Genomic DNA, 57,671 nt, shown 5'->3' with positions numbered 1-57,671 from the left:
ACAATGATAACACTTCTTTAGCCGGCAAGAACACAGGAGCAAGCGTTATGCTCTCTGGCGGAGTAACATGAATTAGCTCAACGTCTACGTATTCCGAAGCTGCTTGAAATGGAAATTTAAATTCAATTATATCGTGAACACCTGCTGACATCTCAAGCTTCACACTAGAATCAGCTTGAGTAGACTCTCGGCGCACTAAGCTTTTTAATTTATTGTCCGTTCTGAAGACATCCGCTAAATAATGTGTAAGGGTGAAATCCCACGTGAAATTTCCCACGCTTCCTTCCATACCCTTCTCTCTAATTGTACTCATTAAGGCTGAAGCTGCCTCCACCGCGTACCCCAGCTTCAACACATGGCTCTTGCCTGTACCGTTAGTCCCCACAATGACATTCAGTCCCGAGCTGAAATTGAATTCGGCATCGGCGAAGACGGTGAAGTTGCGGACGTGGAGGCGTTTTAGCATAGGGCGAAACTACGGGGTTTACGGACAGCAGAAGAGCTTTACTCATATGTGCAGACCATTTGACTTGGTAGCAGAGTCAGAGGATTTGCTTATTGCAGAAGCGCTGGATCACCCTCCAGTGGTATTACTGCTTCGGGTACGCCTTTCCAGAAGTATTCATGCTGTTTCAATACGGCATTCATTTGCTCGAAGTGGGTCTTGAACCATTCCCGCATGGCAACTACCCCATCATCTTCGTTGGAGGTAAAGGAAGTTACGGCTTTGGTTATCGATAGGTAGGTAAGCTTTTCAGCCGATATGCCCCAGCTTTCGCGTAGGGCTTGCTGAACCTTGTTGGCATTGGGGCCGGTGGCGGTAGGCTCAGCGGCGCAGTTCCAGCTTTCTACCTCAATAAAACACCACGGCATTTCGCCGGCAGCAAACTGGAAGCCGGCACTAAACCGGGAGGAGCCGATGTAGCGCCAATAGCCATACCACCCTTCTGCCAGCTTAGCAGTGCGGGTTTTGGTATATTGTCCGGTCCCACCCAGGTACTCACGAAACAGCCATTCCAGTGGGCTCAGCACCTCGTCCATTTTGGCAATAGTGGACTGGATTTGCTCCAGGGCAACGAGGTCGGCGGGCAGGAAATTCATGGGCTTGTGTAGCTGATGAAGGGTAAGGTACTGGGTAAATGCGGTTAGCAAGTCACCGGCGGGAAGGGGGGCCAGGAAGCTGAATAGCTGATACCAGCGCAGGCAGCTGACGGACGTATCATTGGGGGACTCGAAGTACTTGGTAAGGAAAATGATTCGTTTGTGCTGCGCGCTAGAGCTTACCAAGATGCGCTGATAGCGCTTTAGCTGCTCGTGGCCTTCCCCGGCCTCCAGCTTGCACTCGATAAGCAGAAAGACACCATTGGCAGCAGATTCCAACACAATATCAGGCTGCCCTTCAACATAACTTACTTGTGTCCGGATGCTGAACTTGGTATTGGCCGGGACCGATAGCCCAGCGTACTCACAGAGGCGAAGACATAAGGCGGGGTTTCTCTCCAGAACGGCAGCCAGCAATTCCGTAAGGTAGTTTTCGCGCTCGTGCTTGCCCTCCTTTTCGCGGTAGCGGTATAATCGCTCAAAGAGTGTCATAGCTTTATTTTACTTCAACTCCGTCCTTCCACAAAGTTGGCGTATCAGCATTATCTGTAAATGGAGCTATCTGAACCATGCCCATCTCAAATGCAAAATCTACGGGCCGCCCAGCACCTAATGCCTGATAGAAACCCACAGCAAAACTGATTGCTGCATCATCATTAACACTGTCATTCATTCCTATTACATGAATTCCATCGGTAGAAATAGCTGTTGCCTGTGTTTCGGAATAGCAGGCATTTAGCAGGACACACTTCACATCTTCTTTGAAGAGAGAGAATAATTTTTTAAGTCCGCCTGCCGGAAATAATACACTGTTTCCCTGTTCATCTTCCAACACAATTCCACCTTCACTGCCGTGACCGGAGAAATGAACAATATCCGGCCTAAAGTCAAGCATGGCTTGGGTCAGGGTAGATAGCGTTACTGCGTGTTTCGTACGTAGCTCGAAAAGATCTCTAAAACTGGAAGCTAGTAATGCATCCTCGATTTTACGAGACTCAGCACCTACTCTAAGTTGGTCTTCATCAGAGGGAGAAGCTGCCAAGAATAATACCTTGGTTTTGTTCACAGACTTGTGCGTTGCCTTGCGACCAACAAAATGCTGTAATCGGGTTGACGCATTGGACAGGTCTAGTAAATTGACGGAAGTATCTCTGGTATCCTCATAGATTCTTTCCACCAACTTGAAATCCTCGTTGCCATAATCCTGACCCCTATAATCATTGGCCCAATACTTCCCTATCCGGCGGTTTATTTCGTCGGCAACATTGCTAATTTCGGTGAGCCTCCTGCAATGATGCTGTTCAACCAAAAGCTGAGCTTCGGCAGCTATTTCACTTAATTCCAAACCAGCAGTCTGGTAGTGCTTTATAGAATAGCCGACTATACTTTTAAAATCCGTAGGGACGCGTCTATTCCAGTAACCATTTTTCTGGAGTGTGTCGATCCTAGCCTGTATGGCAGCTACTTCGCCTTTTAAAAATTCCTGGGTCTTATTTAAATCTTCGATAAGATCGGGGAAGGATTGATGTCTGTAGTCAGTCATTCCCCCAAATAAGCCTCTAGCCATTGCGTTAATTATTTAATGATTGATTGGGAACTATCTAGGCTGCCTCTTTATAGCAATGTCAACTGATGGCCAAGCTTAGCAGTGAGAGCAAGGTCATTCACTGCCTCCGGTGCTGATAGAGCCTCGCGCAGGGCCGTTTGTAGCAGCTGCTCAGCCAGGCGACGGCTCTCCCGTATCCGCTGCTCCAGCGCGTCGCAGTGCTGCAAGAGCTGCTCCAGCTTCGCCACAATGCGGTGCTGCTCGGTTAGGGGGGGCAGGGGGATAATAGTTGCACGCAGATTATCCTGAGAAATATTGACTTGGCTATCAGCCATGCCAGTTTTAACATCTTCTAAAAACTGAGCTGAAACACCAATATTTAGCGCTAGTGCAATGAATTTAGGGTAAGCCTGTTTCTCATGCAGATGAAGCCGAATAAGTTTATCCGAAATCATGAGTTTTGGACGCACCTCATCCACCACACAGCATACACCCACACGGTTTTTGGGACCTGCTCTAGTTATCAGAATATCGCCAGCCTGTACTTCATATTGAGGTCTAGGCGTTAAAGCTGCAGGCAGTTGTTTGTTCTCTTCCGCTAGAAATTGGAGCTTTTGAACAGAAGTAGTCCTAAGTACTCCCCACACTCCTTCGGCTGCTGGATAGTTGGCGCAGGCTGGACTCCAACCAGAATCTGAACGCTCAACGAGTTCCCCGAGCTTGCACCACGTCCATTTTTCAGGCAAAGCGTAAGGCCCTTCCACCGCCTGCGCTTCTTCCGCAAACAACGCCCCAGCCTTACCCTTACCAGCTTTCCCCGAAGCTGCTTTGGCCGCTTGCAGCTTCTTCAGCAGCACGGCGGCGGGTTCGTCGGTGGGGTCTTGGGGGAGCAGCTGGCCCTGCATGGCCTCGCGGAGCAGGGCTTGACGGAGTTTTACAGTGTCGGCCTCCTGAGCATCAAGTAAGACTTCCAAATCATCTTTATGGCCCGTTAGTACTTCTGCTAACTCAATTACCTCCTGCTGTTTTGCCAATGCAGGCACTTCGATTTCCAAAGCTGCCAGCTTATTTAGAGGTAAGCTCACATTAGCAGCCCCTTTCATTAGCGGCACTAACACAGAGTCCTTGAACTGCTGCAAATACACGAATAGATAACGAGGATTGAGCAGTGATTCATCTTTCGGAATCACCGCGCACAGAATAGTACCTAGTGCAAACTTTCCCTCTTGATAATGAATTCGCTTGATGCTGGCATGACCATGACCAGTACTTGAAATGAGTGGTACAATTACCGCTGCCGCATCGAACTGGTATTCATTATGCTGCTTACGCTCTTCAGCCAGCGTTACCATTGGATATGGTCCCGGCACGGCTTTCATGATGCCAGTTGCCCCTTTTGCGATGGTGCAAATATCTCCTAGCCGGTACTTCATACTTCGTAAATAAGCTCTTTCAACTGAGCGACAATGGCATGGATTTGATTTTGCTCGTCGTCAATACGCTCCAAAATCTTGATGGATGATTCTTCAATTTCATCCGGTCGTGCGCTTGGGTTCTTGATGTCCAAGTCATACCCATTGTCAATAATCGTCTGGACTGGGACGCGCCAGGCTACTTCGCTTTCCTGGCGGTTGTGCCACCAGTCCTCAATGGGCTGGAATTCCTCACGGCGGATGGTCTTGGTTTTGGAGTAGGCTTTCTGGCCCTCGGGCAGGCGGTGCTGGTAGTACCAGATTTCCTTGGTGGGGGTGCCCTTGGTGAAGAACAGTAGGTTGGTAGCTACTGTGGCGTAGGGCTGAAACACGGAGTTAGGCAGGCGCACGATGGTGTGCAGGTTGCAGTCTTCGAGCAGCTTCTGGCGCACCCGCTGCTTCACGCCTTCGCCCGTGAGCGAGCCGTCGGGCAGCACCACACCGGCCCGGCCACCGTCTTTGAGTAGGTGCATGATGAGCACCAGAAACAGGTCGGCCGATTCCTTGGTGCGGAAGGTGGCCGGAAAGTTGGTTTCATTGCCGTTGGCTACCACGCCGCCGAAGGGCGGGTTGGCCAGCACCACGTCTACGCGGTCTTTCTGGGAATAGGCGCTCAGAGGCTGGTCAAGCACGTCGCGGAAGGTGATGTTGGGCACCTCCACGTCGTGCAGAATCAGGTTGGTAGTAGCCAGCAAAAACGGCAGGGGCTTGTACTCCCAGCCTTTCACCTTTTGCAGCTCCTGCTGGTCGGCCACGGTTTTGGTCTGGGCCTTGAGGGTTTCCACGGCCGCCGTCAGGAAGCCACCGGTGCCGCAGGCCGGGTCCAGAACGGTTTCGCCCAGCTTGGGGGCCAGCGTATCGCAGATAAACTGCGTCACGGCCCGGGGCGTGTAGAACTCGCCGCTCTTGCCCGCGCTTTGCAGGCCCTTGAGGATGCTTTCGTAGATGTCGCCGAAGGCGTGGCGGTCCTTGGCGCGGTTGAAGTCGATTTCGTTGAGCTTGTTGAGCACCTTACGCAGGTTGGTGCCGCTCTTCATGTAGTTGTTGTTGCCCTCAAACACCTCGCGCACAATCAAGGCACGGCGGTTGCCTGAGGTAAAGCTCAGGTTGCGCAGGGTCGGGAACAGCTCCCGGTCGATGAAGGCTAGCAGCTCGTCGCCGGTCATGCCCTCGTCGTTGCCAGCCCAGGCGTCCCAGCGGTACTGGGCTGGTATCGGCGACTGGTAGGTGTCGTCCATGACCTCCAGCTCCTTGTCCTTGTCAGAGAAGATTTTAAAAAACAGCATCCAGGCGAACTGCTCGATACGCTGCGCATCGCCGTTGAGGCCGGTATCGGTCCACATGATTTTCTCAATGGACTTATAGAGGGAAGAAAGATTCGACATTCGAGGGGTAAGCTATTAGAAGCGGTTGCGGAAGGTCCGCTGAAAAATTTCGGCCTGGGTGTGCAGCCAGGCAAAATAGGTAGGCCACTGGGTTTCATCCAGCGGGGAGCAGGCGTGGTATTTCACGATGCGAAAAGCGACGCTGTCGGGCAGATCCATCCATTCGGGCTGGTCGCCCAGGGCCTGGTCAATGGCGGCGCGGTCGGCGGCCAGCCGGTCGTACAACGCGGCATCTTCCCGGATGTACAGCTCGCAGCCAATGCGTCGCTCGCGGGAGTTGGTGGTCAGTGAAATGGTAGCCTTACTAGTGCCAAAGGAAATGGTGTACCAGTGCTGGGGGCGGGGCGTGCGCCCCAGACGCAGCTGCGACTGGGGCCGCTGCTGCTGGGTCCACTCTTTGAACCCGTTCCAGAAGCGTTGCTGCAGCAGCTTCAGGTCAGAGGGCCCGGAGCCTTCTTCCCGGCTGGCCTGCACCACCGTCTTTGCCCAGTTATTGGGCTGACAGATGATGTTGAACTTGGGCGCGGGCAGGGAGTCGCCGATTTGCCAGAGCTCCACTTTCACCAGGAAAAAGGAGATGCTCTCGGGCATGTGCTGGTTGAACCAGTCGATGGCCTGGCGGTGCTCCTCGGTATAGTCGCTTACATTCCAGATAATCACGCTGGCATCGTGCGCCGAGGCATAGGTCAGCAGCTGGCCCAGGTGCTTATGGTCGGTAGTTTCGAGCTGGTTTTCAATAATGACTACCTTCTTGCTACCACTCAGCTCCGCCACAATGTCGGCATTGTAGCGTCCGGAGGCCACTTCCATGCGAATGTTCTCGACCGATATTTCCAGCTCTTCACACAGCAGAGCCAGGTTTTCGTGCTGGCCCAGCCACTGGGTAAAGTCGAGGGCCTCGTGCGGCCACATAGTGCGCAGGGGCACGGTTTTGAGCGTACCTAACTGGTAGCGCGGCGAAGTAGGAGGCAGCATCAGGCCGTACGGTAGAGTTCAGTTTCCAGCTCCTGCACGGCTTTCAGGTACTGGGGCTTGCCCCCGAACTGCTGCACGATTTCGAGGCGGGAGCCGATGCCGGTAAAGGGCGGGGCGCTGAGCAGGTCCAGGCTGTCGAGCTCGTCGAGACCGTGGTCGGCGTACTTATCCGTTAAAGCTTCGAGTACGCTGCGGGCCTGGGCTCCATACTTGGTGAAGTAATTGCGCTTGCGCACGTTGTTGGCCCGCTCGCGGCGGGTAAGCGGCGGCTGGTCGAAGGCCACGTGGCAAAGCAGGTCGAACAGGTCCACGTCGCGGCCCACGGCATCCTTAAGCTGTTCCACGGGCACGCCCTGGTCCTGAAGTTCCTGCAGAATGGCGGCCTTGCGGTCGGAGGTTTGCCAGGTAGTCAGAAACTCATCGAGGGTAGCGAAGTGCTCCTGCACTTTCTGGCGAGCATAGTCGGTGAGCTTGATAGTGACGGGCTTGCCGTGCTCATCGAATATCAGCTCCCGCTCCAGCAGAATCGTTACGTCCACCCCGTTCACGTAGAATTTTTGGCGCTTGTCGCCGCCAGTGCCACCCTGCCCGCCGCCCTGCGGGTAGCGGATTTTAGGCTCACCCACTACCGGTACCGGTGGCTCGGGGGTAGAAAACTCTACAGGTTGCCCGGTTACGTCGTCCAAGATGGGCTGGTCATCATCCGTGGCTTGCTCTTCTTCGTCCTCAATTACCCCTAAGTCGTCTTTTTCGCCTACTTCCTTCACCCGCGTCGGGTCACCATCAAATTCAGAGTCTGCGAAGAGATTGGTAGCCTGTCGGAAGTCGAGAATGGTAAAGAACAGCTTGCCATATTCCTCATTGATGCGGGTGCCGCGGCCGATGATCTGCTTGAACTTGGTCATCGAGTTGATGTTGTTGTCCAGCACGATTACCTCGCAGGTCTGGGCATCCACACCCGTAGTCATCAGCTCGGAGGTAGTGGCAATGACGGGATACTTCTCCTCGGGGTTGATGAAGTTTTCGAGCTGCATCTTGCCCAGGTCGTTGTCGCCGGTGATGCGCATCACGTAGCGGTAATCAGCCTTTACCAGGTCGGGGCTCTCGTTAGCCAGGGCACTGCGCATCCGCTCGGCATGGTCAATGTCCACGCAGAACACAATGGTCTTGGCCAGGCGATTATGTCCCTTCAGAAACTCCGTGATTTTGCGGGCGACCAGCTCGGTCCGCTCCTTGATAACGACGGTACGGTCGAAGTCGCGGGTGGTATATACCCGGTCTTCCAGCGGCCGGCCGTGAATGTCGGTTTGTCCGGCTTCGGGCCGCCAGCCGTCCAGGTCGATGTTGGTGCCGATGCGGACTACGCGGTAAGGAGCCAGAAAGCCGTCGTTGATGCCCTGCTTTAGGGAGTAGGTATAGAGCGGCTCCCCGAAATACTCGCTGTTGCTGATTTCGGTGGTTTCGCGGGGCGTAGCAGTCAGGCCAATCTGGGTGGCTTTGTGGAAGTATTGCAGAATCTCGCGCCAGTTGCTGTCGTCGCGGGCGCTGCCACGGTGGCACTCGTCCACCACAATTAGGTCGAAGAACTCGGGAGAAAATTGCTTGTAGATATTGCGCTCTGCTTCCGTGCCAGTCAGACCCTGATAGAGGGCCAGGTAGATTTCGTAGCTCTTCTCTACCTGATGCTTCTCTACGATGTGCATCTTGTCTTTGAAGTGCTTGAAGTCACCCTTGCGGGTCTGATCGATCAGTGCGTTGCGGTCAGCCAGAAACAGAATCCGCTTCTTCACCCCGGACTTCCACAGCCGATGCACAATCTGGAAGGCCGTGTAGGTTTTGCCTGTCCCTGTGGCCATTACCAGCAGAATGCGGTTCTGACCTTTGGCAATGGCTTCTACGGTGCGGTTGATGGCAATCTGCTGATAGTAGCGCGGCCGACGGCCGGAGCCATCGAGGTAGTATTCCTGCTCGGCCAGCTTGGTAGCCACTGGCGAGGTCAGGCCTTTGACCTGCTTATATCGGGCCCAGAGCACGGCCGGGGACGGAAAATCCTCCAAAGCCAACTCCGTTTCTATTATACCGTTTTCTGCTGTGCGGTCGTGGAAAAGAAACCCGTCACCATTAGAGCTGAATACGAAGGGAATATCCAGGATGCGGGCATACTCCAGCCCCTGCATCATCCCAGCTCCTACTGAATGCTTGTTATCCTTGGCCTCAATGATGGCAATCGGAATGTTAGGCTTATAGTACAAGATGTAGTCGGCCCGCTTCTGCTTACCGCGAGCTGTGAGCTTGCCCTTCACATAGATTTTACCATCCGTAAAAGACACCTCTTCCAGAAACTGACTGAACTTGTTCCAGCCCGCGTTTTCAATGGCTGGAGTTATGTATTTGGTACAGATGTCACGCTCAGACAGGGTAGTTTTTGATAGCATAGGGTAGCGGCGTAAAAAGGCCACCGAAGATACAGGCTAGCTATGTTTATCCAATAAATAGGGAGTAATAGCATAAGGTACACAGCAAAGTGTGAGGTAGTCCGATTAGGCTGGACAGTTTAGGGCACTTTGTATCTTTATATAAATGCCCCGTTTCTGTAACGATACAAACCACGAAATCGGGTAGTTTTGGGTCTACCCTCACCACTGCTGCCCATGCCCGACTACGTTGCCTACTACCGCGTGAGTACTGCCCGCCAGGGCCAGTCCGGTCTCGGCCTCGAAGCCCAGCAGGCAGCCGTGCGCACCTTCCTCTCCTTCGGCGAGCAGATCGTGGCGGAGTTTATCGAAATCGAGAGTGGCCGCAAAAATGCCCGGCCCCAATTGGTGGCGGCGATGCAGGCAGCCAAAGAGGCAGGGGCCGTGCTACTGGTGGCCAAGCTCGACCGCCTGGCCCGCAACCTAGCCTTCCTCACGGCCCTGATGGAAAGCCGGGTGCGCTTCAAGGCAGTCGATATGCCCGCCGCCGATGAGTTTACGATTCACGTACTCGGGGCCGTCGCCGAGAAAGAAGCCAAGGCCATTTCAATCCGCACGAAGGATGCGCTGGCGGCTAAGAAAGCGCGGGGCTTTCAGCTCGGGACCCCGGCCAACCTGACGGCTGAGGCGCGGGTCAAGGGACAGCAGCAACGCCAGCTGAATGCCCAGGCCAGCCTGGCTAACCGCCAAGCCACTGAGCTGGCCCGGCTCTACCGCAGCCTGCAGTGGGACTATCGGCGCATTGCCGCCCAGCTTACGGCCTCCGGTTACCGCACCCGCCGCGGGTGCCACTTCACCGCCGCCGGCGTGCGCCGGCTGGTGCTCGGGATCTCGGCAGCTACAGCACCTAAGCAGTAAGGAACTGATTCCCCAAGCGCCTCTCCTCAAGTCCCTGTATCTTGTCCCAGCTATTCGGCTACTTATCGTCGAGTAACGCTGGATCCCTTGTTGAAATCTTATGCGTGAAAGACTACCCTTACAGGCACTGGTAAGCCAAGTATCCGCCATCGAAGTCCGCTATCAAAACCAGATAAAGGCTACCGGAGAGCAGTTTAATATTTTTCACATTTTAGGATTACAGACCGCCGAGGTGCGCACCCATTCCGCCTTCCTGGCGGAACTCTTGAATCCGGAAGGCAGTCACGGTCATCAAGGGGCATTTCTGGATTTGTTCGTGCAGCAGCTAGGCTTTCCAGATTTCAATACCCGAGCAGCCACGGTCGAAATAGAGAAGCATATTGGCTTCATCAGCGAAGACGGGTTGGAAGGGGGCCGAATCGATATCTGTCTATTTCAGCTGGGGGGACATGCCATCTTCATTGAAAACAAGATATACGCCGGCGACCAGAAGAATCAGCTCCTTCGCTACCATACTTATAGTCCCGACGCCAAACTCATTTACTTGACCCTGGATGGCTCTGTACCTGGAGAACATAGCACGGGCGGTGCCCTGTTGCCGGAGGCAGTACACACCTTATCCTATGCAGTCGATATCGTGGCGTGGTTGGAAGCCTGTCGGAAGGAAGCGGCGATGCAGCCGCTCGTACGAGAAACGCTTACGCAATACATTAATCTGATCAAGCGTCTAACCGGCCAAAGCACTAATAGAAGGATGATGGAAGAAGTAAAACATCTGTTACTAACCAGTCCGGACACCTTGGCTGGGGCACAGCATATTAGCCATGCTTTTAGTCAGTTACGAAGCGAAATTCAGAAGGAATTATTCGAGGAATTTAAATACGCATTTCAACGGGTGCTTGATCTTCCAGAGGACAGGCTGCTTTTCACCTACAAAGGTTATAAAGTCATCTTCTCGTGGGATAATGATAGTCGTGATGGCTACTTCTATGGTTTCCCCATTTATGACCAAACCGGAAAAGGAGGCATATGCAAACGAAGTGAGTTTGATGAGCTGGCCGCTTCTTTACGGACATTAAACAGCAGTTTCAAGCGCACCAACTGGTGGGCCGGCTTGATTAATCCACTAGGCTTTAGCAAGATCGAGAATTGTACTCCTCAACAACTCTTTGCGTTATCCTCGCGGGAAGGGCGTCAGAGGGTAGCCCAAGAAACCGCGAATGAAGCAAAGCAATATGTGGACCGATTGCGGCAAAAGTGGCATCCCACAGTGGGATAGCTTAATGAAGCTACATACTCTCTTGAACGACCGTTTAGAAAACGTGACAAGAATTTGGTGCAAAGGTTAAAAGAGCGAGCGTACGGTATGACCATTCCATCGCCCCGACGAGCCGCTCAAGCCAGCCGAAGTTAGCCTTGGTTAAAAGTTTGGTTTAAAAGTCGCATTTGACCTATGAGCGAGCTTCAAAATCGGGCAAAGAGGCACTAAAACGGCCCTTTTCGGGTACCAGCTAGCTCATCGTTAGCTCAATCTCTAAGTTGGCTAAAAGGCGGTACCAGGAACAGGTTTACCCAATCAAAGTACCGTTTAGGCGCTTCTGATGGCTTTCCGGTACACAAGGAGAGTCTGCTAACTGCCAGATGCGACTTCTGGATCAACCTTTTAACCAAGACCTAGGATGGCAAATCATGTGGTAAATACCGTCAGGTGCAGCCGGTACGCACCACGTAGCGTAACGCATTAAATAATTCGCGCAGTGGGTATTGAAGCTATCACGCGTCTTCGCGCACCAGCAGCAAATATGGCAGTAGAAAGATCCATTCGTCGTCGGTCACGTCGCTGGGGTAGGCCCGGCGAGTCGTTTCAATACCCGCTATTTTCGCTCATAAGTCAATAACATCCTCTCGCAGCATTAAACTGCCGTGTAGTTTAATCACATTACTTTTGGAATACAGCAGTCACAGCGAACTACGCCGTGCTATAAGTACCGTTATGAAGATTGTACCTTATCAACTTGTGCTATTAGGGGAGCGAAGCTCCGCCGATATGGCTGCCTTCAAAGAGGATTTTCTCACTCGGGTGAGTGAATTAGGTATTGACCCTTCAACGCACGTCAAAATCCTTTACTCCGATAACCTAACGTCCTTTCAAAGTTCGGCGCCTCTTGTCGCCGTCTTTTTTGGCAGTCCGGGGTTTCTAGCAACTGAAGCTGAAGCGGCTCAACGGGTCGTGGATACAGGCTTTATGATTATTCCGGTCGTGGATAGCTTAGACTACTATCAGACCCTCGTGCCCGAATGCCTTTACCCAGTAAATGGATTCGCATTGCAAACTGCCTCTGGCGGCGTCGCGGCTGTTACCAGCGCCGTGCTGGAAACGCTTAACTTGCTACGTCGTACTAGAAAGTTATTTATCAGCTACCGGCGAAAAGAATCAAAGGTAGCTGCCATTCAGCTTTACGAACATCTGGATAGCTGCGGCTTCGATGTATTTCTAGATACGCTCAGTATTCGACCTGGCGAGCCGTTCCAAGAAGTGCTTTGGCATAAGTTGAGCGATACAGATGTGGTTATTCTACTGGACACTCCTGGCTATCTACAAAGCCGCTGGACGAGCGAGGAGTTAGCAAAAGCTTCCGCTATGTCTATTGGCATTATTCAGGTGATATGGCCGGGCCACCAACCTGACCCTATTACCTCGCTTTGTGAGCGGCTTTATCTGAGCAGCCAAGATGTGACCCCGGATGCTAACGAACAATTGTCCTTCACTGACGATGCCGTGGCAGAAATAGCTAAGCTTGCTGAATCATTGCGGGCTAGGTCCCTATCCGCTAGGTACTATAATCTTGTCGGCGAATTAAAGCTAAGCGCAAGTGAACTGGATATTGAGGTAATTCTTCAACCACAGCAGTTTGTGATCATTAAAACTCCTCACAAAGAGATTGCTGCTATCCCAACTGTTGGGGTACCAGAAGCAATGCGCTACCAAGAGTTTAGCGAACTCTTGGTAGCGGTTCACGACTCTACCAGCGATGGAGCTGTGCTTCTTTACGATGACAACAACCTGCGCAAGCGCTGGCAGGAACACTTGCAGTGGCTCGATACGCACTTGCCCATAAAATCTGTCCGCATCGCGCACATTAAGCAATGGTTGACCAGCCTATGAAAAAGATCTTTCTCTCCGCCAGTGTGCCAGACCCGCAGCGCGACCAGCGTTACCATGGCACTGCTGATGTAATTGCCATCCGGGAAGCTGTCCGGGCATTGGCCACGCTCATATTACCCAGTGCAATGCTGGTGTGGGGTGGCCATCCGGCCATTACTCCATTGATACGGATTATTGCAGAGGGGCTCGGCCTTCATACACAGTCTCCTGTTATCCTTTACCAGTCTGCTTTTTTCGAAGGGAGTTTTCCTGAGAGTAACTCGGCATTCGAAACTATCATCGTTACCAAGCGGGCGCAGGACAAAAAAGAGAGCCTCGCGCTAATGCGGCAACAGATGCTGACAGACCACATCTTCGATGCGGGCGTATTTATTGGCGGGATGGAAGGCGTAGAGGAAGAGTTCGAACTCTTTAAGCGCTATCAGCCTAACGTTTCCGTGCTGCCGCTGGCTACAACCGGTGGAGCAGCTAAGGTTATCTACGACCAGCAGCCCGGGGCATTCCCCGCCATACTCGGCAGTCAATATTCCTATTTATCGCTGTTTCGCAGTCACATACCTTTTCTGCGAGGTGTATAGACTAATATATAGTCTAAGTCAAGCGATTGGTTTTCACAGAATAGTGGGCAGCACTCTTGTCAAAATTGAAAGGGTCAGCCACTATTTGGTTAAATGCTCCAGTATGGTTTTCTAGCCAAACTATCAATTCACGGCCCTGTGCTAGTGAAAATACACGATGTCCCCGACCATTCTGATATCCTAGTCCCTGCAGTAAAGATATCGGTATGGTTACGGCAGCACTACCAAAGTAATAAAAGTGAGTAGAAAGTAGCACGTTGCTAGACTGCGTATCGCGGTCTTTATTGTCCACATTCATCGTACCATCTACGTTGCTGTGATGCGATGGAGCTTGCTGCCACTGCTGATGCTGATCGAGAAAATAAATATTGTCGCCTAGCATCATCTTTTTGCTTCCATTGCGCACGGGCCTTTTGTCCTGATACGCTGGGTCTGTCCAATACTGATTAAAGGTGATTTTATCTGTCACCCGCATCGCATATACACACCGGCCAGTAGCTTTCAGTCGACCGCCGCCAACTCCTACTATCCAATCGCCAACCTGTGCAGTGTTGCGGATGCTTGGCTTACAGGTAGCCAAGCTGCAGAAGCCGTGATATGGATTAGGTGCGAATCCCAAGTCCCTATCCACGACATAGATATACAACCGGCCCATCAATTAGCAGGCGTAGGAAGTGGCCGTCGTAGGAGGTACGCGTGGGGTGCCATCCGACGTTTGGAACTCATTGTTACCGTCAATTGCTGCCATAATGCTGTTGGTGTTCCAGCCAACAATAGCTGAGCTGTATTTTTCCAGACTCGGCGGTATATCTGCTTCTGTTCCACCACGTGCGAATACGCCGACGATGCGCTTGCCCTGCGCATTGGCTTGGTCGATTTCCCAATTAACCCAGGGTCTAGAGTGCGTGTCCTTACCAATGAGCACGACCACCGTACTGGCCCACGTAATTTTGATACGTAAAATCCGTTGGATGGCTTCCTCGCTCACACGCTTCTCATCCATTCGGCGCTGATTTTCGGGCTTCATGCGAACAGAGCTGTTGCGCACGTCATAGCCCTTACCCGACATCAACTGTGTGAGCTTGGTTACCTCCGCGTCATCTTGATGATGGTGGCTTATGAAAAGATGTCGGCGATTGCTTGCTGCTGGCATATAGAATTGGCGGCTTGATTAATGTTCCACTTAGGGGGAAAAAGGTAGGTGAGCGGTTCCGTGCTAGCATTAAAGCGTTGTTTAATCCGCTTTTGGCCGCCAGCACTGACTACCTCCGGGTTGGTAGCACGCAGGTATTTATCCGTTTCGCAGAACAGGTTTTGACAGTCAATAAGTTGCAGTGGCCTACCGTACAAACTTGGCGATGGCAGATCCAGCCGTACACACTCGGTTTCTTGTTCTTCAGCCATTAGCCGGATAACATCCTCGTAGCTGTAATCGCCAAGCGAGGAGAAGCACTTTTTAATGCCATTAATGGCACCGGGGCCGGCTACGACGAAATCCATTTCGGAGAAATCCGTCAGCGTGCTATAGTTTAAATCGATTGCGTACTGGAAAGCCAAGAACTTGCCCAATGAGGGGTAAGTTAGTAGCAGAGCATATACTTCTTCCAGCGAGTGGCACGCCTGCACTCGCTCGTCTAACCGATCATCGAGCATTTGCGCCAGAAGGGCCAAATGGTTGCTATGCTTAAACTTATGGCCGTAAGCCCGTCCAGCTGATGGCATGATATACGCCCCTGAGTAGATGGTGCGCCCCATTGACACCCTGTATGTCAACAACTCATCATAGCGGGCCACTTCAAACGATTCGGCACTGAGTGGTCCCAGTGCCCTTTCCAAGTAGCGGTAAGTATCAATCTTATTAAAAAGCTTGAAGAGAATCGTATGAAAGAAAATATCGCGGGGAGTCTCCTGTTCTGCCTGCACACCAATGAGATACTGCGACACTCGGTCAAGTGCGCGAAAAGTATTGGTGAATCGATAGGCATTTATTATCGGGTCATTAGTCCAAGGTCCTTGCGGATTTTCGAGGCGCTTCAGAAAAACCTCTTGCCGTCTGGCCGCGAAATGCCAGTAGCTGTCATATAAAACGGATTTCTCTGGCTTTTTGCGACTGATATACATGATTACTTTCCGAGATATTCAAGCTTTCGTTCCTTAGGCGACACGAGTACACGGCCGCCCTTCTGCTCTACCACTTGATGGAATACTTGGTAGGAGGAAAGTATAGTTTGTTCCCACTGGTACGAGCTGACCGCAGCAACTTCCAAGTCAATTACTAGTTGCTGCACCATGTTGAGTAAATCGGTATCAACACGGTCGCTCCTGCGCAGCATCTTGTTGCCCTTCGCATAGTTATAGATAATGAGCGTTACGGCCTCTTCTGCCACCTGAGCCCGCCCCCGGTCCTCTGCATCCAGCACGATGAGGTCGCTTTTGCGTTTGAGCTTCATTAGGTGGCGCGTTACTGGTGACCAGCCTAGAAAAGCTACGTGTCCTAAATGAAACACGTCATGGTAGCGGTACAAGTTAGGAAGCCGGGAATTGTCCGTTAGTGGGTCACCGAGTGCCACAGAGCCCGACTCAGTTTCCCATAACATGCTTACGTTTAGAAATGGCCCCTGCTGCTCCTCAACAAAATTTATCACAAAAGTGTCTGGAAAACGCTCAGCGTATTCGGCATCGAATCGAGGTAGGGTTGTTAGGTCAGTTGCTTGAAACCTATCCGTAACCTTCAACAGGTTTCGTTGAGCGATTTCTTCTAAGGTCAGCCCGTTATGAGAGGCAATAGCCGCCACGTACCAGAGTACATCACCGAGTTCTTCCGCCAGCCGGGTGGAAAAGCTGCCAAAGCCCTCACCGTCCCGCAACAGTTTTTTTAGTGTTGTCAGAACAGAGCCGGCCTCACCGGCCAGCCCCAGGTAACCTAGTAGGTAGTTCTCCTGGTCTTTAGAATTGTAGCGCTGCCTAGTAGTGGCAGCTTGTATTTGGTAATCGTCTAGCTCCATTGCTATGATGTTGTAAAATGCACGCTAGCCGTTCAGTACTTGCTGCTTTGTAGGCGCTGGGTATAGCTGATATAATGCATCCAGCTTATAATCCTCATAAAGTGCTTTCATTCTCCACATAAGAAGCAAGCTAGCATTTAGATTAATAGGAGTAAGATGGCCTGTTTTGATTGGGTAAGTCATACTTACGGATTCATTGATAGTACCCAGCTTTCCGCCTTCCAACATGGATTTAACTAAGTGCCGCCGGTTGGCATGCTCCCAGGGCTTACGCTTCCTGATAAACTGCGTGGTAAGAATCTCTGAATGAATCCACGGCGACAAAGTAGTATCCATGACCGCACTAGTTTTTACTGAGTTAGGTGTCTCCAAGAAAAAGATGCATTCCGTGCTATCAATCATTTTGTTCAGCGCACTAGCGACCATCAGGTGCACATGGCTCGTTGACAAATTACGAGCATCGTAATTGTAGTAACGCTTACCTTCCCGTTGGAACGAACAGTACTCGTTATCAATGTCTTTTAGTAGGTCCCCACCATAGCCCCACACTGCCGAATCTATGAATGAAGTAATGCTCAAATACTTTTTTAAGTACCCGGCCAGTATAAGGACGCGTTGTTCATCCCGGTGCGAATGCGAGATAAACACATCGGCCGGTAACTCTGGAAACCACTGGTCTTGTAATTCAGATGCGTCAATTGAGCCATCCTCCAATACCAAAGTATCTAGGCTACGCCTGATATTTTTTTTCTGTTCAGCAAACAGGTCGCTACCTATCCGGTGAAGCTCGGCACTTTCCTGCTCGGGAAAATCGTCGAGTGTAAGCTTGAAACCTCGGTACATACGAAATAGCATCAGATTGTACTTTACCTAACACTGGCAATATACTACGGCGCTGGCCATCAATAGCTCTCGACTTTAAGCTTGTTTAGCAAGCTAGGTGAGCTTGTTCAACGCCAATTGCATGGACAGTGGGACATTCAATCAGCCAAGTAAATACTAGAAAAATACCTAGCAACTATTTTTCTGGAGGACCTCACCATAAGACTGGTAATAGGTAAGCTATTGCTTATTACCAATCTTATTCCTTTGTAATATGTTGGCTTTAGCGTTGCTTAGCGCATTTAGAGCGCTGTCTAATCTAACCGTGAGCGTATGGCTGCGCAGGCTATCACGAGTAGCGGCCTTCTCTAGTTTGGCCGTTATTGCTAACTGATTCTGCTGGAGTTGGTTCCAACGATACTGGTCGATTTCATTTAAGATGTATTTGACACCAACTGCTATCAAAATAGCTATAATGATACCGCCGTATTTGGTGATATTCGCATCCTTGTTGCGCACAGCAGTGTCAAGTTGCCCAACCTTGGAATCGACCTCGCGAATTTTTTTATCCAGAACGGCTGGCGACAGTACTGCCCCCTCAATCTTGGATACATCTTCACTGGAAATACCCTGCTGATTCTGATGCTGACCAGCGTACACTTGGTCATCGGTTAATTCTTCTGTGAATTCGCTTAGCCACAACGGGAATAACCGTTGGCCTTCTTCTAAAGTAATAGCGCGGCTACCTGCATTGTAAACTGAAAACTTGAGTCGTCCGTGAAATCCTGGGTCGACGTGGAATCCAGATACATTGATTAAACCTCGAAACTTAATGCCTGCCTTTACAGAAATGAACCCAAGATTGGATGCCGGGATGAAAATAATTTCTTTCGTAATGAGCAAAGCGAACTGACCTGGTTCAATGACAAACTGCTCTTTTTCAGCAAGTACGTTTTTGGTAGCCGTTTCTGTATTAGTTGTAAAATACTCATCGCCCATTGACAGTTCATAGGCTCCACTTTTAATTCGTTCGGGATCGTAAGGGCTTATGCATGTCGGCAACAGCCCAAGTAACTGTGTGCTATTCAAGAAACTCATAATTTGAAAAATATGACCCCTTGTGTTAACGAACAAGCGGTTGTGAATTAATTCAGTCAGTGGAAAGCGCTGTGAGCGTTCAATTATTAGCATCCGCTCTAAAGGTTCCATCAGCAGCTACGCTGTCGTAGATACACAGCCTCTACAAATGTATCCGGTTACTTTTCTTTTTGTCGCATGACTTTCTGGCGAACAAAGCGCACCACAAACTGAATTACCCCTACCAAGAGCGGCAGTAGCAAGAAGAAAAACACGATAAACCAGTGCCGTCAAAGTTGCCTAGCCCGGCAAATCGGATGGCACTGCGCAGCGTGTCCAACGCCTCTACTCCCCACCGAAGCAACGAGAATAGAAGCGCTCCTGCTTTTAAGGGGTTATAATGCAGTAGGCGGCGTAATATTTCCGCCTGTTGCACTGTAATGTCCTAAAAAAGTTGACGGGATGCATCCCTAGCTGGGAAATTTGTCACATCCGCCGCGAGAACAAGCCTCGGTAGCCTCCAACAAGCTCCCATTGGTCTCAGTAGTGACTGAAGCTAGGTTCCGTAATGTGACTTCTCGGACAGGTCTTTTACTTTCCCGTTGAGCAAGCTAAGCATCATAAGTAGCATACTTGGGTTCAGGATATAGCGTTTCAGGGATGTTTCACATACTATTCCGATAAGTCAGTACTCTCAAATAACGTGCGCAACATCATTACGATACTACTTGTATTCACAAGCTGCACCGAGTCCCCTCAGGAAAGATGTACAATCTTAAATAATTATGTTAGCACGCTTGATTTTAATATGAAAATCACTGACGTCACTGGCTACGGCAGGGTAACGAATTTCTCATGTCTAAGTTTAAAGACGAAAAAGGATACCAGCTTGTATAGTGAGCAACCTTATTTTACTTACCTAAAAAAGCATTGTTCGATAGGAAATACCCTTATAAAAAATAGAGGAGAAAATTTTATTCTTATAAAAAAGACGAATAAAAATATCTTAGTTTTTTACAACTGTGAACGCGAGAATTCTCTCAAGGACCCTAAAATTCGTACAGAAAAGAAGTAAACGAATATACTTTCGTGCTCCCCGAAGTTGAGATACTTAAGGTAAGCCATATTGGTCAACGCCATGGCTCCAAAAAGCACCTATCGTCACTTCACCGCTGAGTTCATAGCAAAGGGGGAACTGGGCGCCCTCACGAAGCGGTAGTTGATAGGCGAGTTGACCATTTAACCGTCGCACAAAGCAGCTGCTGAAGGCTGCGACGGCCCAGGCCATCCACATACATTTTCATGTGCCGAGCTCTTGCTATCTAGTGACCGTGCTGAACTAGCACTCGTGCCACATGCTTAACTGGGAGCTGAGCAACACGCTGTAAGTAGATTTTTGCCTGACATCCCTGCTCCAGTAGCTGGTTCATCAGCCAGGATATTACGCAAGCGCTGCTGGTGGCCGGTTGCCAGATCAGCCGCGACGGTTGCAGCCGTGCCACCTACAACGTTTTGTCAAGGGGCTTTAACGCTCCATGAAGTAGGAATGTATCTACCTTAACCCGGCTGAGGACAGGTAGCACCTCTACCAACAATCTGCCTACTTACCTACTACAAGTATTAGCGACCCCACTAAGCCCTAAAAGGGCAAACGCCAGCTACAATTTACGTCCAAACACCTACGTTCAACCTTAAATCTATTTGATTCAATATACCTCACACTGAACTCTAGGTTCAGCTAAAGGAGGGTTCTATACAACTGAGAAAGACAGTCTACCTATTTTAGGTCAATACATTTTATGCGTCAAGGTATACATCCTAATCGAAGGGGCTCGTACGGGTGACGTAGCGGCCGATAGTGCAGTGAATCAGCCTGCGGCGAATTCTTAAAGAAATGCTTACTCAGCCAGTTCACATGCGAGCAGTGACTAGAGAAGAAGTATTCAAAAGAAGCCTTGTCCACCGGACATCCTTTGGATGCGATGTATGCTATGTTGCAAAGTAAGTCTTAAGAAAGTCTGAATACAGCTGTTACTTTTGCAATACCCTTTATACCCCTCATCATGACAAAACTATTTACTCATTGCTCTTTAGCGGTTAGCTTACTTTTCTTAGGATGTTCTAATCAGGCTTCTGATCCACAGCCCGCTGCTATTGTTCCGCTCAATACCCTAGAAGTACGCATCGATGGGGTTGTCGTGCCGAATAGTACTAGCGGGTTACTGCGTGTGACACCTAGGCAGAATGACTTAATGCTTAGTGTGCTATTGGATAAGCAAGAGTGGGTGGATATGACGGTACGGCTGAATGCTTTTCACATGAAACCGGAGAAGGTGACGTTCCCGTCCGACTCTGGCTATGGCATTAGTATTTATGCCTACTCATCGGGCAGGCACACCAGCAATACGTGCGGCGCTTCCCCGGATGGCTATGTGCAGATTAGTACCCTCGACGAAAAAAAACCGCACCATGAGCGGGACGTTTACCGGCACTATCTGCAATCAGAATGGAACCAAGAGGACGTGCGAGGGAAAATTTAATCTCCCTTACGTATTGGTTCAGTAAGGACCTCTCCAACCTTCATTTCTGGAACTGAGCACGTGGACTTTATCCGTCGGGTAGGTATAATGTTGAGTATGCTACTCCTGTGGTTGGCGTGCCAGACTGCGCAAGCCCAATTCGTCACTTTCAACCAAGCGGTCACTATTGCCACGCAGGATGGGCCGTATAGCACCATCACCCCGACGGCCCTCGCCGTGGACCCAGCGGGTAACACCTACCTAACGGGGTACTTCTACGATGTCGTGACACTGGGCACGACAACCTTGCAGCACACAAGAGGCCGCATTTTCGTGGCCAAGCGGGACCCCAGCGGCCGGTACGTATGGGTCGTACAGGCCGGTGGGGGCCAGCGGGAAGCAGGTACTGACATTGCCGTGGATGCCGGGGGTAACGTGTACATAACAGGCTATTTCGACAATGCCCGCGCCACCTTCGGCCATCTTCAGCTACAGCAGCTAAACGGTCGCAACGGGTTCGTAGCCAAGCTCAGCCCTGCCGGCACCTGGCTCTGGGCGGTGCAGGATGGAGGCTATGCTACCGTTTGGCCTACGGCGTTGGCCCTTGACAGCCAAGCCAATGTTTACATCACTGGACACTTCGAAGAAAGCCCGGCCGTATTTGGGCCTTATTCGATTGCCAACGTGGGTACTGGAAGCTTCAGTCGGGATGCGTTTGTCGCGAAGCTCAACACCAGTGGGCAATGGCAGTGGGCCCGGGGGATAGGAGGCAGCGGCAACGAAGAAGGCCAGGACGTAGCCGTAGATGCGGCCGATAAGGTGCACATCATCGGCGACTTTACGAGTTCCAGCCTAGCCTTCGGCAGTGACATGATTACCAACTACGGGTCCAGCAATGTATTCGTAGCCGAGCTGGATGCCCAGGGCACGCCACAATGGCTGAACGGTGGCGGGGGTGACAATTGGGATCGAGGCGCTACACTGGCCGTTGACCAGCAGGGCAATACCTATGTTGCCGGGCGCTTTTTCAGTACTGTGGCGCATTTCGGCACGACCGATTTATACAAAACGGGCTTAGACGAGGTGTTCGTTGGGAAACTGGACCCATTTGGGGTGTGGCTGTGGGCCAAGCGAGCCGGTGGCACTGGTTCCGACAACGCCAATAGTATGGCCGTGGATAGCCAGGGAAATGTCTACGTCACCGGCTCTCACGAAAGCGCCTATTTTACGGCTGGTTTTTCAGGTGTACCCCAAATTGGTAAACTGGATGCGTATGTATTCAAGCTCAACGCTACTACAGGCGACTGCCTCTGGTTGACGAGTGGCGGAGGAACAATGGATGATGCAGCAGGAAGTATTGTACTAGACCGGAGCGGGAAGGTATACTTAGCAGGCACTTTCCAACAAGAAGCTGATTTTGGTCCGATCCATTTGACAGCCGCTTTGCCGCACAGCTTAGGCTTCGTTACTCAGATAAATGGTACAGGCTTACCAATGATTAATAGCTCGAAAAATTTAGCAGAAGTATTCATAGCCTACCCTAACCCGACCCAGGGTATTATACACATTGCTGGAGTTAAGAAGGGGGAAGAATTAGAACTCTATGATCATCATGGCAAGTTAACATGGAATCATATATGTCAATCGGCCGTAGAAAAAATAATATTACCTACTTATTTAAACAAGGGCTTGTATACTATACATGTAAAAGGAGCGTATAGAATAATTATTTTAGAATAATTATTCTATACAATACAAATACTTATGCCTTTTTATCAGCATGAGGTATATATCAGATTCATGCACTTGATAAGTAGTAGCTATGTTGCTCAAGCCATACTGCGGAATCTTGGCTAGCAACCCTGCGGATAGGGCGGTGCAAGTGGCTGCTTCGAGGGCTTTGCAGGTGCGGGACTGGCCTAGCGTAATCGGCCTTCTTATAGAAGCGGGTGATAAAATTACTCTAAGCCTTTTCGGCCGCCTGAGTTAGTGGGTCAGCGTTGCTGACAGATACTTACGGTAGCGATTGACGCTGGAGAGGCTGATATCGGTCATCGCCACGGTTTCAGTCACGGATAGGCCCTTGTCCAGCGCCTTTTTAACTTTGCTCATAAAGCCCTTTGGGCCGGCCGATGTGCTTGCCCTGGGCGGCGGCCAGTTGCTGGCCGGCTTTAGTCTTCTCCAGAATGCCCTCGCGGTCGTATTCGGTCAGCGAGGCGAAAATGGAGAACATAAACTTGCCCGCCGACGTGGTGGTGTTAATGCCCAGGTCCAGAGCCTTGAAGTGGATGCCGCGCTGGTAGAAGGAGTTGAACAGGTGAATCACATGGTCGCGGCGGCGGCCCAGGCGAAAGAAGTGCGCTACTAATACGGTGTCGCCTTCGCGCAGCAAGCCTAGTAGCTCATCGAGCGCCGGCCGCTGCACACTCACGCCCGTGATTTATCTTGGAGGATGCGGTCGCAGCCGGCCTTGGTCAGGATGTCGAGTTGGGTATCCTGGTTCTGGTCGATGGTGGAGACGCGGGCGTAGCCGAAGGTCTGGTGCATAACGGATCAACAAGTCAGGTTCACAAAGCTAACGCCCCATTTATTTTTGGTCCGACTTTCTGCCCCCTTGTTTTCGGGCGGCTCGCCGCCCGGTGGGTCGGCGGGGGCCAGGGCCAAGAAGCTATGGTGGCTGTTGCAGAACTCGTGGCCTGTTCCAGCGCCATGACGAATACGGGCTTATTTATCAGGAAGTGGCCATGAGTTCTGCAACAGCCACCATAACTTCTTGGCTCGCGCTCCCCTGCATGATTTCTCCCTTTCTGACCGCGCCCGAACGCTAGGGCTGCCAACAAGTACCCGCCACCCTCAGCGAAACCGGCCTACGACAGTACTTCCACCTAACGGGGGCAGACCGGGAGTTTGTCCAGCGCCAGCGCCGCGATAGCAACTGCCCGGGCTGCGCTGTGCAGCAGGCTCTGGTGCGCCTGCTGGGCTACCTGCCGGAAGACTAATTCGAGCAGGTGCCACCGCCAGTGGCCTCCTTTGTCAGCCAGCAGTTGGGCATCGCTCCGGATGCCTTGACCAGCTACGGCGAACGGGCAGTTACCCGTAGCGAGCACCTGCAACTGGTGCTGCGGCACCTGGACAGCCCCGGCTTGGAAGCTTGGCTACTGGAGCGGGCCCTAGAGCACGATCAGCCGCGCCTGCTCTTGCAGGTGGCCTGTCTCCCGTTTTTGCGCACAGCCGGACTGCCACACTTGTCGCATACAACAGATGTCTGGATCATAGCCTAAGGTACCAATCACCCCGCTATTTACCACTGCCTTTAATTGTTTGTTTTTCCTATTAAATAATAATAATCAGTAATGACTAATGTGGTATCAAAACCTAGCCTTATATCACTGTTATCGAGAGATAGTTTATAGGTAGCATTTATTTTGTTAACCTTATCAAGCAGACTTTGATTAATTCGACAAGTTATAAATAAAGTATCATTAGTATCTTTTGCGAATATAGGAATTACTTTACTATCGTATAAATATTCAAAGTCAACCGATTTTACTGGTTTATTACTCTCAATAAATCTTGAAATAAGTTCATGTTTTTTCATAAACTTGATAGTAAAAACAGAATCTGTTACAACAGTATCATGTGATACGTTGGTTAATATTTTACTTGTGTTATAAGTTTTACTATCAACCGAATTATACGATTTTTGGTCGCATGAATAAAGTAATAACATAATAAAAAAAATTATGCAATGCTTATTCGTAAAAACTTGGCGACCCAATTTTTTTTCCATTCCAGTTTATTGGGGTTTTAATTAAGTGCATGAATTTACCATTTCTATTAACGCTGTCTATTCTGAAAGTTGGGTAATTACCGTTCGCATCTCTATTTGCTTCTATAAGTTGTGCGCGTGCACTTACAGTATCGTAGACGCTTGATTCCAAAAGCGAAATATAAGGATCAGTTAATTGAGCTTTACCCAAAGCATCTAACCCCGTCTTATAGTTATCTACCGCGCCTTTAATAGCTGTAGCCACAGTGTTAGAACCAGGCAAGCCAAATGTTGGCTTCCCAGTAGGTAGATTTTCGAAAGTAATAAGATTCTTGTGTGGATCAATAATTGCACCTGAGGCTACTCCATTACGGACATGCCATACGGGGCCGTTTGCGTAAGATTCAGAGCTATAATACTGATATCCTCCTCCTTTGAATGATATTTTATCCCAAAAGCTTTCTCCACGATATACTTCGGCCACATCATATTTAACTCCAAAGTCGTGCTTATTATTATCAAGATCTATAAAACCCCATTCTTCGTCAACTTGGTATATTTCACTAACATCATTGCCTAGAAACACTGCAGCTGCATGCCTCCATGTAGCACCGAAATGAGAGTACCCACCATTAGGATCATAACTGTTAGCTGGATTATTTCCCATTCCTAAGTAAGGGGAGTCATATTGGCCATAAGGATCTTTACTCATCCATCTACCTGTACGCGCGTCATACATACGCAAATCAAAGCTATTATATCCCGTTTCCTTGTCAAACTTACTGAACTGGCCTTGATATCCACGGCGGAAGTTCTGTAAATATTGGCTTGTCCAGCTTAGCGGGTCGTTGCGCTGACCATAAGCGTAGAAATGATTCTCCTCCAATAACATACCTGACGTATGCTTGATGGAAAAGTCATCAAAATAAACAGATACCCCATCATTGCTTACTACACCAACTTCCAGTGAACTGGCTTGCTTATCCACCACATCGTAATCTATCACAAGCTCCGTCCATTTTCCTTCTGCGCTACTGGGGACCAGCACCCGGCCATTCGTAAGAAAGCCGCCATTCTTATCGCGCAGAACGTAATACAGCTGCGCATTCGGCAACGTTGCCTGGGTTCCGACAGTTCTGGCTAGCAGAGGAACAGCCACGCCCAGGCTCAACCGGCTTAGCAACTGCTGCGTCTTGGATGGCTTGACCTCCCCTTCTTTACCGGCTACCGCTTGCACGCCAACGCTACCAGCCACCACTCCGCCAACGACGGCAGCACGCGCTAGCACGCCTCCATCCGTAGGATAGCCTACGTACACGCTCATCTTTACTTTGTCACCACGTTGTACTTGCAGGGTTTTCTTGGGGCCGTTCCGGTAGGTATCCCGTAGCCACGCAGCGTTGGCGCCACTGCGCTTATACACCCCACTTCGAATAGCGGGCGGAAAAGAGAATTCCTGCTCTTCCGTTGGTCCTCCTTCCATATTGGCACTGTACGAAGCCTCTTGCGGCCGATGGAATACCACCCGCGTGTTGCCCAGTTGGTCATGAATCTCGTAGAGCTGGTCAGCTGTCTGGTTGCCCGTTGCCCGGCGGTAACTTCCTAAGCGGGCTGCGCCATATACCGGCTGTTCGGTCAAAGTAATTTGCCCGGTCGCGGCATCGGTAGCATAGGTTGCCAGCTCATTGCCACCAGCATCATACACGTAGTATAGGGTTTCCACCTGCGTAGGCACGGCGGCATTCGGGTAACGCTGCTCTTTGATACGGTGCCCAAACTCATCGTAGGTGTAACGCGCCACTGGCTGCTGCCTAGCGGCATCCCGGAAAACGGCTGTAACCTTTCCCGCAACATCGTATTCCAAATACTTATTACCCGTAACTTCTTCCTGCGCTACGGTCTGGCCAAGCGCATCATACGTGTATTTGATGAGGTCCGTAGTGCCCCCGGGTACTTTAACTGCCGTGAGCTTGTTCGTATTCAGGTTAGGGCCCTGATAGTTATACTGGCCCGCGAAAGAAGCCCACCCTACGCCATCCGTGCGACGGAGGTTAGTGATGTTGCCGTTGGGGTCATAGTCGATTCCCTTTTCGGCATACTGCCCATTGCCGCTTAATAAGAAATTAAGATTCGTGGCAGCGCCCGTTACAGTACCATAGTCCGCGTTGGTAAGCTGCCCTTTGTCATCATAAGCGTAGATGTACCCCTGAGGAGCAATGCCAGTTGTCTGCCAGCTGGCTGCCCGTACCGTACCGTTGTACCGGGGAGCGTTTTGTGCGGTATTCTCCGTGAAGCCGCTTACCGGGCGGGCACTAGCTTGATAATCCCCATTGAAATACTGCAGTGTCGTCCCAAACAGGTCGGGCTTGAAAAGCAGGCTGTTATTTAGTCCGTCCTGGCCAGGATCAGCGGTACTGGTTTCTCCATTGATGGATTTCAGCCAGCCCTGGACCGTGTAGAAGTAGTCTATTCCCTGTAGGTTGCCGCCCAATTCCACCCGTTTCAGCGGGCCGTGCAGATAGTAGACGTATTTGGCTTGTAAGTCCCGTGGCGTGGCCTGGTCGGTAGGCAGGGCCAAGTTTGTGCGTACTTCTTGCAGACGCTGGTCGGCATCGTAGGCATAATAGTGCGTTAGGCGCTCCGCCGGCATGTTCTTCTGGTAGCAGGCCGTGAGCACTTTGCCGCTGAAATCGTAGGTATACTCCATCGTACGCATCGGCAACTGCCCCTGCTGAGTTACCAGCCAGGTGGTGCGTCCCTGGTCATCATAGCTATATATAGTATGCGACACTTCCGACTGTGCGTCCCATGGGGTAATACTGGAATATTTGGCCATAGCTGCTGCCTGACCTGCTACGAATTCAGGTGAGTAGCCGTTAGGTAGACTAAACCTGCCTCTCAGGTTATCGTAGTAAGTTCGTACCACCTCATATCGAAATTGTCCCCCCAAAGGACCATCGTAGTAGCTGCTATAGGATGACGGCTCGTAATCCAGAGTAGCTGCGTCGTTCTTGATACTAGTAAAGAATGTGGCGGGAGAATTTGGGCGGCATTCTCCACTCTCGATCGGACGACCTATGTTGTCGTAATTAGTGTAGGAGAAATAGCCGTTGGCCCGCTGATTGGCATTTTGCGAAAAGCGCAGCTTTCCATCATTGCGGTAGAAGTATTCCGTGCGGCCGGCGTCCGTCTCGGTCATGGCCGTCTGACGGCCCTGCACGTCATATTCATAGGTGTTTAGAAACGGCAGGCTAGCCAAGGAAGGGAACGTATTGGGGGGCGTGCCGCCCTTCAACACACCCGTATAATGCGAACGTGAGAGGTCGGTCACAAGGATACCTTTTCCCTCATCCAAGCGGTAATAGGCAACCAAGGAACTGTTGGCCGGAGCTACCGTTCCCCGTGATTCGGCTGCAATGGATTGAGCGTCTTTCACGCTATCATACACCCGGAATTCATCCAGGAGACCTTTATATGTCCCCCCACCCAGGTTGACGGACGGATGCACGTAATCGATTTGCGTCCAAGGTGTACCCGTGGCCACCTGGATACCATTGACGAACAAGGTGGGGACCTTGTTCGTGAAGGTCACGGCAACGTGGGTCCATCCAGTAATGGCTCCTTTCCATACCAGTACAGCAGGATACCAATTGCTTCCCAATTCGTAGACGACGACGCCGTTCGTTCCAATGGAGAGCTCAACGGCAGCATGGCCGGCAGGATACCAAGCGGCTGAACCTACGTGGATGGCTGAACGGTGATTGGCCGCAAAACCGGCATATTGGTTAGTCTGATCTACTGCGTCGTTGTGCGTGGCCGTAGGATAAACCCAGGCTTCCATCGTAAAGGTATTCGCCGTAGCCGGCGCATTGACTACGGCTCTTGGGTCCCCATCCCGAGTAGTTGTTTCGATGCGGTCATCAACCCCATCGAAGAGGAGAGCACTTCCCGTTGGGGAGGCATACGGGGCAGTAGAAGGCGTTTGCCAAGTCGGCCCAGTTTGATTGTTTACGGCGTGCACTAGTTGTGCTCCGTTTGGCGCGAGTGAGGCCAGCAGTTGTCCCTTCTGATCATAGAAGTTATAGCTGATATCCTGATACGCGTTACTGTATCGCACCCGAAACGCACCACGCAATGCCTCCAGCTTGTAGGTACCGGCAGGCAGATTACCTGGAGTATTTTTGAAATCAATTGTAACGTCAGCGCCTGTGGTAGTATTCGTCAGCTTGTAATCACAGTTTCCGTCGCCCATTGGCGTAATGGCAACTGCTCCGGTAACAAGGGTGTAAAAGGTTGCAAACTGCCGGATCACGTTGGCAGCTGACGTTACAGTTATTGGTTTGCCATTCGGATTATCTACATCATATAAGCGCCCATCTAATTGAAAGGGGAAATACGATTCCACCCGTAAAGCGTCCAGTGTATTGGGAATGGGAGTAGAATCCGTTGGTCCACTATCATAGTACGCCCCATTAACGAAGATCTTAATTTGCGGCAGATACGCTCGCATCTGTATGCCTTCCATGCGGACGCCGGCACCCTTCTCGAAGACATATACAGTACCTAAATCAATGTCATTGCTTACGGTCAACTGATTGCCAGGCCGTGCCGTCATAACCGGATGGCCTTCCTTGTCCTGGACGACCACTACTTTTTGCTGGTTGGCATCTAGGCTGAGTTGCTGGCTAGCCGCAGATGCCAACGAGCCAAGCGTTTCCCCAACCGTGGTGGTTGGAAAATACTTGGCGCGTAGCTGCAGATACGTGGCGAGTTCGTTAACGACGCCAAAGGTCCCCGCCACCCCCTCGTGACCGTTGCCCATACGGTGGGCGCTGCCTGGTCCAGCCGAGCGCACTACCCCCGTACTACCATCCGGCTCTGCGTACGTTCGGCTGTAGGGGTAAGCCGTCGCGGCCGTGTAGGGTTCCTCCGTGTTGTTCGTGCTGTAATACCAGCCCAGCGGTGTGGTCGTGGCGGCTGGGGCTGGTGAGGTAAGGGTTCCGCTTTCATCAAAATGCCCAGCGGAATAGGGTTGCGACGGAGCTGAAGCGGAGGAAAAGAAGAGAGGCTCGTATTGAAGTGTAGTGGTAGCAATGGGTGCTGATAAGGTACTCCCGGCTACCTGCCCGTATTTGCCGTATAGAGGTTGCGAGGCCAATACTTTGCCTTTGCTTAGGGCTTTTCCTTGGCTCTGCAGTTCCTTACCAAACCGGTCATAGAACACTTTGCCATTTGCGGTCAAAACACCGGCTCCCGTTGCAAACCCCTTAGTTTCCAACCAGCTTACGTCCGTCGGCGCCGTGATTATCCTAATGGAGCAGGCCGTGGAATAATACGTATTTCCACACTCGTCAACGGTCACGGCTCGAAATAGCGTGGTAGCCGTGACATCCTGAAATGCCAGTTCACCAGCAGTTTCACTTATCGTCTCCCAGGAGGTGCCGTTCGTAGTGGACTTTTGCCAATAACTGATGGTACCCGTATGATTGATGAGCGTAACTATGCCTTGGTTCAGACCACTGGTTACGTCTTGCTCACCGACCGCTTGCCCCCCATTGCCGGTTTTTACGTTGACCGTCGTTTCGGTTGTTGCATTTCCTACGGAACCGGAACAGCTAAACAACTCTGCCTGAAAGCGCGTGTTAGCCGAAATGCCTGACAGCAGAGTATAGGGGAAGTTATTAGCTATGTCGTATGAGGTAGTAAGAGGTTGCCAAGAACCATTATTCCAATAACTCCACCGGACGTAACTCACCCCACTTGCCGAAGGGAGCGTAAGAGTGAGGGGAGTATAACTACAAACAGGGTTCGCACTGACATTGATCGAACCACTGGCTGACCCCGTGTTTACGTAGCAGTATAGGTTTCCGCTCACGGTTGTGTAGGTAGGGTTACCGCCACAGCAGGCCGAACACTGCAAGCCAATGACCACACTGAATGGGTAGGGTCCACTAGTGGATCCACCCGTGAAAATCACGTCAATGTAGGAGCTGTTTTTTCCGCCGCCCACGATGGCGGCCGGTGCAAAAGAAAAATCTCCCCATTGGTACGAAGTCTGGGTACACGATGAATTAGGGTTAGCTGTAAAACGGTATGTACAGCCTGCCTTTAAGCTGGTGCCTGAAACGGGAGCCGTCCCGGTGGGCGTGACAATGCTGCACGTTACGGTTGCTTGTTGGGCACGCGCTGGAGAAAAGCTCCAAAGCGCCACTAGCAAAGTGGTCAGTAAGGTAGATAATGGCTTCATATTCATACGGGACTGACGACTATCGAACACGTTTTACTAATTCACGCATGTTGTTGTGCCCATCCCGCACTTTCACTTTCACCCACGCAGATGGAGCGGTGCCAGCGCCAGAGCATAGCGTAACGCGATAGGGGCGGACAGCAGTAGTGAGAACACGGTACCCATGACCATCGCCAAGGTCATAGCTGATATCAACCGCACCGGCTGACAACGGAACATTGACGTGTAGCGTGCACGAAGTAGGCTGCTCTAATATGGCATCGTCCAAACTACTGACGACACGATAATCGTATTCCGCTACTTTTTGTGGTCCTTGCTGTAGGGTTTCACGCGTCACCCGCCGCAATTTACCTGCCGCGTCGTAGTCGTAGTGGGTATACAAATTATTGTTATCCAGAACATGCGTCACTTGGCCGGTTAACTGGTCATACACGTAAGCCGCTGCCGTGGCATTAGCCGGCTGAATCCGGAAGTCGTCCAGGTACACGGGCGCAGAATGTGCGTTCCAGCTACCAATGCGCAGGTAATTATGTCCTGCCCCAAGAACAGGTATGTCCATTGTAATCAAGTACCAGTCGCCCGCCTTACGGGTAGCGACACCTGGTACCGTTACACAGGTTTGATTGTCGAGGCAATAATACAAGCTTGCTTGCGGATGGGTTGCCCACATCGTAACCCGATACGGCTTAGTCAAATCGAAATTAGCCTTGCCGTAGGTTGCACCAGTCAGGTCGGCCTCGTAAGCAAAGCCGTTGCGACTCGGATTAAGCAGCAAACTCCGCTCACCTGTATGCACCGGGTAGCCATCGGATTTTTTCACCACGCTGGAAGCATCACTCGTGCCAGAGGGGTAATGCGGCTGAATAGGTCCCCCAAAGCGGTTACTGATCATATCGTCCTCCGCGCCAGTGTATACAATTTCTCCGTACCGGGCGGGCCCGCCACTGATGAGCACCTTGCTTTGATTAAATCCAAGTTTAGTGGCGGCAAATATGTTGCGCATGTCCCGCGCTTCCAGCGGGTTCGAGAACACGTTATACAGCGTTATCTCATTGACTTGTCTCCAAGCAGCGTGCGTAGGCTGAGTGAAATAATCAACGAAGCCATTTGTGCCGCTGAGTGAAGTCAACCCGTCACTAGTCGCGCCATTTGGCATCCAAGAGAAGGTTTGCCACGGTCTCCATACGCCAATAGCTCCTCCTAGTCCACTTGCTGCACTTTGACTGCTCCGATTTTCCGGCTGTGAGGGGGTAGTGCCGATTACTGGCACTGCATCACTCCAGGTATTCACGGAAGCGCCTACTACTGCTAACGGCGTATTGCTGGCATTCACCTTGTAAATGGTAGTCGAAGCCGTTTGACTCAGCATGTGCCGGTTATTAGGCTGATTCAATTTTAGGCCCATGGCCGGGTAGCGACGGTAAGCGGGCACCGTTTCCGTTACGAAACGGTTGCCGTAACCATCCATTTGAAGCGTTTTGATGGGTTCTCCAGAATAAAAATCATATCCCAACGTTTGAGCAGTTGTTGTAATGCCAGTAATAAAGTCAGTAGTAGTAGTGCCCGTTTGTATTACAGGGTACGAGTTACGCTTACTCATTACGACCTTTTGATCGTATCTAACCGTTTGATAGCCAGATCCATACGGAATTTCCCTCAACACGCTTCTATTGTCGCCAAAACTTTCTTGAATTACTCCTTGATAGTTATACTGTGCCAATTTCGATGTGTATTCGCTTACATTTTCTTCGTGGGTTTTATTAATTAAATTGTCGTGTAAATAATTGTTTGTGGTTTGTGACAACTTAATTCCATTGTTGTTATATGTTGTAACGTGTTTCAAGGCACCAATTCTGTTGGTGAAATCATTTATAGAAATATTCCTGGTAAATAATGTTGGGTGCAATTCATTAATTCCCCCGTACTGAATACCAACCATATTGGAATTAAAAACTTCGAACTGATAATTAGATAATACTGGAACTTGTGTTGTGGTATTATTACTATCAAATTTGGTTTCTCCCACACTAACTGATGAATACATAACGCCTGGACTAGGAATCTCTCGCGCTACCGACAATAAGTGAGAAAATTGACTACTATACTCTGCATCAAGCATATTTATTATATTTTCAGGGACGCTAAGATCCTTAGAATTTTTAGTAGTTACTGATGGATTGCTAACCGGTTCGTACGAAGTGACCCCCGACGAGGTGAGATTGTTAAAAGGATTGACATTATATGAGTAAGTTGTTTTATGTGTATACCCGTTAGCTGATGCAGAAATTGATTTTACTCTTATCCCCCCTCCAGGTTGAACTCCTACGTCATTTTGTTTGAATACGTATCCATCAGCAATAAAGGAATGAATTGTAATTTGACATTGAGATAATGGCTTATCTATTATGTTTGAGTTTTCAACTTCCAGTATTTTATCTTGATTAATTGATTTAATTGTGAGCTTTATATTTTTTACAAATTCATAATTCCAATTATTAAAGTAACAGCTATTAGCACTTGTTGGATTTGCTATTATACCAGTAAAATATATGTCCTCTCCTGCCTTAAATAACTGTTGCTGTTGCTGCGCAGTGTAAGGCGTAGGCATTCTCAAAGAATGACTGGCATTGTTGCCAAATACATGGCATATAATTCTTGGCTTTTTTAAAACACTGTTACCATACTCATCACCTTCGTACTCTATATTTATCCTAGTGCCTATAGGCGTTACTATCGATCTAAGTGACCATACGTCAGTAGATGCGTTGGATAAAGAGCTGGTGCGCTTAACATCGCCAGTACTAACCGTGGAAAGCTTACTATCAAGGTCAGATTTGAACATCCCCCACACATCGCGCATATTTTTAGTATAGGGTGGATTTTTAGTCGTGGTTATTTCGTGCGACTGCCCTTGACTTAACAAGGATATATTCGAATTCTCTAAAAGCTTTATTTGATATTTAGTAGAATTGTTTTCAATAACTGTTGCATAAATATTCAAGTTGTTTAATTTTATTATATCCCCTTTATTGGGCTGAACTCCCGTGCTATTTATCATACTTACAACGCCCCTATATTGATCTATTAATTCAACTGCAGCAGTTGATTTTTTAATATTTTCAATATTTAATTCGTAATTAAATTTGGTGCTTGGCATAGATGCTATTCCACCCTTGCCAAGATGCAATATTGATTTTAAAGTGAGTTTACCTAATTTCTTAGAACTATTTGGGTTTACTGGGATTGAATTTTGAACATTTTGACAAAGTGAATAATCTTGATTTAAGCTAATGGCTTTTTCTATTACCTCCTTTATATCGAATCCCAACGATAATATATCTGACGAGTCAATTACATTATCAATCTCTCCATTATGTCCAAATTCGATCGATCGTCCTTTGTTTTGAAGATTTGCTGGAACATTCTCATTCTTTATTATATATATATTCTTGAGTGACATAACACTGCCTGAGTAAGGGCCTAGTATTATATCACCCCCCCTAGGGGGAATCCAATTGATATCTGATGCAAGGTTAGGTCCCCAACCATCCCTTCTGCCCGCTTTTTCAAAGATGGCAGTATGCGTTCTTGTAGAAACTGTATTTAGATAATACAATTCTTTATATCCTCTTGCCGTAGTAATGTTATTAGAATTGATATCTGCAATGGGCGCATTTTGCCAAGCATATTTTCCTGTCCATCTCCCGTAATCAAACTTGACCCAATAACCCCAGTCCTCGGTATCCAAGTATCCTGATTCACCTCTATCAACATAATCAGGACCGGTAATGGCTGTCAACAGCCACGTATACGCATAATGAGCAGGTTTCTGCAGCCGGCTAAAGGTATTCCCTTGTTCCTTGTCAATATTTTCGGTGAATACCTGCTCACCATAACTATGCACCGGTAGTGCGTAATGGTAGGTAACACCACTAGCATTTGTTATACTAAATCCTCCAATAGATTTGTCATTGAGGACTGTTCTGTTAAATCCTAGTGATTTTGTATTGATAAAACCAGCACAGTTACCGATTTTTATATTTTCATTAGTATACCAGTTGATGTGTTTAGAACCAGCGAGCTTTTTGGTTGACGGATTATAACCAAAATTACCATCTTGATTACCGTAAATAGGATTATTGTCAAATGGATAATATGATCCATTATATGACGACGTATTCATCGCACCGTTTTCTTGACGGAATTGGTTTGAAAAGTCATTATCAAAACGAAAACCAACTTCGCTATTCGTCCAAGGCAATGGATCACTTTTAATGGTATAGTCTTCATTGTCTGCTCGCCTATTTCGACTATACAATGACTGCTGTAATGAATAGGGCCGCATCGTGCCAGAAAGGCCTTGCGCTAGAACGGTATAGTTGTCATACTCAGGAAAACTACCACCCTGTAAGTAATCAGGATCATAATGCTTTAGAAGGGGTAGTCCTTGAGGTTCCAATAGCCTATATGTATCAAACGCTTTATCGTCTAACGTCCGCTTTTCTCGATATTCTCCATTATAGTCATAGCGGCTAATAAAGCTGTTTGGCAAGTGGTCCTTGGGAAAATACAAGGCACCGTTCGTAGAGGCACTGGATGTTTCATCCGACCAATATCTTATGGAACTATAGCCGAGTTCCACGGCTAGGCCAGGTGTAATAGGTATGTCAAGATTGTTATTAATGGTTTGGGTCTGTATTCTACCTGCTCTGTCATTACTTATGCTCCCTGCCCCAGTTGCATTATTTAATGAGAAACTACCGGTTCTAGTGTTGAGAGAAGCTTGAAGGTTACCTGCTACCTTTAGTCCTAGTGAGCTGCCGACTGAGCCTGCATCGGAGCGTGTAATGCCCACCCGCATATTGCTTGTGCTTATGTCGGCTCCCGTTTGCCCGTAGTTTTTACCGTATCCGTCATTAAAATCCACTTTGCTAACTCCTAAAGGAGTTCCCGCTATGCCTGCGCGGATGTAGCGGTATCCCCCAACTCCGAAACCACGGTAAGTATCATCGGAGAAGGAGATACCAGCGGATACGCTGGCGACGTTTCCAAATTCAGCCTTCATTCCAACACTATAGGTAGTTTTCTTACCGCCTTCCCAGTAGTCTCGAATAGTTTGCTGGGCATTGTTATGATCATCAGCGTAACCGTTTACGTTTCGGTTAATTGCCCCTGGATTCAACGACCAACCCAACCCAACCCACGAAGCTTCTACTTCCGGTTGGATGCCGGCATGGTATGCTAGGCTTAAGGGATATCCGCCATCAGGTCCTGGTACTTCTAATAGGGGAATATTATAAGTAAAATCTCCTGTGGCAAGATCTACCATGTCGGTCGTATCTACCGGCTCGAAACTGGATGCTTCGGGCGCGGTAGGGCCGGCGGTCAACGCAAAACTCAGCGATGGCCAACCTAGATCTACTAAAATTTGAATTAAAAAAAAGGACGCAATAGATCTGCGAAAAAATCTTTTTCGGATGAACATAAATGGATGTTGTGGCTTAATTAAGTTGTATGCTGGGAGTCGCTTTTAGAGCGTCGTCATCAAATGAAAAGATTAATGTGCCCGTTACTAAACCGAATTCCTTTATTCTGATTTTACAATCACCGGCCTCCTTCACAGACTGAAAGGCAAATAGTAGTTGAGATGCGTTTGCTGTAGCATAACTGCGATCGAGATAGTAGTTGACAGGATATAAAGTATCGCCTCGTGAGGTAATTATTTCTACCTCTTTATCCATCCTAAAGGCTAAGGTTTGTAGCAGTTCACTGTATGTGCTGAAGCCTTCCTGCGGCTGTAATATTTCTTTACTATTCTTAGAAAATGATATAGTAAAGAAGCTATACCGACCGTATATATTTCTCAAACTATCTATTACTGAAGATATAGAGCCTTCTGGTTCGCCCTGTAACTCGCGTGACACTATTAAGTCTACTGGCTGATATTTGACACTAACATCTATGCCATTGACATGCTGAGTTTGATTCAAGCCATTACTTGCATCTTCCACATACTGCTCTAATTGTGGTGGTGAAAGTTGTTTTTGCCCGCAGGAATGCAACGCTAGGCCTAAGCATGATAGGAGGATAATTTTCTTTTGCAACATTACTAGTTAGATTGCTTACGATACTCGCTGTTGAGCTTCTTCACTATATCATCAGTTAAATCGAGGCCTTGCTTTGCGTAAGCAATTGAGCCTGTTGGAGACGCAATCAGGATTAGATCATATCCCTCTTCTTCCCCATAGCGCTTTAAAAAAGCATTAACTTGGTTTAGTACAAGTTGAGTGCTTTTCTCTTCCTCCTGCTTTGCCGTTTCCTGAACGATGCGCTGATAGTTGGCAAGGCTATTCTGCTTATTACTAACTATTCTACCGGCTAATGCTCTATCCCCAGCAGAGGCGAACTTCCCCATATGTTCATAGTTTTTAACGGCCTGCTGCACCTCCTTACCGAGGGTGTCTATTCGAGCCTGCCATACCTGCGCCTTGGTAGCGTATGACTTTCTGGCTTCAGCCATGGCGACGTAACTGTTTAGTAACTTAGCTGAGTCCACATAAGCAATGCGCTTTGCCTGATGCGCCCAGATTGTATAGCCCACAACAGTTGAAAGACACATGTTCCACACTAGCAACACGAAGTGCCAGGTGTTCTTGTTTTTAGGTATAGTACTCATTTTGCTGTTAGACGCGTATAGGGCGCAAGTTGAATGTTTAATAGGTATTATACATATATTATTACCATTTTATTAGTATAATCATAGATTTATATGAATAGGTGTAAAATAGTGGTGAAGCTGGTCTAGCTTCCTCTCTCCTGTGGTTTACTACTTATTTCTGCAGGCCTACCTATGTCGTGGAGATAGCTGACATACCAGGTACGCCTTCACCACTGCTGTGACCTGCTTTATCGGGGTCGAACCAAGTTGATTCACACCGCTGTATACACCGAAACCGAAGTAGGCACGAAGGTCCGTTCCAACCTTAATCAGCCTTGCTAGCCGCCCCCGCGTCTTTGTTGATATCAGAATCACCAGCTGTAGAAGCCGGGAGCAGTTCCTGACAACCATTGAGCAGTACGATCACGACCCTTAGTCGTCCTATTGGCTTGATGCCTTACCAATAGCATCTACTTCAACTAGGGTATCTGCAGATTGATAGTGGGAGAAAAATTAACTTTCCAGACATTTAATTCGAAAAGCTGGCCGTGCTGGTCCATTAGTAACGTGGCCAATACGGGCACCTCGTCTTCATCTTTCAGCCACACCTCGGCCACATCGTCTCCAAAACGCCGGTCTCCTCGTAAGCCGGGCGGATAGAACTGTAAGCTGCCCATGCCGCCATCTGCCATCTCCGTTACCCGCTGTTCAAGCAAGCAGGGAAGTAATCGGTCGGCATAAGACGTGCCCGTCAGAAGGAACGTCACTAACCAATGCTCTTTAGGGAAAAGGGGACGTGGCATCATCGACAGATAAAGCGTTGGAAAGCCTTGAAATACAGCACAATTTTAAGCACGTTGCGCCTAGAGACAACTATGCCCTAAACGTAAACCACTGCTGTATTAGAGTTCAGCTAAACAGTCATTTGAGTAGCCACCGTCTCTGCGTTAAAGAACGATAAATCTCGTGAGGGCTTATCAGTCTCTATAGCCCGTACTCATAACAGGCTGCAGCCGACGGTTTAAAAAAAGAGTAAGTTTGGCTCCTCGCTTCTTCCCTGGCTCATGCGCTCATGTTCTGGTTTAGACGTTTAGGGGTTGCCTTCGTGCTGCTCCTTGTCCTGCTTGTTGGGGCGGTCGTGACCCTCGATGGGGCCTGGGAATTCAACCAGCCCCTACACGAGAGCGCCGGCGCTGCCATCTTCCGCCAACCAGGCTTGCGCCTGCTTGTGGTCGAGTCGCACAACGTGCTGGGCTTCGACTTAATGGAAACCCACGAGCTGTGGGCCTATACTCCCACGGCCCCGGTGCACACGGCGCTGGGTGCGGGTAACCCGCTGCCGCGCCTGCGGTTCCCCGGACCGGACCCTTCGGTGCTAGACAAGGACAGCTTGTGCTGGCAGCCCACGGGCCGGGGCGCGGCTCATCCCTTGGCGCGGAGCCTGGCCACGTCCCCAGCTTTGGACCGGTGGCCCGGTAGCCAACAGTTTGCGCGCCGCGACTACCTGGGGCACCCCGGCAACGCCTATGGCACCTACCTGAACGGCAGAGGTGGGGCCTACCTCTTCGTGTGGGTACCAGCCGCGCAACGGCTTTACGTCGTGTTCGATAGCCGTGGTGCGTATTACATCGAGCCCTAGCTTTTGGGTGCCAGTAGCTCAGGTTGCATGAACGCTCCTTTTGGTAGGCCAGCCCGGCAAAGTACCACCTCGGCACTAAGCCGCGTAGGAAGGCATAAATTTACCACTTTCCCAAGACGATAGATATAACATGCATTATGTTTAGAAACTTTTCTGAGAATTAGGGGATAGGCTGACCTCCACCAAAGGCACCCTTGCTCCTGGTTTTGTCCTTTTATAGAATAATTTGACTTGTAGCCCCTGCTATCTCAGAAGAAGGACGTTAAAAAGACGAACTAGCGCACTACTACACATCCCCTACTTTTTAGGCTGCTCGATATGAGCGCGAAAAGTAGATTCTAGTGGTAGGGTGATATCCTGGCAACCTCCCGGCTGTGGGTACGGGAAGCAGATAAGCCGCGCATCGAGTGGCTTTACTTGAAAAGAGACTAAGCGGCCGTAGTTTGGTGTGCTCGTGACCATCAACTGCCCGGCCCGTTGGCTCAACAGGACAGGGCCTCGGCAGGTAATCAAAGCGAGGGTATCGCCTTTTTGGTGCAGTAGCTTAGACCGATCTAGCCGTCGACCAGTGAAAAAGTAGCGCTGGTTGAGCCGGGTAGGATAAACAGCCGGTACTCGTGCACTATCACGCACTATACCTCTCCGATAAAGCCAAATGTAACCGTCCGCTTGCGTACTAGCCGTTTCCAAGTTGATCACAGGGCTAAGACCTATACCCGTTGGCACTTGGAGGATGTGGTCTGGATCATTCGTGCTCACGTAGACGCATCCGGTTAGGTTGGCTACCGCAAAGGAATACAAGAGTTCGTGGCGGAAGTTATCAATGACTTGGACACATCCTGCCGTTTGATTGGTGCAGAAGAACGGAGTGGACACGACGGTGTAGCGGCCGTTGGGCGAAATCGTTGTGATTCGATAGTTATCGTTGAAGCGAGGGCTAGCAGATGTTGCAACTAGTAAAAGCCACAGAGAGGGAAGAAAGCTAAACATGTAGATAAGGTAGTCCGAGAAGTCATCTTGCATTAACTAGCCAGTAAACATAAAAGGAACTGGGATGGTCTAGGTAACAGGACAGCAACAAGACCTGTCTTCTGCTGTTATGGCAAGCAAATCCAGCGGGGCAGCGCCCGACAATGCTGTACGTACGACGGGGCACAGGGGGAAAACGGTCACTACGTTGTAGCTATAGCCAACCTGCTCGCTGCCATCGACTGAATGCGCGAGCTGTCTACCCAGCGTATGAGAGCCTTAGCTGGGTCGCTGTGTGCTTGTACTCACCCCTACAAGGGAATGGCACCGGCCACGCCCTCACCGTGCTGCTGAGCAGCGCCACCACCTAGACAGGGCAATAATATCCGAGAGCTGGTGGCTCGGCTGCAGCCGCAAGGGTGTATCTTTGGCCGCATAGCTGGACAAGCCGCGTGGCCCCTGCCGAATCCATCGCCATCGGATACTCCCTCCTGCCGCCTCCGGGCCAGCTTTCGCCTCCATGAACGTGAAGAAGATGACCCGCCTGCCCAAACGACTTACCGTATTTCCCCGCCGTGGAGCCGAGTTCTGGGACGAGGGACAGATACAATCGGGTCCCCTGACGCCCGCGCGGGTGGCGGAGATGGCCCAGATTATTCAGCAGTACAAACGGGATCATCCGCAGGTGTACCAGGCCATAAAAGAGAAAGCTCAACTGCGGGCGCAGCGGGTTGTGGACGGCTCACTGGAGGCAGCATCCGCAACAGACAGCGCTGATCTGGCGTCGTGAGAACGGCGGCCCTTCTAAGAAAAGGATACCGGCCCCAGCAACCAGGTGCGTAGCCCGCCCCGTTTGCCGACGGCCCCGCGCGTAAGCGCCCGCACCCGGGCCCATGTCGGCCGGGGCGTGGCCTCGCGCACTACCAGTCCACCCTGGCAGCCGGTGCAGGGACAGTCCGCGCCGGCAGCGACGACACCCGAGGCCTACGCCGAGCGAACCGTGCGCTCGCCAGGCTAGGGTGGTGCGCCATAGCCGCCGCGCCTGCTCGCCGGGGCTACCTGCCGGGACGCTAGGGCGTGCGTCGCTAGGCCCTTCCTGCCCCGATAGAGTCCCGCTGTGTTAGCCTCAGATGGGCCTTTTACCCTGCGCACACGGCCTACCACGCTGCCGGGTCGCCTCCTCGACCGGTGAGCACCGGTCCATTCGCTGGAAACGGCCTTTTTTGGCTGCTTTTTCCTCGTTCGCTTCCAGGTGCTCCTGTTCGTGCTCTCCGGTCCATTCGCTGCAAACGCAGTTTTGCTCCGGTTGCTCACCTGACCGGTGGTCGACCGGAGGAAAAGAGCTAGTCGACCGGCGGGTTGACCGGAGAATCGACCGGTGGCCTGACCGGTGGAAAGCACCGGTCAACGGGCCGAGGGGCAGCCGCAGAATAGGGGCGATAGGCGTGGCGCAATCCGATACCAGGCGGAAATGGCCGTCGCCTACCATTATACCTCCGTTAAAAGCGCTGGACGTAGCGGGCGGCGGCTACCTCGTCGATGAAGCGGGTAGTACAGTGGGCCAGCTGAGCGGGGAAAGTGGGGCCGGGTGTCAGGCCGGTGAAGCGGAGGGCAGCATCTTCGCGCAAGGCTTTGTGGAGTGTGGCCGACTGCTGGTAGATGGCGTAGGCCTGGGCCAGCAGGGGCTCGGCGGCAGCTAGACGCTGGGCGGCGGGCACCCGGTCGCGCTTGGTGTGCTGGTTGAACTGGCGGTCAACGGGCAGCAGGTTCCAGAGCTCGTTGACGGGGTACACGGTGAGGGGCAGCAGGTGGTCGAGGTCGTAGTGCTGGGGCTGGGTCAGCGGCTTCTGGGTCCAGGGACAAATGAAGCGCACGTTTTCGTGGAGCAGAATGTCGACCTGGTTGCGCTCCCACGTCAGGGGACGGCGGTTGTCGGGGCGGGCGGTGAGTAGGGTGTAGATCTGGCCGCGGGTAACGAGCTGGCCGGCATCCTGGGTGACGGTTTCGGTGAACAAGCTCCATTCGTGCAGGCAGAGGGCTTCGACATAGAGGGAAAGACGATGAAAGGCTTCCCATAAACTAGCCGGAACCACGAAGCAAATATCCTGGGGGCGGGTGCCATGTAGAGTAGTTAGGTTCGGCGGCAGTTGATCGAGGCGGGCGGGTTTGTCAAACACGGACCACTCCCCGGGGCCGGCGTAGCGAATGGGCATGAGCAGGGCCTTGGCTGCAGCGGCTACGGCCTGGGTGTAGGCCTGTTGCAACGCGGGGGCGTAGGTAGCCCGGCGGCGCGGGGTGCGCATTTCGGTGAGCAGGAAGAAGCCGTCGGCCGGTTGAGCCGACAGCTGCACGGTGGTTTGCCACTGCTGGCGTAGCTGGGTAAGGGCCGGACGAAAGGAAACGTCGTTCCGCAGCTGGCCGCCGACGATGGCGCGGGCGCCCTGGTAGATGGGCTGGACTGCGTCGGCGAAGGGCCAGTAATAGGCGGTCCACAACTCGGCCAAGCGCACCAGTGGCACAGCTACGGGCTGATGGGCACGGGCCAGGTCGGGGTAAAGGAGGGCGAGGTCGTTGATGGCCCGGAGCAGGGCTATTTTGTAGCTGTTAGTTTTCTTATCGTGTTTGAGGATGGTGGCAATGGCTTGTTCGCCGGATATAGAGGGCATGAATTCTGGTTAGTTACGGTAGTCGGCTTTGAAGGAGTGGGTAGCTAGCAGAAATTCAGCAACCTCAGCTAAGATTTGCTTCTTCTCGCCGAAGGTTAACTGATTGAATGAGCTAGCAGATAGGTTGGCCTTACGGATTGCTCGGACTTGATCGTAGATGCCTCGACCACCCCATTGGATAGAGTGCCGGTATTCAGTGGATTTGTAGTGCTTGGCAGATTTGGCAGCGAATCGGTCAGCCTCACGGCTAGAAACGATGCCGTGTATGACTAGCGTGGGAGCATCGTAGCCTCCTTCAATGGCTACGGTAAAGGTGTTACCTACTGCCCGTATGGTCATGTTGGAGTGGTTGCCGTCTACCTGACATCTCCGGTCTACTTTCTCCATCATGTAATCGAACAGAACCTGGCCAAACTTCACTTGCTGAAAGTGTTTCTCTTCTTTGCTTAGCTGGGGTGGATTGGCAACGGCGGCTGGTTTCGGTGGGGGTGGCACTGCGCCTACCTCGTGCGGGGTGATGAACTGTGCTACGAACAAGCGTAGCTCGTCCAGTTCTTCGGCTGTTTCTAGCTGGCCACCGATTTCAATGGAGTTGCCGATGGAGCTGCTGAGCAGGTTTAGCGAAGCAATGAGGCCGGTAGTTTCGTTGAAATATAGCTTGGCGTGGAGATTGGGAATTAATCGGGGCGTGATCCCCATGCTGAGCACCTGTTCTTTGCTTACCGCATTATTGGGCTCGTCGCGGATATAGAAGTCAATTTGAACACCCTTATTCCGGGCCGCTACCAGCGCTGCAGATACTTGTTTGGTGTAGGTTAGGTTAACGTAGGGAGAAACAAGGACCAAATCTTTCTTGGCGGTCAGGATGACGTTCATCAGTTTGCTTTGAACGTCGTGGGACTGAATAATCTTCATAGTGGGCTAGATGGCGAAGCTACTACCCCTAGCAGTTTAGTAGTGCAGCGCTGATGCTGCAGAGGAGCGGCTGCTCGGAGCAGATAAAAGGCTAATAGCATTTGTGGCAAGCGCGCTTGCCACGCTCGTGGGCGGCGTTGGTGGACATGCTTCGTACCTCGTGCGTGCAGCGGTTGAGACCGGAGCAATTATCAGAAGAGTGATAGGCTACGGATGATTTGCTCATGCACACGTACACCGTGACCGTGGTAGCATAGTGGGTTGCAGGTAGCATGGAGGCTACGGGACTGGTGAGGAATAGCGAACTGGCTAGGAGTAACGCTTTGAGCATACTTAAGCGAAGAGAAAGGGATTAACGAGTGACTTGCAGCCATCCTTTACAGAGGCTGCCGGTTGGCGCATGGGGCCCGGGCAGCCGTTAGGGCAAGGGGCCATCCGGGGCGGGGCGCGGGGGCGTCAGCGGCGGGTCGGGGGCCAGTAGCAGGGGAAACTGCACCAGTTCGGGCAGCGAGAGTTCCAGGCCCTCGGCCAGGCTGACGAGCACATCCAGCGTGGGCGAGGCCTGCCCGGCCTCGATGCGATACACCGTCTTCTTGGCCACATCGGCTACGTCGGCCAGCGCCTGCTGGCTCCAGCCCCGCTGCTGGCGCAGGCGGCGCAGGTGCTGGCCAAAGGCAAGAAGCGTGGGGCGGTGTTTCACACCGGCAAGCTGGCCCCATCCCCGCACCCACTTGTGGACACATACGTCCATTTCGGCAAAAACGCATTAGCTTTGCGCTCCTCCCCCACCCACCGGCGCGGGCCGGTGGGCTTCCCAGTGGCTGCTGTCGCGGCCGGGCCTGCCCTTTCCTATGTCTGCTGCCACTACCTGGCCCCTGGGGCAGGTCCTCACCCCCACCGGGCCCCGCTTCGTGGCCCACGCCCACGCCTACCACGGCTTTCTGGTGCAGCGTCGCTACCGGCGCCTGCCCGTCCCGGCCGACCCGTTCCGGACTGCCGAAGCCCCGGCACCGGTCTGCTACGAGCCCTACCTGCACCCGTTCTGGCACCCCGAGCGGGTGTCGGCGGCGGGCCTGTCGCTGCCGGCCCTGGAAGCCTGGGCACGCGACCACCCCGGGCAGGCCTTCACCCACCCCACCTACCGGGGCCTGTTGCTGCGCTGGGACCACCCGGCCCCGGGTGACGCCTACCGGGTCAGCGCCTACCAGCTGCCGGCGGCTGTGCAGGAAGCCGACGACGACTGGTACGTGAACGTAAAGGCCCGGCGCCCCGCCGAGCGGCCCCCCATCCTGTTTTTTACCCCCACCACCGACTGGGTCAGCGGGCGCACCCGCTACCGCCTTGACCACGATGTGCCGGCCGAGCGCTCGACCCTGAGAGAGGCCGGCCTGCAGTGGGTGCCGCAGGGCGAGGACGGGGCCGCCCCGGGCTGGTACACCCGCGAGTGGGCCGCGGCGCAGGCGGCCGCCCAGGCCGCGCGGCTGGAAGGATGCGTGGCCGCCCTGCGCCAGCACCCGCTGCCCGCGCCCACGCTGCTGGTGTACGAGGGGCCGGGGCTGGTGCGCTCGCGCCAGTCGTTTGCCACCATCGAGCAGGCCTGGGCTGTCTACCAGCAGGTGCCGCGGGCGGCGGCCGAGTGCACGCGGGAAGGAGCCCAGCTCTACCCGCGCCTGGCCCTGGCCTGGGAGCGCGGGGCGCACGCACCGGCGCAGCTGCTGGCCGACCAGGCCCAGCCGACGGGGCTGGTGCTGCACCGGGGCCCGGACCCGACGCTGCCGTATCTGATCCCAGCCTTCGCCTTTCAGCGCCCGGGCCAGCCGGCCGCCCCGGCCTACGCGCCCAGCAGCGACGGGCAGTGGGTGCCCGTGCCCGACCCAGCCCTCGACCCGGCACCGGGACTGCGGGCCGGCTAGGTTACGCCAGCGACCCGCAGGCCCGGCATCCGAACCAGCGAGATACCGGGTTCTTAGCCGCCCGGCGACCGCGCGACACGCGGGGGGTACGTAGGGTAGAACTAGGGGTAGCGCAAGAGTAAGAACAGAAATTCCCGTTAGGGCTGTGTCGGCAGATTTTGGCGGGAGCGGGGTGTCTCAGGAAACGGGCAGTTGCCCGGCGTAGGTCGGGCCACTATTTACCGCTACCTCGCGCACCTGGGTGTGCCAACGGGCATAAGTCAGGTCCTGTCCTAAGCACCGCCTATGGCCTTGGTTACGGTTTGGTCCAAAAGCTACATGCTCAGTAACCTTTAGATTAAAGCATTAATTTGTACCCGATGCCGCGTATATTCACAATCTGCACCTGCTCGTCTGCCATCAAGTAGCGGCGCAAGCGGGTGATATACACATCGAGGCTACGGCCGTTGAAAAAGGTATCATCGCCCCACAGAGCCTGCAAGACGGTGCGGCGCTCGAGGACTTGATTACGCAGCGCATACAGGTGATGCAATACCTGTGCTTCCCTATGAGTCAGCTGCTGCGTATGGCCTAGGCGATGCAAGCGCTGATGAGGGTAATCAAATTCGTACTGCCCGAGGCGTACCACGACCGGGGAATTAGCCGGCTGGTCGCTCGGTTTGAGGCGGGCCTGGATGCGCACCACTAATTCGTCGATGCTAAACGGCTTGCGCACGTAGTCGCTGCCCCCTAATTCGAAGCCGCGCACGACATCGGCCGTCTGTCCCCGGGCAGTAAGAAAAATAATGGGCACCGTGGCGTGTTCGCGCCGCAGCTGCTCCGCCAACGCAAAGCCATCCAGGCGGGGCATCATCACGTCGGCTACCACGAGGTCCGGCTGCTCTTGCCGAAACAGCGCGAGCCCGACCTGCCCATCCGCCGCGTGCACCACCCGAAACCCACGCGACTCTAGGTTGTCCTGTACTATAAAAGCCAGCGACAGTTCGTCTTCTACCAGGAGGATGGTTGGCATCGCTTAATTAACGCTAGAGGGGTACGCCGTTGCCGGCTTTTACTTTGTTCGACTACTAAACTGCCGGCAGCCAAAGAGTAAAGGCACTGCCCTGCCCTGGCTCGCTGCGCACGGCCACGTGGCCGCCGTGGCGTTCCGCCACTTGGCGCACGTAATAGAGCCCCAGCCCGAACCCTTTAACCGGGTGCAGGTTGCCAGTCGGTACGCGAAAGAAGCGGTCGAAAACCGCCGCCTGGTCACTTCTGGCAATCCCGATGCCATCGTCCTGCACGGTCAATTGCCAGCCGCCGGCTGCACGACGGCTGCTCACCTGGATGTTTACGGAATCAGTGGAATACTTAATGGCGTTATCGAGCAAATTGTTAATCGCTCCTTCGAGATGGAAACGGTCGGCTCTTATCACTTCATTTGAGGCCATTGCTACCTGAAAATGCACCGGCTTGTCGGCCTGCAATTGGTGTCGGCCCATGGCCGCCTGCACCAACTCAGCCGGCTTAACTAACTCTGGATGCAACACCAGTTGGGCCTGTTCCTCTGTCGCAATGGTTAAGACTTTATCGACTAAATCGGCCAGGCGTCGCAGTTCTGTGCGGGCGATGCCCAGGTAAGTCCGTGCTTTTTGCGGGTCGGCCCGCAAACCAAAACGATCGAGGGTTTCGACGGCCGCCGCTATGGTAGCCAGCGGCGTTTTTAACTCGTGCGTCATGTTATTGATGAAGTCGTTCTTAACCTCTGCCAGCTGGCGCTGGGCGCGTAGCGTATACCACACCAGCACGAAACAACTGCCGGTTAGCACGAGCAGGAGCGCGGAGCCACCGAGCAGTCCACCTAATCGCTGCCACAGGTACGGGGTGGGCGGCAGCGCACGGGCCTGCGCGTAGAGGCCATAAGCGGGACTAAGAAGTACCGGCGGCGTGCGCTGTGGCGTAAAAATCGGTGATTGAGCCGCTGGCACAAATACCCTCGGCATCCGCCGCAGCGAAAAGGTATCGAGCCCGGCTGCTGCCGAATCAATGCCGCGCTGGTGCAGTTGCTGCCGGTAGGCGTGGGTTAAGCCGGCCAGGCGCACGCGCCTACCGCTGCTCCAGTCATCCAAGGTGATGTGGTCCGGGGGGCGGCTACTCGTCCGGGCTGCCCGTTGCGCCTCCTGTCCGGGCAGAACAGTAACCGTCGGCGCTCGCAGCAGACGGCGGCGCGAGCTGATTTGGACAACGCTGGTGCCTGCTACGTGCAGATCGAAGCGCGGCGTTTGCGGTGCCCACACGTCGGCCAGCAATTGCTGCTGCACGGCCGCTACCAAGGCCTCGTGTATCCCCCGGTAAAACTGCGTCCGGGTGAGCCGGTACGTGCTGACCAGCCAATAGGCCTGAAACCCGTTCATACCCAGCAGGCAAGCGGCTAATAGCCAAGAAAGAAGAAGCGAGCGGGATTTCATGGACAAGCAAAGGGCCTAACAAACTTACGAACCGCGTGATGCTAGCCAGAGCGTTTAACACTATTTAACACTACTTAACAACTGTTTACAAAGGCATAAGCTTGCTTTGTATCGGCAAACCACTGCCTATTTCTTCCCACTATGCGACAGCTCTTTACTGCTTTTTCGGTACAGCTACCCCTACTAGGCTCGTTTCTTTCTCTCCCGGCTCCCGCCCGACGGGCAGCACACGTAATGCCTAACCACCTCAAGCGATACCTGTTGCTTCTGCTAGTGGCAATCTCAAGCCTACATGATGCGACCGCTCAAAGCACGCCGCCGGCTGTTCAGTATCCTCGGTTAAGCAAAACCCTGGACAGCCTGGCTTTCGTGGACCAGTGGCCCATGCAGCGCATATTCAAGCAACAGCCCGACAGCGCCGGCCGAAATTTGGTCCAGGTCGAAAAAGAAAACTTTGCCCGTCACCAGCCCCTTTTAGAAAAAATGGTGCGCCAATACGGGTATCCTGGTTTCCGGCAGGTAGGCGAAAAAAGCTCCAACAATTTCTGGCTGTTAGTGCAGCATGCCGATGCTTACCCCACGTTTCAACGTCAGGTGCTCAAGTTGATGAGGCGGGAAGTGAAACGCAAAAACGCTAATCCTGAGAATTACGCCTACCTAACGGACCGGGTCGCGCTCAACGCGGGGCAACTCAGCGAATACGGCACCCAGGTTACATTCGAAGGCACTGGTTCAACGATAAGAGCCATCGCGAGGCCCCTGCGTGACCCCTCTCACGTCAACAAGCGCCGGGCCGCGCTTGGCTTGGAACCGTTGGAAACCTATTTGGAAAACTCGACCAAGGTGACCCGCGAAATGAATGCCCCAAAAGGTTCTGTTAAATAGGGCACCTGACCCGAAGCATCTCATGTAACATTGGACTAAACTTTTGAGGTGGTCTAGGCAAGGCGGACAGAAGAAGGACGTATATTTCTTCTGTTAGGGCAACCAAAACCAACGGGGCTTCGCCCGACAAACGGCGCAAGTACGACGAGGCCTTCAAGGCGGAGGCCCCACGCCTAGCCAGCGAGAGCCGCAGTACCCAGGCCGCCGCGCGGCAACTGGGCATCCGCCCCAAGCGGCTTTACCGCTGGCAGCAAGCCCAGCTCGTGGCGGAAGTGGGCAGTGAAGAAGTGGCCCGCGACCCGGAGGTGCGTGCCTTGCGCGCCCGGCTGAAGCGGGCCGAGCAGGAACTCGATATTTTAAAAAAGCCTTGGTCAGTTGCTTGCTGTAGGCGCAGGCTCGGCCAGCCGACCCGGTGAGCGTGTATCAGCATATCGCCCAGCGAGCCGTCCAGGTGTCGGTGCGTCAGCTCTGCCGCGTGCTGCGGGTGGCCCCGGCCGCGTACTAAGCCTGGCACCATCGTCGGCAGGTGCCAGCGGTCGAACCAGCCTGGCAAGTGGCCGTGCGCGAGGCATTTGCCTACCACAGCCAACGCTATGGCACGCGTCGGCTGCGGGCTGAGGTGTCGGCTGAAGGCCATGCGGTGGGCAGCTGGCGCCGCCGCCGCGTGCTCCTCGCGCACGGCTTGCGGGCCCAACAGCCGCGCTCGTTCGTGCCGCGCACCACCGATTCCGACCCCGCTGTCCGCGCTGCGCCCAACCGCTTGCCCGGCCAGCCGGCCCCCACCGCGCCCAATCGAATTTGGGTTGGCGACATCACGTACTTGCCCCGCCAAGGCGGGGGCTGGCTGTACTTAGCCGCGTGGCTGGACCGCTGTTCGCGTAAAATCGTCGGCTTTGGTGCCGCCGGGGCGGCACGTAGGACGTGCGTGCGGGACACCATGCCCGAAGACCTGGTCAGCGAAGCCTTGCGCCGCGCCCTGGTGGTGCGACGCCCGTTGGCTGGGCTCGTCGTGCACTCCGACCAAGGCAGCCAGTACACGGCCACCCGCTTCAAGGCACTACTGGCCCGCCACGGGGCCGTGCAAAGCATGAACCGGCGCGGCAACTGCTATGACAATGAGCACGCCGAATCTTTTTGGAGCCGCTTCAAGGCCAAATTACTCGATGGCGGCAGCTTCCCCGGTCTAACCGAAGCCAAGCTCGAAATTAGCCATCACATCGCCTACTACAACGCCGAGCGGCGGCATTCTGCGCTCGACTACTGCTCACCCAACCACTTCGAAACCCATCTGCAAACAACGTCCCAATTGTGTCCGGCTTAGCTAGACCACCTCACCGACCGGTATGCTAAGCGCCGTTCACTACTTAAGTAGCGTGCTGCGTAGGGGTAGCGCATAACGTAAAATGAGAATTGAATGCCACGGTATATTATCTGAATCAGGAACTTATTTATCCCTTGCAATAACCGTTCTACTCGATTTTCCTTTTGTTATAGTGATCAAACTGCTGATGCATGCCCATAACAGTGCTATCCAAATCGCGCTGTTTCGCTATGCCGAGTGGAGATTCGTGACGATGAGCCTCATACTCATGGAGAGAAAAACTTACTAGCTTCGACCATTCTTGATTCAACTGTGATAAGGAGACAGGATTCTCTCCATCGCCTGGAAAGACCTGTAACAGCAACTTGAAAAAATAGCGAAAAAAGGTTTCAGACTCGGTGAGCAGGTCACCAGTTTGGCTGATGTAGCTCTTTAAATAGGCAATTTCTTTTTTGAGCTGCTCAACTTCAGCAACAGCCTGATCTTTTTCGGACTGAAAGTTCTCAATCTCTGCTGGGTTCATCTCAAACAACTCCGCCAACCTGGCCAGCTTAGCCGGGCTCACGTCCACGTGTCCTTTTTCAATGCGGTTGAAATTGGCTTTGGTAGTACCAAGGTATTGACCGGCCTTCTCCTGAGTAATGCCTTTGAGTAGACGAATGGCTCTCACTTTCTCATTCAGTTTCTGCATAAGACAAATATAATTGAAATTTTTGTTTACAAGTAAACAAAAGTATTTATGTTTGCATAGTATGAAGGGGACCGGCAACAGATCTATTGTTGCTAAATACTTCAGAGCCAATCATCCTTCCATACACAAGCCCTCACATGAACTGCCAACGAACAGTTGGGATGGCCGTGCATCGCTCAGCTTCGCGGCCCCCTCCCCTCACTTATTTTATTCCGATTCCGACACATAGTCAAAGTGTCTTAAATACATATTTCACCTTGCAAGAGAGCATAGCGGGCAAGGGTATGCTCTCCCTAACAATGAGTTGACGGCACTTAACTAGCAAGTCAAGTTGAAGCTGCCAGACTCCTTTCATAGTGGTTTCTACCGTGAAAACTTCCTCTCGCCCTTGCCCATCCTCCATGCTCTCGGCCAACGACCTCCGAAAGTACCCTGGCTGCGCTCATTACTCGGCTGCTGAAGCCGAGGAAGTAATTGCACAACTCAGGCATTTTGCTGAGTTGGCGTATGCCATATTCCGTCAAACTCAAACCTCCGGTGCCAATGCCTAAGAACTTTGCACTGCAACAATTTGGAAAGTCTAGCAAACGAGTTGGCAAAAGCACGACAAACCGGGTAGTTATCTATACCCGTGTCTCTACTAAAGAGCAGGCTGATACAAACCACAGCTTAGAGCTTCAAAAGAAACGCTGCCTAGAACATGCAATTGCTCACAACTATGAAGTTGTTGAGCATTTCGGTGGTACCTACGAAAGTGCTAAAGACGACGGCCGTAAGGAATTTGTCCGCATGCTGAAGTTTGTTCAGCAGCCATCTAATCGTATTAGCCGCATTATTGTATTTAGCTATGACCGTTTCTCTCGAACCGGAGGAGAGGCTATTGCTCTAATTACCAAGCTGCGTGGCGAGGGGATTTCTGTTGATGCGGTAACCCAGCAGGTTGATGCCACCACACCGGAAGGACAACTGTTCCAATCCATACAGCTGCTGTTTGGCAATTTCGATAACTCGCTTCGGGCAAGGCGTGCAGTAGCAGGCACGAAGGAGCGCATTCGAAATGGCTACTGGACAGCAAGGGCTCCTATGGGGTACACAATGTCTAAACAAGGCAACGAGCAAATCATCCAAGTCAATCCGACTGGCGAGTTGCTGCGACAGGTATTTCGCATGAAGCTTGAAGATGGCCTCAGCAACACGCAATTACTAGCTTGGTTACGTAAGCGGGGTGTAAAGATGTCGAAGGGCCTATTGGGACAAACCTTCCGAAATCCCTTTTACTGCGGCTATATCCGCCATAGTAGCCTTGATGGCGCCGTAATCGAAGGACGTCACCCTGCCCTGATTACGCCTGAACAGTTTCTCCAACTGAACAGGCTTCAAAAACAATTGGAGAATGGGCATGCACACGCGAAGGAGATTTCGCCATTGCCACTGAAGCATCATGTGCGCTGCCATCGGTGCGGCAAACCGCTCACAGGGTATGAAGTCAAAGCAAAAAAGCTTTGGTACTACAAATGCAACACCATTGGGTGCAAGCTCAACATTGGTGCTCGCCAGCTTCATACGGCCTATCGGGACCTCCTGCGCGAGTATACGCTCCTCCCGCATTTGATAGCGCCCCTGAAGGCCTTAACGGTTACAGTCTTTACCCAGCTTAACCAAGAAGGCGCGGTAGAGAAGAAAGCGGTAGAAACTTCCCTTAAGCAAGCTCAAAACAAGCTGGAGAAGATGGAAAATCGCTACGCACTCGGGGAACTCGACCAGGCTATTTACCAGAAGTACAGCCGCAAACTTATAGCCGAGGAACTAGAGCCTTTGCAAGCTACTTACCAAAGCTTGGGCTCTAATTTATCGAACCTGGAAAATTACACTGATTTCGCCGTCGAAATGGCAGCTAACCTACTCATTATGTGGGAGAAATCAGATTTAATTACCCGCCAAAAACTCCAACACATGGTCCATCCAAACGGCATTGCCTTCGCACCTGAAATTGGCCTTTATCGAACCGGCCGCCAAAACACAATTCTCGCTGTAATATCTTCTTTATCAGACACTAACATTCAACAAAAAACCGGACCTACCACGATAAAACGTGCTAAGTCCGGTTTGGTGGGCCCAACTGGAATCGAACCAGTGACCTGCTGATTATGAGTCAGCTGCTCTAACCGATTGAGCTATAGGCCCGGTGCGAAACCTCACGCAAGGCGGTTGGTTTCAGCAGCACAAACTTCGACTTTTGTCGGCAGATTTGCAAAGGCTGCAGGCCAGGCTGGCTTCCGAAACCGGAATTTGGTTTGTCTGGGCTGCAGGTTTTGTTACCCTCTTATCCTACATTGATGGCACTAAAGCCCAACCTGCTCTTCGATTTTGGGGGCGTTATCATCAACATCGACTACAGCCTGACGCTGGCAGCCATGCGCCAGTACGGTAGCAGCATTGAGTTTACCCAGGCGGCCCAAGCCGAATTGTTCGACCTGATGGAAACGGGCCGCCTTTCGCCTCAGGAGTTTCGGGAGGGCTTGCGCCGCCACTACCAGCTCACGGCCTCCGATGAGGAGCTGGACGCGGCCTGGAACGCCATGCTCCTGGAAGTGCCGGCCGAGCGACTGGCCCTTATTGCCGAGCTGCGGGCCCAGGGCCACCATACGGCGCTGCTGTCCAATACCAACCAGATTCACATTGAGGAAATTAATCGTCGGCTGCAAGAGCAGTACGGCTTCAAACACGGTATTGCTGACTGTCTCGACCGGGTATTTTACTCCCAGGAAGTGGGCTGGCGCAAACCTGGGGAAGAAATTTTTCGGCATGCCCTTGAGCAGATGAACTGGAAGGCGGAGGAAACGTTGTTTATTGAAGACAGTCCCCAGCACATTGAAACGGCCCGTCGGCTGGGGCTTCGTACGTTATTCCTGACTCCGCCGCTCACGCTGCAAGACGCATTGCCCGCTGCCCTTCGTGCCTTTCCCCGAGAATACTCCGCCCCTACCCCTGCCTGACATCCCGGCTTCCTTCACGTCTGCTGACCGGGCCCTGGCTGCCCGCCAGGCGCAAGAAGCCTTCACGCGCTACGAGCGGCCTACGTTGCCACGCTGGTGGCGCTACGGGTTGCACGTGCTGCTGTTTCTGGTTACGCTGCTCACTACTACGCTGGCGGGCTTTTCCCTACGCGCTGGCGCCCTCGACTACGTGCATCTGGAGCTATTCTGGCAGCTTCCGGTAGCGCAATGGTCCCGATTTCTGGAGCCCGGCCTGTGGTTTTCGGTGCCGTTTCTGGGCGTGCTGACGGTGCATGAATTCGGGCACTACTTTGCGGCCCGTTACTACCGCATCCGGGCCACGCTACCGTACTTTATTCCCTTTCCCCTGGGCATTGGTACGTTTGGGGCAGTTATCCGCATCAAGGACCGGATTTTTTCCCGGCGGGAGTTTTTCGACGTGGGCTTGGCTGGTCCGCTGGCCGGGTTTGTGGTGGCAGTGGGCGTGCTAGCCTACGGCCTGACGCATTTGCCCCCGCTGGACTACCTGTACGGAATTCATCCGGAATACCGCTTCTACGGGGCCGAGTATGCCCGCTACGTGTACCAGCCGGGCCAATCGGCGGGCGTGGTGCTGGCCCAGCCCCTGCTGCTCCAGGGCATGGCCGCGCTACTGGCCGATCCGGCCCGGATGCCCCACGCCAATGAGCTGATGCACTACCCCCTGCTGGTAGCCGGGGTACTGGCCTTATTTTTCACGGCCCTGAACCTGCTCCCCATTGGACAGCTAGATGGCGGCCACATCGTGTATGGCTTGCTGGGGCCGCAGCGGGCGGCGCGGGTCTCGGTCCTGCTGTTCATAGGCTTTATTTTTTACGCCGGCCTGGGCTTGTTTTCGCTTCGCTCCGAACCGAACACGTGGCTTTATTGGGCTGCCCCGTACGGCTTTTATCTGTATCTGGTATTTCGACGCGCCGTGCCAACCGTCCGGCGGGCGCTGCTACTTAGTGCCGGCGTGTGGTTAGGCCAGGTGGCTTTGGCTTCCGCTGTTCCTACTGTGGAGGGCAATCCGGGCTGGTTGGTGTTTGGCCTCATGCTGGCCCGGCTGACTGGCATCTTTCACCCACCGGCTCCGGATGAGCGTCCGCTTTCCCGGGGCCGCAAGGTGTTGGGGTGGCTGATGCTGGTTATTTTTGTGTTGTGCTTTACGCCTTCTCCCATTCTTATCCGCTAAAGCTTGCTTCGGAGAGGCCACTTCGCCCGCTCCGTTTTCCGAATGACAGTACCCCAGTTTTCTCAGTCTCACTTTTTCCGGGGCTCCACCTCGCTAGTTATGCGCCAGCACGGCCTCTACCTGAGCCAGCGCAACCGGCGTGGGGTAGCCTGGCTGGAAACCGAAATTCCGTACGAAGAACTCCTGCCCGTGGGGCTGGAATATAGCCAATCAACTCCGTTGCGCCTACCCCCCGTCGGCACGTGGGTAATTCTGTGGCTGCTGGTGCAGGTAGTACACCAAGCTCTGAAAAATCAGTCTGGTATCTCGCCCGAAATCTGGGTTGCCGGCCTAGGCTTTCTAGTCGGATTAGGGGCGGTGTACCTGGTGCGCCGCCGTTTGGGCCACTCCGTTACGCTGGGCACCAACCGCATCCGTATCACTCTGCGCGACCAACCCAGCCAACGCGCCGACCTGGAAGCCTTTACCAACGAGCTCCGCCAGCGGGCCCACGGTTACCTGCGCGACGAATACGCCCAAATTAACCCGTTGGGTCCGATTGAGCTGCAGCTCCACCGCCTCAATTGGCTGCATCAGCTCAAGGTGCTGTCTTCAGCCGAGCGACAAGCCCTGAGCACCCGCCTCACCGGCCGCCTTTCCCTTAACCCGCTCACGCTCATGGGCCAGGAGCTAGAAACGCCTTATGTCAATTAGTGAGATGGTGAGGTAGTAAATGAGTACATGAGTGGGGTGGTATCATGGCAAGGAGACACGCCGCTGTCCTTCCTCGCTTCTATAACAAACGTGTTAACGCAGCAAGCCCTTACCTCCAGCGCGGAGGTAAGGGCTTGATACTTTGGTAGGCTTTGGGCAGATGTGAGGGCGTTTTCGGTGTTCTTGCCATGACGCCACTTCACTCATGCACTCATTTACTACCTCACCTTAAGGCTACCCCAGTGCGGCCACGCCGGGTAGTTCCTTGCCTTCCATGTACTCCAGCAGGGCACCGCCGCCGGTGCTGATGTAGGAAACTTGGTCGGAGAAGCCGAGCTGGTTTACGGCCGCGGCCGAGTCGCCGCCACCGATGAGGCTAAAGGCGCCCTGCTGGGTAGCGTCAGCAATGGCTTGGGCTACGGTTTCAGTGCCTTTGGCGAAGCTGCTCATCTCGAATACACCCATGGGGCCATTCCATAGAATGGTTTTCGACTGGCGCACGATGTCGCTGAACGCCTTAATAGACTCCGGGCCGAGGTCCAGACCCAACCAACCGTCCGGAATCTGGTTGTTCTGAACCACTTTGGTTTCGGCGTCGTTGGCGAATTTATCGGCAATGACGCTGTCGGTGGGTAGCACCAGGTTTACGCCTTTGGCTTTGGCCTTTTCGATGAGCTCCAGGGCGAGGTCCATTTTGTCGGCTTCCAGCAGAGAGTTGCCAATCTGCCCACCCTGGGCCTTAGCGAAAGTGTAGGCCATGCCGCCGCCGATGAGCAGATTATCTACTTTATCGAGCAGCTTCTCGATGATGAGGATTTTGTCGGAAATCTTGGCCCCACCCATGATGGCCGTGAAGGGGCGCTCGGCCTGTTCCAGCACTTTCTTGGCGTTGTCCAGCTCACCCTGCAGCAGGTAGCCGCCTACCCGGTCTTCGGGCGCGAAGCTCTCGGCAATAACAGCGGTAGAAGCGTGCTTGCGGTGCGCGGCCCCGAAGGCATCGTTCACGTACACCTGGCCCAGCTTGGCCAGCTTGGCGGCAAACTCCGGGTCGCCTTTTTCCTCTTCGCCGTAGAAGCGCACGTTTTCGACCAGCAGAATCTGGCCGGGCTGCAGGGCCTGGGCCTGGGCTTCGGCTTGCAAGGCGTCCTCGGCAAACTGCACCTGCTGGCCGTACTCCTGGCTTAGGCGGGCAACGATGTGCTTCAGGGAGTATTTCTCCTCCGGTCCGCCCTTGGGCCGGCCCAGGTGCGAGAGCAGCACCACGGAGCCACCATCCTGCAGGATTTTCTTGATGGTAGGCGTAGCCGCCCGGATACGGGTGTCGTCGGTGATGGCGAAGCTCTTGTCGAGCGGCACGTTGAAGTCCACGCGCACCACGGCACGCTTGCCAGCGAAGTTGTACTGATCGAGGGTTTTCATGGAAAAGGAAATGGGTTTGGCTGGGGCGAAGGTAAGATTTTGAGGGAATGAGGGAATGGCAACAAGTTATTACCCTTAGTTTCTACGGCGGCACCTGACCTTCCAGAGTGCGGCTCTTCCGCATGTCATTGCGAGGAGGCACGACGAAGCAATCCGTCCTGATCAACGTGCTACCCCCTGAAATGTGACAAGCCTTACCCTCTACAATTGCTCAAATAAATCTACCCACTTGCTGTTGAACCCATTTATCAA

The 57,671-nt window shown here is 52.4% G+C and carries 46 protein-coding genes, 1 tRNA gene and 2 pseudogenes (2 of these 49 cut by a window edge); 18 read left to right on the top strand and 31 right to left on the bottom strand.

The genetic code is table 11. From position 1 onward, the window contains the following. The 7 genes from MWH26_RS04770 to hsdR all read right to left on the bottom strand — a co-directional run. A protein-coding gene (locus MWH26_RS04770) for an AAA family ATPase (protein ID WP_247976263.1) crosses the window boundary here: on the bottom strand, positions 1-466 show its 5' portion. It extends 638 nt beyond the left edge of the window; only the first 466 of its 1,104 coding nucleotides appear in the window; it begins with the start codon at positions 464-466; the stop codon falls past the left edge of the window. Between the two features lie 89 nt (positions 467-555). After that, positions 556-1,593, bottom strand: a complete 1,038-nt coding sequence (locus tag MWH26_RS04765) for a PD-(D/E)XK nuclease family protein (protein WP_247976262.1) — start codon at positions 1,591-1,593, stop codon at positions 556-558. A gap of 4 nt (positions 1,594-1,597) precedes the next feature. Continuing rightward, complete coding sequence (locus MWH26_RS04760) at positions 1,598-2,644, bottom strand: CHAT domain-containing protein (RefSeq protein ID WP_247976261.1); 1,047 nt, start codon at positions 2,642-2,644, stop codon at positions 1,598-1,600. 71 nt (positions 2,645-2,715) lie between these two features. Then, positions 2,716-4,080, bottom strand: a complete 1,365-nt coding sequence (locus MWH26_RS04755; RefSeq protein ID WP_247976260.1) for a restriction endonuclease subunit S — start codon at positions 4,078-4,080, stop codon at positions 2,716-2,718. Beyond that, positions 4,077-5,504: a class I SAM-dependent DNA methyltransferase gene (locus MWH26_RS04750; RefSeq protein ID WP_247976259.1), complete on the bottom strand. Its 1,428-nt coding sequence runs from the start codon at positions 5,502-5,504 to the stop codon at positions 4,077-4,079. The genes MWH26_RS04755 and MWH26_RS04750 overlap by 4 nt, the downstream gene beginning before the upstream one ends. Before the next feature lie 15 nt (positions 5,505-5,519). Beyond that, positions 5,520-6,479: a DUF4268 domain-containing protein gene (locus MWH26_RS04745; protein WP_247976258.1), complete on the bottom strand. Its 960-nt coding sequence runs from the start codon at positions 6,477-6,479 to the stop codon at positions 5,520-5,522. Beyond that, a complete protein-coding gene (gene hsdR / locus MWH26_RS04740) occupies positions 6,479-8,914 on the bottom strand; it encodes an EcoAI/FtnUII family type I restriction enzme subunit R (protein WP_247976257.1) in 2,436 nt (811 codons plus the stop codon). Before hsdR ends, MWH26_RS04745 begins: the two co-directional genes overlap by 1 nt. Positions 8,915-9,130: 216 nt before the next feature. Here hsdR and MWH26_RS04735 point away from each other — a divergent pair, with 216 nt between their 5' ends. The 4 genes from MWH26_RS04735 (at position 9,131) to thcA (ending at position 13,555) form a co-directional block, all read left to right on the top strand. Beyond that, positions 9,131-9,811, top strand: coding sequence for a recombinase family protein (locus MWH26_RS04735; RefSeq protein ID WP_247976256.1), 681 nt, complete (start codon positions 9,131-9,133; stop codon positions 9,809-9,811). Positions 9,812-9,911: 100 nt separating this feature from the next. Further along, on the top strand, positions 9,912-11,090 hold the full coding sequence (locus MWH26_RS04730; RefSeq protein ID WP_247976255.1) for a PDDEXK-like family protein: 1,179 nt from the start codon (positions 9,912-9,914) through the stop codon (positions 11,088-11,090). A gap of 714 nt (positions 11,091-11,804) precedes the next feature. Next, entirely contained in the window at positions 11,805-12,977 is a 1,173-nt protein-coding gene (thcB4, locus tag MWH26_RS04725; protein WP_247976254.1) for a Thoeris type III anti-phage system protein ThcB4, read from the top strand. After that, complete coding sequence (thcA, locus tag MWH26_RS04720) at positions 12,974-13,555, top strand: Thoeris type III anti-phage system protein ThcA (protein ID WP_247976253.1); 582 nt, start codon at positions 12,974-12,976, stop codon at positions 13,553-13,555. The genes thcB4 and thcA overlap by 4 nt, the downstream gene beginning before the upstream one ends. A gap of 13 nt (positions 13,556-13,568) precedes the next feature. Here the strand turns inward: thcA and MWH26_RS04715 are convergent, their stop codons facing one another. The 6 genes from MWH26_RS04715 to MWH26_RS04690 all read right to left on the bottom strand — a co-directional run bounded on the left by MWH26_RS04715 (position 13,569) and on the right by MWH26_RS04690 (position 18,591). Next, positions 13,569-14,210 carry an Nmad2 family putative nucleotide modification protein gene (locus MWH26_RS04715; RefSeq protein ID WP_247976252.1) on the bottom strand — a complete coding sequence of 214 codons (642 nt, stop codon included), beginning with the start codon at positions 14,208-14,210 and terminating at the stop codon, positions 13,569-13,571. A gap of 3 nt (positions 14,211-14,213) precedes the next feature. Next, positions 14,214-14,624 carry a TIR domain-containing protein gene (locus MWH26_RS04710; RefSeq protein WP_247977059.1) on the bottom strand — a complete coding sequence of 137 codons (411 nt, stop codon included), beginning with the start codon at positions 14,622-14,624 and terminating at the stop codon, positions 14,214-14,216. Positions 14,625-14,671: 47 nt separating this feature from the next. Next, positions 14,672-15,676 carry a nucleotide kinase domain-containing protein gene (locus MWH26_RS04705; RefSeq protein WP_247976251.1) on the bottom strand — a complete coding sequence of 335 codons (1,005 nt, stop codon included), beginning with the start codon at positions 15,674-15,676 and terminating at the stop codon, positions 14,672-14,674. 2 nt (positions 15,677-15,678) lie between these two features. Further along, positions 15,679-16,560 (bottom strand): nucleoside triphosphate pyrophosphohydrolase family protein, encoded by an 882-nt coding sequence (locus MWH26_RS04700; protein ID WP_247976250.1) that lies wholly within the window; start codon positions 16,558-16,560, stop codon positions 15,679-15,681. Between the two features lie 24 nt (positions 16,561-16,584). Further along, a complete protein-coding gene (locus MWH26_RS04695; RefSeq protein WP_247976249.1) occupies positions 16,585-17,403 on the bottom strand; it encodes a hypothetical protein in 819 nt (272 codons plus the stop codon). Between the two features lie 219 nt (positions 17,404-17,622). Then, positions 17,623-18,591, bottom strand: coding sequence for a dCTP deaminase domain-containing protein (locus tag MWH26_RS04690; protein ID WP_247976248.1), 969 nt, complete (start codon positions 18,589-18,591; stop codon positions 17,623-17,625). Positions 18,592-20,522: 1,931 nt separating this feature from the next. On the opposite strand from MWH26_RS04690, the gene MWH26_RS04685 reads away from it, so the two are divergent. Together MWH26_RS04685 and MWH26_RS04680 are read left to right on the top strand one after the other, a co-directional pair. Beyond that, complete coding sequence (locus tag MWH26_RS04685; protein WP_247976247.1) at positions 20,523-20,999, top strand: hypothetical protein; 477 nt, start codon at positions 20,523-20,525, stop codon at positions 20,997-20,999. 96 nt (positions 21,000-21,095) lie between these two features. Continuing rightward, entirely contained in the window at positions 21,096-22,718 is a 1,623-nt protein-coding gene (locus MWH26_RS04680) for an SBBP repeat-containing protein (protein ID WP_247976246.1), read from the top strand. Positions 22,719-23,076: 358 nt separating this feature from the next. Here the strand turns inward: MWH26_RS04680 and MWH26_RS04675 are convergent, their stop codons facing one another. Both MWH26_RS04675 and MWH26_RS20250 read right to left on the bottom strand, forming a co-directional pair. After that, complete coding sequence (locus MWH26_RS04675; RefSeq protein ID WP_247976245.1) at positions 23,077-23,409, bottom strand: recombinase family protein; 333 nt, start codon at positions 23,407-23,409, stop codon at positions 23,077-23,079. Then, positions 23,406-23,525: a recombinase family protein gene (locus MWH26_RS20250; protein ID WP_375374034.1), complete on the bottom strand. Its 120-nt coding sequence runs from the start codon at positions 23,523-23,525 to the stop codon at positions 23,406-23,408. The genes MWH26_RS04675 and MWH26_RS20250 overlap by 4 nt, the downstream gene beginning before the upstream one ends. Before the next feature lie 350 nt (positions 23,526-23,875). On the opposite strand from MWH26_RS20250, the pseudogene MWH26_RS20245 reads away from it, so the two are divergent. Continuing rightward, positions 23,876-24,259, top strand: a pseudogene (locus MWH26_RS20245) (DUF4158 domain-containing protein); the annotation flags it as partial. Positions 24,260-24,291: 32 nt separating this feature from the next. Here MWH26_RS20245 and MWH26_RS04665 read toward each other — a convergent pair. The 7 genes and pseudogenes from MWH26_RS04665 to MWH26_RS04640 all read right to left on the bottom strand — a co-directional run bounded on the left by MWH26_RS04665 (position 24,292) and on the right by MWH26_RS04640 (position 38,458). Further along, complete coding sequence (locus MWH26_RS04665; RefSeq protein ID WP_247976243.1) at positions 24,292-24,576, bottom strand: hypothetical protein; 285 nt, start codon at positions 24,574-24,576, stop codon at positions 24,292-24,294. A 154-nt stretch (positions 24,577-24,730) separates the two neighbouring features. Further along, positions 24,731-29,569 carry an RHS repeat-associated core domain-containing protein gene (locus MWH26_RS04660; RefSeq protein WP_247976242.1) on the bottom strand — a complete coding sequence of 1,613 codons (4,839 nt, stop codon included), beginning with the start codon at positions 29,567-29,569 and terminating at the stop codon, positions 24,731-24,733. 495 nt (positions 29,570-30,064) lie between these two features. Beyond that, positions 30,065-30,994, bottom strand: a pseudogene (locus MWH26_RS20300) (DUF8696 domain-containing protein); the annotation flags it as partial. 19 nt (positions 30,995-31,013) lie between these two features. Continuing rightward, complete coding sequence (locus MWH26_RS04655) at positions 31,014-36,479, bottom strand: hypothetical protein (protein WP_247976241.1); 5,466 nt, start codon at positions 36,477-36,479, stop codon at positions 31,014-31,016. A gap of 16 nt (positions 36,480-36,495) precedes the next feature. After that, positions 36,496-37,101 (bottom strand): hypothetical protein, encoded by a 606-nt coding sequence (locus MWH26_RS04650; RefSeq protein WP_247976240.1) that lies wholly within the window; start codon positions 37,099-37,101, stop codon positions 36,496-36,498. 2 nt (positions 37,102-37,103) lie between these two features. Continuing rightward, entirely contained in the window at positions 37,104-37,613 is a 510-nt protein-coding gene (locus MWH26_RS04645; protein ID WP_247976239.1) for an OmpH/Skp family outer membrane protein, read from the bottom strand. A gap of 518 nt (positions 37,614-38,131) precedes the next feature. Continuing rightward, the gene (locus MWH26_RS04640; protein WP_247976238.1) at positions 38,132-38,458 is read right to left on the bottom strand and encodes a DUF6984 family protein; all 327 of its coding nucleotides are present in this window, start codon (positions 38,456-38,458) and stop codon (positions 38,132-38,134) included. A gap of 299 nt (positions 38,459-38,757) precedes the next feature. On the opposite strand from MWH26_RS04640, the gene MWH26_RS04635 reads away from it, so the two are divergent. The 3 genes from MWH26_RS04635 to MWH26_RS04625 all read left to right on the top strand — a co-directional run bounded on the left by MWH26_RS04635 (position 38,758) and on the right by MWH26_RS04625 (position 41,278). Next, positions 38,758-39,291 carry a hypothetical protein gene (locus MWH26_RS04635; protein ID WP_247976237.1) on the top strand — a complete coding sequence of 178 codons (534 nt, stop codon included), beginning with the start codon at positions 38,758-38,760 and terminating at the stop codon, positions 39,289-39,291. A gap of 1,489 nt (positions 39,292-40,780) precedes the next feature. After that, positions 40,781-41,050 carry a hypothetical protein gene (locus MWH26_RS04630; protein ID WP_247976236.1) on the top strand — a complete coding sequence of 90 codons (270 nt, stop codon included), beginning with the start codon at positions 40,781-40,783 and terminating at the stop codon, positions 41,048-41,050. A gap of 45 nt (positions 41,051-41,095) precedes the next feature. After that, a complete protein-coding gene (locus MWH26_RS04625) occupies positions 41,096-41,278 on the top strand; it encodes a hypothetical protein (protein WP_247976235.1) in 183 nt (60 codons plus the stop codon). A gap of 481 nt (positions 41,279-41,759) precedes the next feature. Here MWH26_RS04625 and MWH26_RS04620 read toward each other — a convergent pair whose 3' ends face one another. The 3 genes from MWH26_RS04620 to MWH26_RS04610 form a co-directional block, all read right to left on the bottom strand. After that, on the bottom strand, positions 41,760-42,926 hold the full coding sequence (locus MWH26_RS04620) for a DUF8808 domain-containing protein (RefSeq protein ID WP_247976234.1): 1,167 nt from the start codon (positions 42,924-42,926) through the stop codon (positions 41,760-41,762). A gap of 9 nt (positions 42,927-42,935) precedes the next feature. Then, entirely contained in the window at positions 42,936-43,841 is a 906-nt protein-coding gene (locus MWH26_RS04615; RefSeq protein WP_247976233.1) for a phospholipase D-like domain-containing protein, read from the bottom strand. A gap of 418 nt (positions 43,842-44,259) precedes the next feature. Continuing rightward, complete coding sequence (locus tag MWH26_RS04610) at positions 44,260-44,541, bottom strand: helix-turn-helix domain-containing protein (RefSeq protein WP_247976232.1); 282 nt, start codon at positions 44,539-44,541, stop codon at positions 44,260-44,262. A 151-nt stretch (positions 44,542-44,692) separates the two neighbouring features. Here MWH26_RS04610 and MWH26_RS04605 point away from each other — a divergent pair, with 151 nt between their 5' ends. Further along, positions 44,693-45,754: a hypothetical protein gene (locus MWH26_RS04605; RefSeq protein WP_247976231.1), complete on the top strand. Its 1,062-nt coding sequence runs from the start codon at positions 44,693-44,695 to the stop codon at positions 45,752-45,754. 337 nt (positions 45,755-46,091) lie between these two features. On the opposite strand, the gene MWH26_RS04600 is transcribed toward MWH26_RS04605, so the two are convergent. Together MWH26_RS04600 and MWH26_RS04595 are read right to left on the bottom strand one after the other, a co-directional pair. Next, the gene (locus MWH26_RS04600) at positions 46,092-46,766 is read right to left on the bottom strand and encodes a response regulator transcription factor (protein ID WP_247976230.1); all 675 of its coding nucleotides are present in this window, start codon (positions 46,764-46,766) and stop codon (positions 46,092-46,094) included. 55 nt (positions 46,767-46,821) lie between these two features. After that, positions 46,822-48,201, bottom strand: a complete 1,380-nt coding sequence (locus tag MWH26_RS04595; protein ID WP_247976229.1) for a sensor histidine kinase — start codon at positions 48,199-48,201, stop codon at positions 46,822-46,824. Between the two features lie 141 nt (positions 48,202-48,342). On the opposite strand from MWH26_RS04595, the gene MWH26_RS04590 reads away from it, so the two are divergent. The 3 genes from MWH26_RS04590 to MWH26_RS04585 all read left to right on the top strand — a co-directional run bounded on the left by MWH26_RS04590 (position 48,343) and on the right by MWH26_RS04585 (position 50,407). Further along, entirely contained in the window at positions 48,343-49,086 is a 744-nt protein-coding gene (locus MWH26_RS04590) for a DUF6624 domain-containing protein (RefSeq protein WP_247976228.1), read from the top strand. 83 nt (positions 49,087-49,169) lie between these two features. Next, positions 49,170-49,502, top strand: coding sequence for a transposase (locus tag MWH26_RS20240; RefSeq protein ID WP_375374046.1), 333 nt, complete (start codon positions 49,170-49,172; stop codon positions 49,500-49,502). A 110-nt stretch (positions 49,503-49,612) separates the two neighbouring features. After that, positions 49,613-50,407 carry an IS3 family transposase gene (locus MWH26_RS04585; RefSeq protein WP_247976227.1) on the top strand — a complete coding sequence of 265 codons (795 nt, stop codon included), beginning with the start codon at positions 49,613-49,615 and terminating at the stop codon, positions 50,405-50,407. A gap of 148 nt (positions 50,408-50,555) precedes the next feature. Here the strand turns inward: MWH26_RS04585 and MWH26_RS04580 are convergent, their stop codons facing one another. Further along, the gene (locus MWH26_RS04580) at positions 50,556-51,098 is read right to left on the bottom strand and encodes a helix-turn-helix domain-containing protein (RefSeq protein WP_247976226.1); all 543 of its coding nucleotides are present in this window, start codon (positions 51,096-51,098) and stop codon (positions 50,556-50,558) included. 507 nt (positions 51,099-51,605) lie between these two features. Here MWH26_RS04580 and MWH26_RS04575 point away from each other — a divergent pair. Then, entirely contained in the window at positions 51,606-53,243 is a 1,638-nt protein-coding gene (locus MWH26_RS04575) for a recombinase family protein (protein ID WP_247976225.1), read from the top strand. Here MWH26_RS04575 and MWH26_RS04570 read toward each other — a convergent pair. Beyond that, positions 53,206-53,282 (bottom strand) — tRNA-Ile (locus MWH26_RS04570). The two genes, MWH26_RS04575 and MWH26_RS04570, sit on opposite strands and share 38 nt — an antisense overlap. Before the next feature lie 152 nt (positions 53,283-53,434). Between MWH26_RS04570 and MWH26_RS04565 the strand changes: the two genes are divergently transcribed. The 3 genes from MWH26_RS04565 to MWH26_RS04555 all read left to right on the top strand — a co-directional run bounded on the left by MWH26_RS04565 (position 53,435) and on the right by MWH26_RS04555 (position 56,000). Then, positions 53,435-54,094 (top strand): HAD family hydrolase, encoded by a 660-nt coding sequence (locus MWH26_RS04565; protein ID WP_247976224.1) that lies wholly within the window; start codon positions 53,435-53,437, stop codon positions 54,092-54,094. Further along, positions 54,054-55,307 (top strand): site-2 protease family protein, encoded by a 1,254-nt coding sequence (locus tag MWH26_RS04560; protein WP_247976223.1) that lies wholly within the window; start codon positions 54,054-54,056, stop codon positions 55,305-55,307. The genes MWH26_RS04565 and MWH26_RS04560 overlap by 41 nt, the downstream gene beginning before the upstream one ends. A 99-nt stretch (positions 55,308-55,406) precedes the next feature. Beyond that, positions 55,407-56,000 (top strand): hypothetical protein, encoded by a 594-nt coding sequence (locus tag MWH26_RS04555; protein ID WP_247976222.1) that lies wholly within the window; start codon positions 55,407-55,409, stop codon positions 55,998-56,000. A gap of 234 nt (positions 56,001-56,234) precedes the next feature. Here the strand turns inward: MWH26_RS04555 and MWH26_RS04550 are convergent, their stop codons facing one another. Together MWH26_RS04550 and MWH26_RS04545 are read right to left on the bottom strand one after the other, a co-directional pair. After that, positions 56,235-57,419 (bottom strand): phosphoglycerate kinase, encoded by a 1,185-nt coding sequence (locus tag MWH26_RS04550; protein ID WP_247976221.1) that lies wholly within the window; start codon positions 57,417-57,419, stop codon positions 56,235-56,237. Positions 57,420-57,620: 201 nt separating this feature from the next. Continuing rightward, positions 57,621-57,671: the final stretch of a GIY-YIG nuclease family protein gene (locus MWH26_RS04545; RefSeq protein ID WP_244695458.1), read on the bottom strand. 234 nt of this gene lie beyond the right edge of the window; 51 of the gene's 285 nt are visible here — the last part of the coding sequence; the start codon falls outside the window, past its right edge — the gene reads right to left on this strand; its stop codon occupies positions 57,621-57,623.

It is taken from the genome of Hymenobacter sublimis, assembly GCF_023101345.1.
Lineage (GTDB): Bacteria > Bacteroidota > Bacteroidia > Cytophagales > Hymenobacteraceae > Hymenobacter > Hymenobacter sublimis.
Note: the sequence above shows the minus strand (reverse complement) of the source record. Positions and strands in the feature narration are given on the sequence as shown.

What these genes read in the sequence shown, in the direction of transcription:
- MWH26_RS04710 (WP_247977059.1), bottom strand. Translation starts at nt 14,624, where the DNA reads ATGTCGGGTAAGGGCTATGACGTGCGCAACAGCTCTGTTCGCATGAAG.
- MWH26_RS04685 (WP_247976247.1), top strand. Translation starts at nt 20,523, where the DNA reads ATGACAAAACTATTTACTCATTGCTCTTTAGCGGTTAGCTTACTTTTC.
- MWH26_RS20250 (WP_375374034.1), bottom strand. Translation starts at nt 23,525, where the DNA reads ATGCACCAGACCTTCGGCTACGCCCGCGTCTCCACCATCGACCAGAAC.
- MWH26_RS04745 (WP_247976258.1), bottom strand. Translation starts at nt 6,479, where the DNA reads ATGCTGCCTCCTACTTCGCCGCGCTACCAGTTAGGTACGCTCAAAACC.
- MWH26_RS04640 (WP_247976238.1), bottom strand. Translation starts at nt 38,458, where the DNA reads ATGATGCCACGTCCCCTTTTCCCTAAAGAGCATTGGTTAGTGACGTTC.
- MWH26_RS04590 (WP_247976228.1), top strand. Translation starts at nt 48,343, where the DNA reads ATGCGACAGCTCTTTACTGCTTTTTCGGTACAGCTACCCCTACTAGGC.
- thcB4 (WP_247976254.1), top strand. Translation starts at nt 11,805, where the DNA reads ATGAAGATTGTACCTTATCAACTTGTGCTATTAGGGGAGCGAAGCTCC.
- thcA (WP_247976253.1), top strand. Translation starts at nt 12,974, where the DNA reads ATGAAAAAGATCTTTCTCTCCGCCAGTGTGCCAGACCCGCAGCGCGAC.
- MWH26_RS04555 (WP_247976222.1), top strand. Translation starts at nt 55,407, where the DNA reads ATGCGCCAGCACGGCCTCTACCTGAGCCAGCGCAACCGGCGTGGGGTA.
- MWH26_RS04730 (WP_247976255.1), top strand. Translation starts at nt 9,912, where the DNA reads ATGCGTGAAAGACTACCCTTACAGGCACTGGTAAGCCAAGTATCCGCC.
- MWH26_RS04660 (WP_247976242.1), bottom strand. Translation starts at nt 29,569, where the DNA reads ATGGGCAACGGTCACGAGGGGGTGGCGGGGACCTTTGGCGTCGTTAAC.
- MWH26_RS04630 (WP_247976236.1), top strand. Translation starts at nt 40,781, where the DNA reads ATGAACGTGAAGAAGATGACCCGCCTGCCCAAACGACTTACCGTATTT.
- MWH26_RS04650 (WP_247976240.1), bottom strand. Translation starts at nt 37,101, where the DNA reads ATGTTGCAAAAGAAAATTATCCTCCTATCATGCTTAGGCCTAGCGTTG.
- MWH26_RS04575 (WP_247976225.1), top strand. Translation starts at nt 51,606, where the DNA reads ATGCCATATTCCGTCAAACTCAAACCTCCGGTGCCAATGCCTAAGAAC.
- MWH26_RS04755 (WP_247976260.1), bottom strand. Translation starts at nt 4,080, where the DNA reads ATGAAGTACCGGCTAGGAGATATTTGCACCATCGCAAAAGGGGCAACT.
- MWH26_RS04735 (WP_247976256.1), top strand. Translation starts at nt 9,131, where the DNA reads ATGCCCGACTACGTTGCCTACTACCGCGTGAGTACTGCCCGCCAGGGC.
- MWH26_RS04700 (WP_247976250.1), bottom strand. Translation starts at nt 16,560, where the DNA reads ATGGAGCTAGACGATTACCAAATACAAGCTGCCACTACTAGGCAGCGC.
- MWH26_RS04690 (WP_247976248.1), bottom strand. Translation starts at nt 18,591, where the DNA reads ATGGAACCTTTAGAGCGGATGCTAATAATTGAACGCTCACAGCGCTTT.
- MWH26_RS04550 (WP_247976221.1), bottom strand. Translation starts at nt 57,419, where the DNA reads ATGAAAACCCTCGATCAGTACAACTTCGCTGGCAAGCGTGCCGTGGTG.
- MWH26_RS04765 (WP_247976262.1), bottom strand. Translation starts at nt 1,593, where the DNA reads ATGACACTCTTTGAGCGATTATACCGCTACCGCGAAAAGGAGGGCAAG.
- MWH26_RS04760 (WP_247976261.1), bottom strand. Translation starts at nt 2,644, where the DNA reads ATGACTGACTACAGACATCAATCCTTCCCCGATCTTATCGAAGATTTA.
- MWH26_RS04645 (WP_247976239.1), bottom strand. Translation starts at nt 37,613, where the DNA reads ATGTGTCTTTCAACTGTTGTGGGCTATACAATCTGGGCGCATCAGGCA.
- MWH26_RS04680 (WP_247976246.1), top strand. Translation starts at nt 21,096, where the DNA reads ATGCTACTCCTGTGGTTGGCGTGCCAGACTGCGCAAGCCCAATTCGTC.
- MWH26_RS04750 (WP_247976259.1), bottom strand. Translation starts at nt 5,504, where the DNA reads ATGTCGAATCTTTCTTCCCTCTATAAGTCCATTGAGAAAATCATGTGG.
- MWH26_RS04665 (WP_247976243.1), bottom strand. Translation starts at nt 24,576, where the DNA reads ATGAAAAAACATGAACTTATTTCAAGATTTATTGAGAGTAATAAACCA.
- MWH26_RS04715 (WP_247976252.1), bottom strand. Translation starts at nt 14,210, where the DNA reads ATGGGCCGGTTGTATATCTATGTCGTGGATAGGGACTTGGGATTCGCA.
- MWH26_RS04600 (WP_247976230.1), bottom strand. Translation starts at nt 46,766, where the DNA reads ATGCCAACCATCCTCCTGGTAGAAGACGAACTGTCGCTGGCTTTTATA.
- MWH26_RS04695 (WP_247976249.1), bottom strand. Translation starts at nt 17,403, where the DNA reads ATGTACCGAGGTTTCAAGCTTACACTCGACGATTTTCCCGAGCAGGAA.
- MWH26_RS04615 (WP_247976233.1), bottom strand. Translation starts at nt 43,841, where the DNA reads ATGAAGATTATTCAGTCCCACGACGTTCAAAGCAAACTGATGAACGTC.
- MWH26_RS04565 (WP_247976224.1), top strand. Translation starts at nt 53,435, where the DNA reads ATGGCACTAAAGCCCAACCTGCTCTTCGATTTTGGGGGCGTTATCATC.
- MWH26_RS04620 (WP_247976234.1), bottom strand. Translation starts at nt 42,926, where the DNA reads ATGCCCTCTATATCCGGCGAACAAGCCATTGCCACCATCCTCAAACAC.
- MWH26_RS04655 (WP_247976241.1), bottom strand. Translation starts at nt 36,479, where the DNA reads ATGTTCATCCGAAAAAGATTTTTTCGCAGATCTATTGCGTCCTTTTTT.
- MWH26_RS04705 (WP_247976251.1), bottom strand. Translation starts at nt 15,676, where the DNA reads ATGTATATCAGTCGCAAAAAGCCAGAGAAATCCGTTTTATATGACAGC.
- hsdR (WP_247976257.1), bottom strand. Translation starts at nt 8,914, where the DNA reads ATGCTATCAAAAACTACCCTGTCTGAGCGTGACATCTGTACCAAATAC.
- MWH26_RS04605 (WP_247976231.1), top strand. Translation starts at nt 44,693, where the DNA reads ATGTCTGCTGCCACTACCTGGCCCCTGGGGCAGGTCCTCACCCCCACC.
- MWH26_RS04580 (WP_247976226.1), bottom strand. Translation starts at nt 51,098, where the DNA reads ATGCAGAAACTGAATGAGAAAGTGAGAGCCATTCGTCTACTCAAAGGC.
- MWH26_RS04595 (WP_247976229.1), bottom strand. Translation starts at nt 48,201, where the DNA reads ATGAAATCCCGCTCGCTTCTTCTTTCTTGGCTATTAGCCGCTTGCCTG.